The 57,671-nt window shown below is 35.8% G+C and carries 43 protein-coding genes (2 of these 43 only partly in view); 18 read left to right on the forward strand and 25 right to left on the reverse strand.

What is annotated here, in order from left to right:
* Positions 1 to 2,607: the 5' portion of an excinuclease ABC subunit UvrA gene (gene uvrA, locus AWV75_RS04340; RefSeq protein ID WP_060873205.1), read on the reverse strand. The gene continues 228 nt to the left of window position 1, outside the view; only the first 2,607 of its 2,835 coding nucleotides appear in the window; it begins with the start codon at positions 2,605 to 2,607; its stop codon lies beyond the left edge, outside the window.
* Positions 2,608 to 2,784: 177 nt separating this feature from the next.
* Here uvrA and AWV75_RS04345 point away from each other — a divergent pair, with 177 nt between their 5' ends.
* Positions 2,785 to 3,753 (forward strand): quinone oxidoreductase family protein, encoded by a 969-nt coding sequence (locus AWV75_RS04345; RefSeq protein ID WP_060873206.1) that lies wholly within the window; start codon positions 2,785 to 2,787, stop codon positions 3,751 to 3,753.
* 75 nt (positions 3,754 to 3,828) lie between these two features.
* Positions 3,829 to 5,160, forward strand: coding sequence for an NCS2 family permease (locus tag AWV75_RS04350; RefSeq protein WP_060873207.1), 1,332 nt, complete (start codon positions 3,829 to 3,831; stop codon positions 5,158 to 5,160).
* 44 nt (positions 5,161 to 5,204) lie between these two features.
* Here the strand turns inward: AWV75_RS04350 and AWV75_RS04355 are convergent, their stop codons facing one another.
* From AWV75_RS04355 to AWV75_RS04400, 10 genes are all read right to left on the reverse strand, one after another.
* On the reverse strand, positions 5,205 to 5,894 hold the full coding sequence (locus AWV75_RS04355; protein WP_060873208.1) for a DUF4369 domain-containing protein: 690 nt from the start codon (positions 5,892 to 5,894) through the stop codon (positions 5,205 to 5,207).
* A gap of 43 nt (positions 5,895 to 5,937) precedes the next feature.
* On the reverse strand, positions 5,938 to 6,321 hold the full coding sequence (locus AWV75_RS04360; protein WP_060873209.1) for a DUF423 domain-containing protein: 384 nt from the start codon (positions 6,319 to 6,321) through the stop codon (positions 5,938 to 5,940).
* A gap of 20 nt (positions 6,322 to 6,341) precedes the next feature.
* The gene (locus AWV75_RS04365; protein WP_060873210.1) at positions 6,342 to 7,283 is read right to left on the reverse strand and encodes a transglutaminase domain-containing protein; all 942 of its coding nucleotides are present in this window, start codon (positions 7,281 to 7,283) and stop codon (positions 6,342 to 6,344) included.
* Between the two features lie 17 nt (positions 7,284 to 7,300).
* Positions 7,301 to 8,146, reverse strand: a complete 846-nt coding sequence (locus AWV75_RS04370) for a substrate-binding domain-containing protein (RefSeq protein ID WP_060873211.1) — start codon at positions 8,144 to 8,146, stop codon at positions 7,301 to 7,303.
* A gap of 113 nt (positions 8,147 to 8,259) precedes the next feature.
* Positions 8,260 to 9,765 carry a succinate CoA transferase gene (locus tag AWV75_RS04375; protein WP_060873212.1) on the reverse strand — a complete coding sequence of 502 codons (1,506 nt, stop codon included), beginning with the start codon at positions 9,763 to 9,765 and terminating at the stop codon, positions 8,260 to 8,262.
* Positions 9,766 to 10,182: 417 nt separating this feature from the next.
* Complete coding sequence (locus tag AWV75_RS04380) at positions 10,183 to 11,331, reverse strand: TlpA disulfide reductase family protein (RefSeq protein WP_060873213.1); 1,149 nt, start codon at positions 11,329 to 11,331, stop codon at positions 10,183 to 10,185.
* 148 nt (positions 11,332 to 11,479) lie between these two features.
* Positions 11,480 to 12,241: a LytR/AlgR family response regulator transcription factor gene (locus AWV75_RS04385; RefSeq protein WP_060873214.1), complete on the reverse strand. Its 762-nt coding sequence runs from the start codon at positions 12,239 to 12,241 to the stop codon at positions 11,480 to 11,482.
* Positions 12,213 to 12,599, reverse strand: a complete 387-nt coding sequence (locus AWV75_RS04390; RefSeq protein ID WP_060873259.1) for a hypothetical protein — start codon at positions 12,597 to 12,599, stop codon at positions 12,213 to 12,215. The genes AWV75_RS04385 and AWV75_RS04390 overlap by 29 nt, the downstream gene beginning before the upstream one ends.
* A 7-nt stretch (positions 12,600 to 12,606) precedes the next feature.
* On the reverse strand, positions 12,607 to 13,950 hold the full coding sequence (locus AWV75_RS04395; protein WP_060873215.1) for a 2TM domain-containing protein: 1,344 nt from the start codon (positions 13,948 to 13,950) through the stop codon (positions 12,607 to 12,609).
* Entirely contained in the window at positions 13,940 to 14,122 is a 183-nt protein-coding gene (locus tag AWV75_RS04400; RefSeq protein ID WP_231737996.1) for a hypothetical protein, read from the reverse strand. Before AWV75_RS04400 ends, AWV75_RS04395 begins: the two co-directional genes overlap by 11 nt.
* A 225-nt stretch (positions 14,123 to 14,347) precedes the next feature.
* Here AWV75_RS04400 and AWV75_RS04405 point away from each other — a divergent pair, with 225 nt between their 5' ends.
* Positions 14,348 to 14,890 carry an IS1096 element passenger TnpR family protein gene (locus AWV75_RS04405; protein ID WP_060873217.1) on the forward strand — a complete coding sequence of 181 codons (543 nt, stop codon included), beginning with the start codon at positions 14,348 to 14,350 and terminating at the stop codon, positions 14,888 to 14,890.
* A gap of 57 nt (positions 14,891 to 14,947) precedes the next feature.
* A complete protein-coding gene (locus tag AWV75_RS04410) occupies positions 14,948 to 16,012 on the forward strand; it encodes a nucleoid-associated protein (protein WP_002991055.1) in 1,065 nt (354 codons plus the stop codon).
* A 50-nt stretch (positions 16,013 to 16,062) separates the two neighbouring features.
* Here the strand turns inward: AWV75_RS04410 and AWV75_RS04415 are convergent, their stop codons facing one another.
* Positions 16,063 to 18,060, reverse strand: coding sequence for a M4 family metallopeptidase (locus AWV75_RS04415; RefSeq protein WP_060873218.1), 1,998 nt, complete (start codon positions 18,058 to 18,060; stop codon positions 16,063 to 16,065).
* Positions 18,061 to 18,355: 295 nt separating this feature from the next.
* Between AWV75_RS04415 and AWV75_RS04420 the strand changes: the two genes are divergently transcribed.
* A complete protein-coding gene (locus AWV75_RS04420) occupies positions 18,356 to 19,321 on the forward strand; it encodes a GNAT family N-acetyltransferase (RefSeq protein ID WP_231737998.1) in 966 nt (321 codons plus the stop codon).
* A 44-nt stretch (positions 19,322 to 19,365) separates the two neighbouring features.
* Complete coding sequence (locus tag AWV75_RS04425; protein ID WP_060873220.1) at positions 19,366 to 20,823, forward strand: aminotransferase-like domain-containing protein; 1,458 nt, start codon at positions 19,366 to 19,368, stop codon at positions 20,821 to 20,823.
* 115 nt (positions 20,824 to 20,938) lie between these two features.
* On the opposite strand, the gene dnaK is transcribed toward AWV75_RS04425, so the two are convergent.
* On the reverse strand, positions 20,939 to 22,849 hold the full coding sequence (dnaK, locus tag AWV75_RS04430) for a molecular chaperone DnaK (RefSeq protein WP_060873221.1): 1,911 nt from the start codon (positions 22,847 to 22,849) through the stop codon (positions 20,939 to 20,941).
* A gap of 404 nt (positions 22,850 to 23,253) precedes the next feature.
* On the opposite strand from dnaK, the gene AWV75_RS04435 reads away from it, so the two are divergent.
* Positions 23,254 to 24,678, forward strand: a complete 1,425-nt coding sequence (locus tag AWV75_RS04435) for an L-serine ammonia-lyase (RefSeq protein ID WP_060873222.1) — start codon at positions 23,254 to 23,256, stop codon at positions 24,676 to 24,678.
* Between the two features lie 79 nt (positions 24,679 to 24,757).
* On the opposite strand, the gene AWV75_RS04440 is transcribed toward AWV75_RS04435, so the two are convergent.
* The 7 genes from AWV75_RS04440 to AWV75_RS04470 form a co-directional block, all read right to left on the reverse strand.
* A complete protein-coding gene (locus AWV75_RS04440) occupies positions 24,758 to 25,555 on the reverse strand; it encodes an RDD family protein (protein ID WP_060873223.1) in 798 nt (265 codons plus the stop codon).
* Between the two features lie 239 nt (positions 25,556 to 25,794).
* A complete protein-coding gene (locus AWV75_RS04445) occupies positions 25,795 to 26,223 on the reverse strand; it encodes a hypothetical protein (RefSeq protein WP_231738000.1) in 429 nt (142 codons plus the stop codon).
* Entirely contained in the window at positions 26,220 to 27,008 is a 789-nt protein-coding gene (locus tag AWV75_RS19090) for a hypothetical protein (protein WP_082711028.1), read from the reverse strand. The genes AWV75_RS04445 and AWV75_RS19090 overlap by 4 nt, the downstream gene beginning before the upstream one ends.
* A 482-nt stretch (positions 27,009 to 27,490) precedes the next feature.
* On the reverse strand, positions 27,491 to 28,003 hold the full coding sequence (locus AWV75_RS04455; protein WP_156424169.1) for a hypothetical protein: 513 nt from the start codon (positions 28,001 to 28,003) through the stop codon (positions 27,491 to 27,493).
* Positions 28,004 to 28,087: 84 nt separating this feature from the next.
* Complete coding sequence (locus AWV75_RS04460; protein ID WP_082711029.1) at positions 28,088 to 31,897, reverse strand: DUF6443 domain-containing protein; 3,810 nt, start codon at positions 31,895 to 31,897, stop codon at positions 28,088 to 28,090.
* 7 nt (positions 31,898 to 31,904) lie between these two features.
* Entirely contained in the window at positions 31,905 to 35,150 is a 3,246-nt protein-coding gene (locus tag AWV75_RS04465) for a hypothetical protein (RefSeq protein ID WP_060873227.1), read from the reverse strand.
* A 2-nt stretch (positions 35,151 to 35,152) separates the two neighbouring features.
* On the reverse strand, positions 35,153 to 36,703 hold the full coding sequence (locus tag AWV75_RS04470) for a T9SS type A sorting domain-containing protein (RefSeq protein ID WP_060873260.1): 1,551 nt from the start codon (positions 36,701 to 36,703) through the stop codon (positions 35,153 to 35,155).
* Between the two features lie 442 nt (positions 36,704 to 37,145).
* Here AWV75_RS04470 and AWV75_RS04475 point away from each other — a divergent pair, with 442 nt between their 5' ends.
* The 3 genes from AWV75_RS04475 to AWV75_RS04485 all read left to right on the forward strand — a co-directional run bounded on the left by AWV75_RS04475 (position 37,146) and on the right by AWV75_RS04485 (position 39,971).
* Positions 37,146 to 38,321: an SH3 domain-containing protein gene (locus tag AWV75_RS04475; protein WP_060873228.1), complete on the forward strand. Its 1,176-nt coding sequence runs from the start codon at positions 37,146 to 37,148 to the stop codon at positions 38,319 to 38,321.
* Between the two features lie 58 nt (positions 38,322 to 38,379).
* A complete protein-coding gene (gene panB / locus AWV75_RS04480) occupies positions 38,380 to 39,198 on the forward strand; it encodes a 3-methyl-2-oxobutanoate hydroxymethyltransferase (RefSeq protein WP_002991009.1) in 819 nt (272 codons plus the stop codon).
* Between the two features lie 77 nt (positions 39,199 to 39,275).
* Positions 39,276 to 39,971, forward strand: coding sequence for an RluA family pseudouridine synthase (locus AWV75_RS04485; protein ID WP_060873229.1), 696 nt, complete (start codon positions 39,276 to 39,278; stop codon positions 39,969 to 39,971).
* Between the two features lie 783 nt (positions 39,972 to 40,754).
* Here AWV75_RS04485 and AWV75_RS04490 read toward each other — a convergent pair.
* Complete coding sequence (locus AWV75_RS04490) at positions 40,755 to 41,060, reverse strand: DUF6804 family protein (RefSeq protein ID WP_060873230.1); 306 nt, start codon at positions 41,058 to 41,060, stop codon at positions 40,755 to 40,757.
* A gap of 242 nt (positions 41,061 to 41,302) precedes the next feature.
* Between AWV75_RS04490 and gcvT the strand changes: the two genes are divergently transcribed.
* From gcvT to AWV75_RS04510, 4 genes are all read left to right on the forward strand, one after another.
* Positions 41,303 to 42,385 carry a glycine cleavage system aminomethyltransferase GcvT gene (gcvT, locus tag AWV75_RS04495; RefSeq protein ID WP_060873231.1) on the forward strand — a complete coding sequence of 361 codons (1,083 nt, stop codon included), beginning with the start codon at positions 41,303 to 41,305 and terminating at the stop codon, positions 42,383 to 42,385.
* Positions 42,386 to 42,484: 99 nt separating this feature from the next.
* Complete coding sequence (locus tag AWV75_RS04500) at positions 42,485 to 43,195, forward strand: YebC/PmpR family DNA-binding transcriptional regulator (protein WP_060873232.1); 711 nt, start codon at positions 42,485 to 42,487, stop codon at positions 43,193 to 43,195.
* A 193-nt stretch (positions 43,196 to 43,388) separates the two neighbouring features.
* Positions 43,389 to 44,246 (forward strand): KPN_02809 family neutral zinc metallopeptidase, encoded by an 858-nt coding sequence (gene ypfJ / locus AWV75_RS04505; protein WP_060873233.1) that lies wholly within the window; start codon positions 43,389 to 43,391, stop codon positions 44,244 to 44,246.
* A gap of 20 nt (positions 44,247 to 44,266) precedes the next feature.
* Positions 44,267 to 45,049, forward strand: coding sequence for a hypothetical protein (locus tag AWV75_RS04510; RefSeq protein WP_060873234.1), 783 nt, complete (start codon positions 44,267 to 44,269; stop codon positions 45,047 to 45,049).
* A gap of 91 nt (positions 45,050 to 45,140) precedes the next feature.
* On the opposite strand, the gene AWV75_RS04515 is transcribed toward AWV75_RS04510, so the two are convergent.
* Entirely contained in the window at positions 45,141 to 46,676 is a 1,536-nt protein-coding gene (locus AWV75_RS04515) for a YifB family Mg chelatase-like AAA ATPase (protein WP_060873235.1), read from the reverse strand.
* Between the two features lie 309 nt (positions 46,677 to 46,985).
* Here AWV75_RS04515 and AWV75_RS04520 point away from each other — a divergent pair, with 309 nt between their 5' ends.
* Genes AWV75_RS04520 through AWV75_RS04530 form a run of 3 tightly spaced genes read left to right on the forward strand, consistent with a single transcriptional unit; the run spans position 46,986 to position 52,824 of the window.
* A complete protein-coding gene (locus tag AWV75_RS04520; RefSeq protein WP_060873236.1) occupies positions 46,986 to 48,143 on the forward strand; it encodes an efflux RND transporter periplasmic adaptor subunit in 1,158 nt (385 codons plus the stop codon).
* A 48-nt stretch (positions 48,144 to 48,191) separates the two neighbouring features.
* On the forward strand, positions 48,192 to 51,341 hold the full coding sequence (locus tag AWV75_RS04525; protein ID WP_060873237.1) for an efflux RND transporter permease subunit: 3,150 nt from the start codon (positions 48,192 to 48,194) through the stop codon (positions 51,339 to 51,341).
* A 10-nt stretch (positions 51,342 to 51,351) separates the two neighbouring features.
* Entirely contained in the window at positions 51,352 to 52,824 is a 1,473-nt protein-coding gene (locus AWV75_RS04530; RefSeq protein ID WP_060873238.1) for an efflux transporter outer membrane subunit, read from the forward strand.
* A 77-nt stretch (positions 52,825 to 52,901) separates the two neighbouring features.
* Here the strand turns inward: AWV75_RS04530 and AWV75_RS18410 are convergent, their stop codons facing one another.
* Positions 52,902 to 53,957 (reverse strand): tetratricopeptide repeat protein, encoded by a 1,056-nt coding sequence (locus AWV75_RS18410; RefSeq protein ID WP_082711030.1) that lies wholly within the window; start codon positions 53,955 to 53,957, stop codon positions 52,902 to 52,904.
* 185 nt (positions 53,958 to 54,142) lie between these two features.
* On the opposite strand from AWV75_RS18410, the gene AWV75_RS04545 reads away from it, so the two are divergent.
* On the forward strand, positions 54,143 to 54,613 hold the full coding sequence (locus AWV75_RS04545) for a DUF4265 domain-containing protein (protein ID WP_060873239.1): 471 nt from the start codon (positions 54,143 to 54,145) through the stop codon (positions 54,611 to 54,613).
* A 51-nt stretch (positions 54,614 to 54,664) separates the two neighbouring features.
* Here AWV75_RS04545 and AWV75_RS04550 read toward each other — a convergent pair whose 3' ends face one another.
* A complete protein-coding gene (locus AWV75_RS04550) occupies positions 54,665 to 56,326 on the reverse strand; it encodes an MBOAT family O-acyltransferase (protein WP_060873240.1) in 1,662 nt (553 codons plus the stop codon).
* Positions 56,313 to 57,671: the 3' portion of a LysM peptidoglycan-binding domain-containing protein gene (locus tag AWV75_RS04555; RefSeq protein ID WP_060873241.1), read on the reverse strand. Its footprint extends 87 nt past the window's final position; the window shows 1,359 of its 1,446 coding nt (coding positions 88-1,446); its start codon lies beyond the right edge, outside the window — the gene reads right to left on this strand; it ends in the stop codon at positions 56,313 to 56,315. The genes AWV75_RS04550 and AWV75_RS04555 overlap by 14 nt, the downstream gene beginning before the upstream one ends.

Below are 57,671 nucleotides of genomic sequence, written 5' to 3' on the forward strand. Positions count from 1 at the left end.
ATCTTCAAAGTGCAATCCTGTAGTTGGTTCATCTAAGATATAAAATGTATTTCCAGTATCTTTTTTAGATAACTCTGTCGCTAACTTGATGCGTTGTGCTTCCCCTCCAGACAAGGTTGTACTTTGTTGTCCAAGTGTAATATAGCCCAACCCAACATCATTAATCGTTTTTAATTTGCGGTAAATCTTCGGAATATTTTCAAAAAATTCCGTTGCATCTGCTACCGTCATTTCCAATACATCTGAAATCGACTTCCCTTTGTAGCGAATTTCCAATGTTTCTCGATTAAAACGCTTTCCTTGACAGGTTTCACATTCTACATAAACATCTGGTAAAAAGCCCATTTCTATGGTGCGAACCCCAGATCCTTCACAGGTATCACAGCGTCCACCACTCACATTAAAACTAAATCGCCCTGGTTTATATCCTCGTATTGAAGCTTCTGTTGTTTGTGCAAACAGATTTCGGATATCGGAAAACACTTCTGTATACGTAGCTGGATTTGATCGCGGTGTTCGCCCAATTGGACTTTGATCAATGCCAATGACCTTATCAATATGTTCTAAACCACTAATTTTTTTATACGGTTGAGGCTTTGCTACTGCATTGAAAAAGTGATTGTTTAAAATAGGGTATAATGTTCCGTTAATCAAGGTTGATTTACCTGATCCCGAAACCCCTGTAACACAAGTTAAGGTTCCTAGTGGAATCTCAATGGTAACATTTTTTAAATTATTTCCGGTCGCTCCTTCTAACTTGATGGACTTTCCATTGCCTTTTCTTCGTTCTTTAGGAACAGCAATCTCTAATTCACCATTCAAATATTGTGCCGTAAGCGTATGTTCTTTCAATAATTCCTGTGGTGTACCTGTACTGATAATTTGCCCACCTCTTTTTCCTGCATATGGACCAATATCAATCACGTAATCCGCACGTTCAATCATATCTTTGTCATGCTCCACCACAAGCACGGAGTTTCCAATATCACGCAACGATTCCAACGATTTGATTAAGCGTTCATTGTCCCTTTGATGTAAGCCAATACTTGGTTCATCTAAGATATAGAGAACACCTACCAACTGTGAACCAATTTGCGTAGCCAAGCGAATACGCTGTGCTTCCCCTCCTGATAAGGTTCTTGAACTGCGATTTAACGATAGATAAGTCAAACCAACATCTTTCAAAAACGACAATCGCGTATTGATTTCTTTTAAAATCTCCTCCGCAATACTTCTTTGTTTATCAGAAAGTTTATCGGATATATCAGCGAACCAAGCAATCAAATGCTCAATGTCCATTTGAATTAATTCGCCTATATTTTTTTCTGCAATTCTAAAATACAGCGCTTCTTTTCTCAAGCGCGTTCCATTACAGGAAGGACAATCAATTTCATCCATGTATTCTTTTGCCCAACGCTTGATTGATGCTGTTTCACTTTCTTCAAACTGATTTTTAATAAAATTATTAATTCCCTCAAAATCAATCTTATAATTCTTAGAAATTCCTGCTACTTTGTGCTCTACTGTAAAACTGTCCTGCCCACCATTGAGAATAACTTCCATTGCTTCTTTAGGAATATCCTGAATCGCATCAGCCAATTTAAAATTATAGCGCTGAGCAATCGTTTCCAACTGCTTGAAGATCCAAGTATTCTTTTCAGGTCCAAGTGGAGCTAATCCTCCTTTTTTTATTGAAAGGGTTGCATCGGGAATCACTTTATGGTAATTGATTTCATGTACTGTCCCTAATCCATTACACACTTCACAAGCTCCTTTAGGAGAATTAAATGAAAAGTTATTCGGTTCAGGTTTAGCATAGGAAATCCCCGACGTTGGACACATCAAATGACGGCTAAAAAAGCGCACTTCTTGGGTTTCTTGATCCAAAATCACAATCGTATCATCGCCGTGATACATGGCTGTTTGAATACTTTCTGCCAAACGTTGTGCCGTTTGTTCTTTATCGTCAATAGACAAGCGATCAATTACAATTTCAATATCATGCGTTTTGTAACGATCCGCCTTCATACCATATTCTAAATCCTTGATTTCTCCATCGAGTCGTACTTTCAAAAACCCTTGTTTAGCAATTTGCTCAAACAATTCACGATAATGTCCTTTTCGCGAGCGTACGACAGGAGCAAGAATATTAATTTTTTTACCTGCATAATCTTGGAGAATCAATTCTTGAATTTGATTATCCGTATAGCTCACCATTTTCTCGCCTGTATTATAACTATAGGCCTCTGCTGCTCTTGCATAAAGCAAACGCAAAAAGTCATAAATTTCCGTAATCGTTCCTACGGTTGATCTCGGACTGCGATTGGTGGTTTTTTGTTCAATGGCAATTACAGGTGACAATCCATCAATTTTATCTACATCTGGTCGTTCTAAACCGCCTAAAAACTGTCTGGCATAGGCGGAAAACGTCTCGATATACCGACGTTGACCTTCTGCATATATTGTATCGAAAGCCAAGGATGACTTACCAGAGCCCGACAATCCTGTGATCACAACGAGTTTCTCTCGTGGAATACGGATATCTATATTTTTTAGATTGTGAACTCTAGCTCCTAAAACTTCAATAAAATCTTCTACTTTAGACATAATTTTGTGCAAAAAAACAAAGATACATATTAATCTCATTTTATGTAATCTGCGGTTCTATTGTTTTGATGTGATTTAGCATTATTTAACAGCTTTATTCTTCTTCCTTTTTAATTTCCCTCAATTCCCTCTCCTACTTTTAAAAATCGTATTTTTATCTCGCAAAAGAAGATTCTCATGAAAGGAGCCATTTTATATGAACTAGGTCAAGTACCTAAATTTGGAGAGATAATAGAGCCTGTCGTACAAGAAGAAGGCCAACACCTACTACGCGTTACAGCCGCTGCAGTAAAGAATTTAGACAAAGCACGAGCAAGTGGTAAACACTATGCGAGCTATGTAGATTTACCCGCAGTTGTGGGCAATGACGGGGTTGGTTATTTAGAAAATGGAACAAAAGTGTACGGACAAGGAATTACTGGTATGATTGCTGAAAAAGCGATTATTTCTGGAAACTATACTCCTGTGCCTCAAAACTTAGACGATGCAAAAGCAGCCGCTTTACCGAATGCTATTTTAGGTTCTGCGATGCCTTTAATTATACGCGCTAGATTACAAGAAGGTCAAAATGTATTGTTCAACGGAGCTACTGGAGTAACCGGACAAGTTGGGGTACAAATTGCCAAACACTATGGGGCGAAAGAAATCATTGTTACCGGTCGGAATCAGGCAGTATTAGAGCAACTAAAAGCCTATGGTGCAACCCAGACCCTTGTTTTACCAGAAAATGAGGAAGAACTAACTGCACAAATACAAGCCATTCACCAGCAGACTCCTATTGATGTTGTGATTGATTATCTATGGGGCAAACCCTTTCAAGCCATTTTAAATGCCTTCAAAGGCAATGACATCCATCATTTAGCGTCAACCGTTAAGATTGTCACAGCTGGTGATATGGCAGGAAAAGAAATTCAATTGACCTCTGCGATTCTACGCAGCACAGATATTCAATTGATGGGATCTGGTTTTGGGAGTTTGACCAAAGAGGAACTCATTGTTTTCAACAAAGTTATTTTACCTGAGATGTTTTTATTAGCCGCACAAGGAAAATTGCACATCCAGACGGAAGTACATCCCTTAGAAATGATTGAACAAGTATGGAACAAACCAATGGATCGCGGAACTCGATTAGTCATTCGCATCTAAGCTTTTTTGCTTTTTGTTTTTGATGGTACTTTTTCATTCAAACTCATTACTTTTGTTCGCTAATTCAACAACACAATGAAAACCTTTTTAGAAAATTACTTTCAGTTAAGTAAACACAACACTAGCATCAAAAAAGAAATGATGGCTGGAGTGATTACGTTCTTAACGATGTCTTATATTTTAGTTGTTAATCCCAATATTCTTGCAGATGCAGGAATGGACAAACAAGCCGTATTCATGGCAACAGCACTTGCTACGGTATGCGCAACACTATTGATGGGATTTATGGCAAAATTGCCTATTGCACAAGCTCCAGGTATGGGATTGAATAGCTTTTTTGCTTACACAGTAGTACTGACGATGGGCTATAGCTGGGAATTTGCCTTAACGGGGGTATTTTTAGCGGGTTTAATTTTCCTTTTACTCACGATTTTCAATATTCGAGAACTTATTGTCAACAATATACCCAAAGTGCTAAAAGAAGCTATTCCTGTTGGAATTGGGCTTTTTATTACCTTAATTGGTCTAAAAAGTGCCGGTATTGTGGTTAGCAATCCCAATACACTTGTAACCTTAGGTGATTTCAGCCAACACAGTGTTTGGATTGCTTTAGCTGGACTTTTAATCACAGGGATTTTGTTAATTAAAAATGTCAATGGTTCCATTCTCATTGGAATTGTTGTAGCTACTTTATTCGGCATCCTATTAGGTGATGTTCATCTTCCAACACGTTTAATTACGGCTCCTCCATCTATGGAGCCTACTTTTGGAAAAGCAATAGCCTTCTTATTTTCTCCTGAATCAGCTTCTAGTGTATTCTCAATTGATATGGTTATTGTGGTTTTTACCTTTTTATTTGTCAACCTATTCGACACAATTGGAACGTTGATCGGCGTTGTTTCCAAAACGGGAATCGCAGATGAAAATGGCAATTTTCCACAAATGAAAAAAGCGTTACTAACCGATGCTATAGGAACGACCTTTGGTGCCGTTTTAGGAACAAGTTCTGTTACTTCGTATGTAGAAAGTGCATCGGGAGTTGCCTCAGGTGGACGAACAGGATTAACTGCCGTTAGTGTGGCTTGTATGTTTGCCTTGTCTATTTTTCTTGCGCCTTTGTTTTTAATTATTCCCGCTGCTGCAACAGCACCAGCTTTAGTTATTGTGGGTTTATTTATGATTAGCTCTGTAGTCCATATTAATTTTTCTGATTTTTCAGAAGCGCTACCAGCTTTCATCACCATTGTTTTTATGCCCTTTACCTATAGTATTGCAGAAGGAATTGTATTTGGTATGTTGAGTTTTACTCTTTTCAAAGTAGGAACTCGACAACACAGAGATGTCAGTCCGACACTTTGTATTTTATCCCTATTATTTTTAGTCAAAATAATCTTAGATGCCCTATAAAAAAATAAGCCCTACAACAAAATTGTAGGGCTTATTTTTTATACTTATTTTATTTTTTCGGCTGCTAATCGTGCTAAGTTTGATTTTTTATCTGTTTCTGAAAGGTTATCATACACCGTTTTCAGTTGAGAAACATCCTCTTTACTAGTAAAATATAAATAGTAGAGCGCAGTTAAAGACGTTTGATGTTGATTTAAATAATTAGAAATAAACAACTGTTCATCTTCTTGTAATTTTTTAAATCCTTGTAACACTTGTTGCATTTTAGCCTCATCCTTTTGTTGTAAGGCTTCCATATACACTTGTTGCTGTTGTCCCTGATATGTAAGGATATTGTATTTATACAAGCTCAAATTTCGTTCAAATTCACTTAACGTTTCATTATTAGGCGTTCCTTTTAATGCAAAGGAAGTGAAATTATCTTGATCAATGGTAACTTGCGTTTTTCCGCTTTCAATAAACAAAGGAATTCTTCCCTTTTGATCGCGAAAAGATAAAAAACCTAAGGTTGGTTGTTCTACTTTACCTACAAACTTAAACCTTTCATTCTGTACCACAATAGAATCTAGCTTAATTAATTCGTTTGCGTTAGTTTCCGTGACTTTATTCAAATAAATCACTTCTCCATCAGGTACATGAGCCAAGGTTCCTTCTATTTCGAATTGCGTATTCGAATTACAAGCAGTAAGTACTACCGCTATTCCAAGCAATAACACTTGTATATGTTTTTTCATAGCATTTAATTTAATGCACAAAATTAACCTTATTTAACTAGAATTACAAAGATAAAAAAGCCATAAACAGCATTATCCATCCTGCAACTAATGCCAATCCTCCTATAGGTGTAATAGGCCCTAGTATTTTTATTTTTTTTCCAAAGGTTGCGCTTAATACAAGTCCATAAATACTAAAAGAAAATAGAATCACTCCAATGATAATAAGATTCGTTGCGTAATAAGTGTATTCGCGTTGAGGCAGTATACCGATAACCAAAAGCAAAATAGCATGATACATTTGATATCTCACTCCTGTTTCATAGCTTTCCAATCGCTCGGTATCCATGTATTTTTTTAACGCATGTGCGCCAAAAGCACCAAATATAATAGCTAAAGCACCAAAAATACTTCCTGCATAAAGTGCTGTTGTATTTGTAATATCCATTGTATTTAATTTTCTATCATTTAATTCAAAGTCAGCTGCCCTAAAATTTCTTCGGACATAAAAGGTCCACCTGGATAACGCGCAGTATAATCTAAATTCAACCAGATTTGTCCGCGTTCATCGACGTGATAATGTACTTCCTTCCCTTTACTCTCTTCCACAAAAAGCACCTCTTTAATCAAGAAGATAACCTTTTCCAGATGCGCTTTATTTTCAATCAGCATTTCTGGATACATGTGCTCTTTGGTGTGTATCAAGCGCGGTGTTCCACCAATTGAACGTACCAAGGCGGCCATTAGAATAGAATAGTCATCACAATCTCCTGAAAAGTGAATCAACGATTCCGAAGCAGTTGCAATATATTCTCTTCCTTTGGGGTCATTGACGTAATTCCAACGCGTACGCACTTCTTTAAAAATGGCTAAACACTGGATGATTTGTCTGTACTCTCCATATCCCTGTACTTTAGAGAAGTTCTTTGTTGTAGCTAATAAAGCAAAGTTGCGAACTTTGGGATTATCATACTCAATCGCCTTAATCACTTTGGATTTATTGGGAAAAGGCAGAAGTTTAGATATAATTAAATCCTGTGGATTTTGCGTACTTGCCATAGCGTAAATCATCACGCGATAATCATCAAAAATAGATTCCAAATCATAATCCTCATGTGAAGTACCGATGAAAAAGATTCCCAAATAGGCCAAGATACAGATAAACAAAATGGATTTTAATTTGTACAGAATAAACTGAAAAACCGCTAATATTACGATGCAAAGTAAAATACGATCCAAATGATACGGCCATTCTGGATCGATTATATTTTGATGCACAATAATAAAAATCGGAACTGTCAAGAGTACATTCAATATAAAAATTATGATATAGTCCCATGGAGAAGGAATTCTCAGGTACTCATACCATTTCTTTTTCTTTTTAATAATTTGTACTTCTTGATTGTTCATCTGTAAATCAGAAAAAATTACATTTTAATATCTTCGTATTGCTTGGGTGTATCGATCAATTGAAGATCGACTAATTGCTGTTGTATTTTATTGTAATTTGCCTTAGATAATTGCCTTTGCGACCAACGTGTTAAAGACAACCAATCTTTAATATCCTCTACTTTTTGGTTGTAGCGTGCTGCTAATGTTCGATCAATACTCGGAATAAACTTAAATTCTGAGGTTGTAGCATTGATGACCTCCAGTATATTATCGACTAAAGCGCGGTTATTTTGAACAAACTCACGACGACCGACCAAAACAAAAGAAGGCCACGGTGTTGGGCATTCTCCAATTCTTCTGAATATTTTTTGATCGACTAAAGGTTGTGTCATAAAGCGCTCCCACATAAAATAATCTGCTTCTTTATTTTGCAAGGCTACGACTGCTTTATCCAAAGTATCCACAAGCACAAATTCCAGTTGGTCTAAATTCCAATTCATCTGTTTGGCATGTACAATAGCCATCAAATGAGAGCCTGACCCTAATCGGCTAATGGCGATTCGTTTGTGCTCTAAATCTGCAAGAGATTGAAAAGGTGAATCAGCAGCTACATGAATCCCCCATAACAAAGGAGAGGCTACGTATTCTTGTATAATTGAAGTTGCATTACCAGCAGTTATATCTTTGATAATTCCCTCGGATAAAATGATAGCTAAATCGGTTTCCTCTTGGCGTAACATCTGACACATTCTACCGGTTCCTTCTGGAATGTCTGTCCATTGTAAATCAATTCCAATTGCATTAAACTCTCCATTTTCCAAGCACAAATGCCAAGGTAAATTAAAGTGTTCTGGTACTCCAACAATTCTAACTTCTTTCATTTTTATACGTCCTATACATTTTACTGCTAAGATAATAAAAAGTACGTCTTAAAGATTGGGAAATCGCGTAGAAGAAAAAAAAATCTCTACAACTAGTGTAGAGATTTTAATGGCTATGGTTTCATAGAACCTGTTTGTTTTAGACGTGTATGAAATTTGAACGCCTCTTCCAAAATATGAGGGGTATGCCCACCTAATTCTTTCGCTCGTTCAAAGTAATCTCTTATTTCTTCTTTGTAATCTGGGTGTACACAATTTTCAATAATTACCTCAGCACGCTCACGAGGGGATAAACCACGTAAATCAGCTAAACCTTGATCGGTAACTAAAATATCAACATCGTGTTCTGTATGATCCACATGTGACACCATAGGCAATACGTGTGAAATCTTATTTTCCTTTGATGCCGCTTGTGTTACGAAAATACTCAAGTACGCGTTTCGCGCAAAATCACCAGATCCACCAATACCATTCATCATTTTATTTCCACTGATGTGAGTAGAGTTTACGTTTCCATAAATATCAAACTCAATCGCTGTATTGATTGCAATAATCCCCAACCTTCTAATTACCTCTGGAGCATTACTGATGTTTTGTGGACGCAACACTAATTTATCTTTGTATTGATCGAAATTGTTGATGATTTTTTCATAGCAAGCTTCTGTTACTGTAATTGACGATCCGGAGGCAAAAACCATTTTTCCAGAATCAATCAAATCAAACGTACTGTCTTGCAATACTTCTGAATACATCGTTAGGTCTTTGAATGGACCATCAATAAATCCGGTCAATACTGCATTAGCAACTTTACCAATACCTGCCTGTAAAGGCAACAAGGCTTCAGTTAGGTTTCCTTTTTTCACCTCAGCTTCAAAGAAATTCAACAAATGCGTTGAAATCGCTGTTGTTTTCACATCTGGTTCTGGTAAGATTGCAGGCGTGTCTTCAATACTTGAAAAAACAACTGCTACCACACGATCCGGATCTAAACGGATAAACGACTCTCCAATGCGGTCTTTTACCGTGTGAATTGGAATCATTTCTCTTCGTGGTTGTTTAATTGGCACACTATTATCGTGAATACCTTCAACGCTTAATGGAATAGCTGTATTGACTTCGATGATAATCTTTTTAGCTACACTTGCAAAATAAGCAGAATTTCCAATCGATGTTGTTGGGATTATAAAGCCTTCTTCATTAATATAAGTAGCTTCAATAATTGCAATTTCGACTTGTGGAATATGTTTTTCTTGTAATTGTTCAATTGTTTCGCTTAAATGTTGGTCAATATATTTCACCTGACCGCTATTAATTGCATGCCTTAAATCTGAATCAGCCTGAAAGGGCATTCTTCGAATTAAAGCGTTGTTTTTTGCTAAATCGGCATCTGTTGTTTGCCCTAAAGAAGCACCCGTAATTAAGGTAATGGCTACTTTTTCATTGGCTGCTCTTTGAGCAAAAGCAGGTAACACAGATTTGCTATCTCCTGCTTTGGTAAAACCACTAGCTCCTACAATGGCTTTATCGTGAATTAATAAGGCTGCTTTTTCTGCAGTTAGGATTCGATCTCTATATGGACCGAACTTGATTCTGTCTAAATTAGAATCTTCTGTTGTCATTTCTCAATCGTTTTGTTAGCTGCTTAAAAATAGAACTTTTTATTAATATTTAATAGGTTTTTAAAAACATCGTACGATTTATATGATTATACATTTCAATTAATATAAAAGATTAACTATATAATCTGTATTTTAAGATATTAAAATTATAATCGTAATTTAACCTTAGTATTCTTCCTAAAAACAAAAAAAGCCTCTTTTTCTCATTTCTTCATCTCTATTTTATGACCTATTTTTCTTTCTAATTTTTTAAAAAACAAGCCGAAAATCCACACATTCCAAAGCGTTTTAACACTATTTCAATTTCACTCCTTTTTAGTCCTATTCTCAAGGTATTTCCATAAAAAAAAGCAACAGCGTTTGGCTGTTGCTTTTTCTATTTGTTCAAATTTCCTCCTAGCAGAAGGAATTATTTGTCTATTTTAATAGCTCTTCAACTTTTTGGTACAATTCTTCACCATATAAATTGATCGCTAAAATCTCTCCTTTTTCATTGATTAAATAGTTTGCAGGAATAGCTTGTACACCATATTCAGCAGCAATTTCATCATTCCAGAATTGTAAGTTAGAAACTTGTCCCCAAACTAAACCATCTTTTTCGATTGCTTGCAACCATTTATCTTTGTCTTTATCTAAAGATACTCCGATGATATCCAATCCTTTTGCTTTAAATCCGTTGTATAATTTAACTACGTTTGGATTCTCAACACGACAAGGTCCACACCATGAAGCCCAAAAATCAATTAAAACTAATTTTTTTCCTTTTTTGAATTCTTCTAATGATAATTCTTTATCATCTGGTGTTTTACTTGTAAAGTTTGGAGCGATATCTCCTACTTTCAATCCTGCAGTTTCTTCTTCTGATAAATTCATCATTTTAAGCATCGAATCAATTTTCTTTCCAACTTTTGATTCTTTTAATTCTGCAGAAAATTTATCGAATTCTTTTACAAAATCAGTTTCTCCATCTTGAGAAGACATCATTTGTTGAGAAAGTAACAACAATCCGAAAGCATTATTTGCATTATCTTGTTGGTGTTTTTTATACACCTCATTGATATTGTCAATGTATCCTTTGTATTCATTTTGAAGAGCTTCAAATTTAGCGCGATCAGCCTCTTCATTCGATTGACTTAATTGCATTAAATTCATTTGATTCTCATCAATAAAAGTTCTTAATTTTGTAACCGTTGGTTTTACTTCATCTTGTAATTTTTGAAGCTTTTGGTTATTTTCACTTCCACCTAATACAGTTTCTGTTGGTTGATCTTTAGTCACTGAAATTGTAATATGTCCTGGTTCTCCGATGAAAAACACATTGTTTTGCATTTCTCCACCTAACACCATATAAGCTTCTTCAAACTCAGTAAATGGATTTTCAAAAACTAATTTATTGTCTTTTATAGTTCCTGTGTAAACAACAGTTGGAGAAGGATTACCCAATTCTGAAGTCATGATTTCTACTTTTGTATCATTGGCAACATCTTTCGTAGTAATCTCAATTGTATTATCTTGCTTACATGAAAACATTCCTAATGCTAGCAAAACAACTGCTAATTTTTTCATATTAATGATTTATAATTTTACGTCTTTGTAAAAGTATTAATAAAATCAAGATATCAAAAAGAAGTTGCGTTAATAAATTAGTTAATATTCCCTCTGAATCAAGAATAGTTGAATTTTCGTTGTTTATTTCAACAAAAAAACAAATCGTTTAACTAAGCCAAAGCTTAAAATCATTAACTTTTTCCCTACTTACAATTAATTCTTCCTCAAAATCAACCTGTAAGCTCAATTTTAAACGAGAATTACTATAAGCTGTAATTTCCTTAATGGCGTCCACAGCAACAATGTGTTTACGACTTATGCGAAAAAACTGTTCTACTTCAATGGTTTTTTCAATTTCATCGAGGGAATGATCTAAGATATAATCTCTACCTTCTTTTGTTTTGAGGTAGGTTATTTTATTTGTGCTGAAAAAACAAGCCACCTCTCCAATCGGGACAATCTTTAATTGCGTGCCAATTTTAATTAAAAACCGTTCTTTATTTTCTTTCGGTGTTGTGGATAGAAAAGATTTAAAGAGATTCAATTGTTCTGTAAAAGCGAAGAAAGACGCGCGTTGATCATTGAATTTATCAATGGCTCCTTTCAAATCTGCATCACTAATTGGCTTTAATAGGTAATCAATGCTGTTCAGCTTAAAAGCACGCAAAGCATAAGCATCATAGGCTGTTGTAAAAACAATCGCACTTTTAACGGTCACTTGATCAAATATTTCAAATGACAAACCATCTGATAGTTGGATATCTAAAAAGATTAAATCTGGCTCTTCATTTTGCTGAAACCATTGAATTGCATCTTCCACGCTAGTTATCATTTCCAATACTTGATACCCTAATTTTTCTATTTTGCGTTCCAACAAGCGTGCAGCTGGTTTTTCATCCTCAATAATGACTATGCGAAGTGATTTCATCTTTTATTTTCAATTGATATTCGTATGTATTTTTCAACCGTTCAAATTCTTTGCGTTCTAAGCGATCTTGCCATTGCGACAAAAGCGGTATTCGCTCTGCATAGTAAAAAACAAACTGCACTATCAGAAGCACCAACCAACACAAAGGTAATTCATAAAACATTCGCTCTGAACTTTTATATGTAGGAGTATGAATTCCGATTACCACCTGATCAAATCCCACAAGCTGCTGGTAAAGCATAACACCTGTGAATAGTAACCATACAAAAACTTGAATAGAAAGACCGTACAAATACCCTACTCTTTTGCGCTTATAATTCTGATATTTTTGTTCTACTTCTTTGGTATAAAAATCCATTTTCTCTTTATTTCCAATTATTGGTACGTTTATTTTGCTGATCCATGTATTCACGGATTTTTCGGTCTTCCCAATCTTTTCCTAAGAAAAAGTGATAGTTATACGTTTTCATCCAATCGGCTACTAGCCCAATTCCCCAGGAAAGCACAACGATTAAACTCCACATAAATCTGGCATCAGTCATCAAGTTCAATACAATTAAAAAGGTATTCACCATAATATACATGGTAAGGTGAGCATAGAACTTCTTCATTTTCTCCACGTTTTTCTTTGCTTGAATCAATATTTCTTGTTCATTTTCTTGTACATCAATAATTCTCATAGGTTCAATAAGTTTAGTTAATATCGGAATTCGTATTGTAAATGTTGTTTCTGTTTGGTCAATTTTGATTGGTTTATTCGTCAATAAGGCATAGCGATCGGCGATATTGGTTAGCCCAATTCCCTTTCTATCCTCATTGACTTGGCGCAAATTCAAGTTATTTTCTACAACTAAATAGCCATTCTCTTGTTTGATCACAATATGCAAAGGTTTTGTAGAAGTTGCTTTGTTGTGTTTGATCACATTTTCTAGTAACAACTGCAAGGACAAGGGAACCACCTTGGCTCCTTCTTGCTTTATTTCTTGTTCGATTTCAAAGGTTAAACTCTCTTCAAAGCGCATTTGGAGCAATTCGATATATGTTTGAGCAAAATCCAATTCCTCTTCCAAAGGCACTAGTTCTTTGTTTTTTTGGTCTAAAATATAGCGATAGGTCTTGGATAATCCGCTCGTAAACTCTTGTGCTTTCTCGGGATTCTCTTCAATCAATGCATTGAGTACATTGAGACTATTGAATAAAAAATGAGGGTCTAATTGATTTTTTAAACTTTCAAATTGAGCTGATACACTACCTGTAATCACTTTTTGCTCGTTGATACTCATTTTTTTATCCAAAGACGTAAAATAAGTATAGTAATAAATATACACGAGAATACTAAAGAAAAAAGCAGTGCTAAAGATGGCGCTGAAACTACTAGAGTCCATGAAGTAATAGAACGTTTTATTTCCAATAAAATGGACATCAAAAATCTTCAAGGCCAGACATATCATCCAAATAAACCCAAAGTTAATTGCGGTTACAATAGCCGTGACTTTGTGTACACTATTTTCCTTGCCATCCAACGATTTTGCAAACTTCTTCCAGTAGTTCTCTTTCCAGTATTGGTTCATTAAAATAATAATGCCTACAAAAGAGACGAGATACCCTAAAAACAAGGATAAATCCATAAAACGCAACTTGAGCACTTTCGTAAACAGAATGAATACGATAAAAGCCAAGAGCACGAGTTTTACATAATTATTTTTCATTTTTTTTGCTATCCTTTTTTACTTTCTTTATAGGAGTTTCTGGTTCTTCTTTTGTTGTTGCAATACCTTGACTGTTTCCCTCTTGGTTATAAGAGGTACTAGCAGACCAACTTGTTCCCATCTGAAGGGCAAATTGTGTCAACATTACAATAATCAAAAATATAAATTTCATAGGTACTTTGGTTGGTTTGTGGTACAAAGATTACTAGATTCGGAAGCATATAAAAATAAGTTTGGACGAACTGTAGTTTTAGGAGGATGAACTGTAAAAGAGAGTAAGGTTTTGATTTCCAACTAAGAGAAACGAGTTGTTTAACTGTTAATAAAAAGACCTCAAATTATACCCAAAGACTTAATAATAGTTATAAATTTGCATTTCTAATCGGTTTAAAAAATTATGGTTTATAAATTCAGAGTTATCCTTGATACTGAGGAAGATATTTTTCGTGATATTGCTATTTTAGAAGACGATACGCTAGAAGATTTACACAATGCTATTGTGAATGCTTTTGGCTTTGACGGTATGGAAGCGGCTTCATTTTATGCGTGTGATGATAGCTGGGCTCAACAAGAGGAAGAAATTTCTCTTTTTGATATGAGTGATGATCAAGATGCAGGAAAAACAATGGGTTCTACACCTATCAATACTGTTTTAGATGAAGATCAGACCAAAATTATCTATGTGTATGATTTTCTTAATATGTGGACGTTCTTCGTTGAATTAGCTGCAATTGAGGAAGAAGAACCAGGAATATTGTATCCTGAGCTTTTATTTTCTCATGGTATTTTACCAGACGAAATTCCGACTAAATCATTTTCTGCTGGTCCAGTATCGAATGACGATATTTTTGGAGATTTTGACGATGATTATGATGAAGAAGATTACGATATGTTTGAAGGCGATGATAGCTTTACAGACTACGGAGAGGATAATTACTAATTTTTTTACATCTAAAAATAACAGATCTAAAAAAGATCTACTACATATTTAACTATTATGATCAACCTTTTTAATGCACACGTAGAAACTTTATCTATCCACAGAGTGGGAAATAAAAGTAGAAACGAAGCCATCTTTTTATCAGATGAACCTTATAGCTTAAACGATGAGATTGCTCCTTTATTAAAAGAGTACTTTTTCAAACCTTTCCGCGAGAAAGAAGAAAGTTATTTTCAATTTGTTCATGATGTTGATTTAGAATTCAACGATATGTTTAATTATGCAGCAGATTTATTTAATGCACCTTCTTCTGAAAAAGCACATGAGATCTCTCAAAAAATAACCAAACATTTATTCGAGCAATCGAATCATCCGCATATTAAAAATGGAGAAGTTTATGTTACTTATTTAACGAATACTTCAATTGACAATAATGTAGTTGATGCGATTGGAATTTTCAAAAGTGAGATTAAATCTGATTTCTTACAATTTCAAGAAAACGGTTCGAATTTAGAAATGATCTTACAACAAGGAATCAACTTGAATAAGTTAGATAAAGGTTGTATTATCTTCAATTACAAAAAAGAAGAAGGATACAAAATCTTAACTATCGATAGTAACCGCTATGATGCTCGTTACTGGTTGGAGCACTTTTTAAGTGTAGACATCTTCCAGGATGAGGCATTTATGACAAAAAAATATTTAAAATTCTGTCAAGACTTTGCTAAAGACGTTGTTTTACCTGCAGAAGATAAGAAAGAAGAAGTAATGTTCATGAACCGTTCAGTAAACTACTTTGCTAAAAATGACGAGTTTGAAGAAACAAACTTCTTAAATGAAGTAATTGACAATCCTGATTTAATTTCTGAATTTAAAAACTACAAAGTAGATAAAGGAGAAAAATACAGTATTGAAGATACAACATCATTTCCTATTGCCAATAATGCCGTATCTGATGCACGTAAAAAAATTAAAAACGTGATTAATTTAGACACGAATATTCAGATTAAACTTGATTTCATTAATCCAGAAAGTGCAGATAAATTTGTAGAAAAAGGATGGGATGAAGAAAAGCAAATGTACTACTACTTGGTATATTTCAACAAAGAACAAAAATCATAATTACAGGATATAAAAAAAACCGAGACTTTTATCTCGGTTTTTTTATGCTTTTATTTTACGATGATTTTCTCTGAAATCTTTCTCTCCTTACTTTCGTAAATCACGATATAATTTCCTGTTTTCAGTTGTGGAATACGCAATGTATTCTCTCCTTTTTCTACCGTAAAATCTTGTGTTACTTTTTGTCCTGCCATGTTGTAGAAGGCAACTATTCCTTTATCATCTTTTGTTAATACCGTTAATTCCCCGTTGGTAACTGGATTAGGATATAAACTAAATACGTCTTCTGCTAATTCAAAATCTTCTACTCCCATATTTGGACGTCTTTCACCAAAACCAACAGCATACCAAGCATCGTGTACAGCAAAATACTCTTCTGAATCTACTCCGTATAATTCTTCTGCAACCATTTTACTTTGTTCAACTGCATTAATATATTGTGCATTATTCGTTAATAGCTTGAGTGTCTCATAAGCAATTTGTTCTGCTTTTTTAATTCCAACACCAGAAACAACATAATCATCTCCCTTATCATTAACTCCAGATCCTCCTTCACTGATTAAATAATACCAATAATTAATTACGCCACTATTAGTATGTACTCCACCTGCATCAGCTGCACCAAAACCAGTACTTGCCCAATGTTCTCCTTTATAGGTATTCGGTTGTTTTCCACCTGGACGATTATTTTTAGGATCTTGCATATCTCTCATAAAAGAATATCCCCCCGATTTTATTATTCCTTTCCCCATTAACCAATCGGCATCATTCACCGCATAATGTTCAACAGAAGTTCCAAAAATATCAGCAAATCCTTCATTTAAAGCTCCTGATTCTCCTTGATACTTTAATCCATCATTCCCATTATTCGCTATAACTAGATGAGTATACTCATGAGCAGCTACATCGATTGCTACTAATGGATTAAACATAGCTGATCCACGACCAAACACCATATGACTCATTTCTCCATATGGCATAGCATATGCATTCTCAGGCATCCCCGAATTGTCATCACCATCTAAGAATACTGGATTATAATAGGCATTAAGCTTCCCTCCACGTGCGTCATAACTATCACGATTGTGGATTTCTTTATAGTAATCATAGGTATTCGCTAATCCCCAATGAATTTCATTTGCTGGATTTTTAGGAAATGTAGTTGTAGCATTGTTAAATACGGGTCCTCTTCCAAAGAAGAAATCACGTTCATCACGCATCGCACTCGCGTCATACGTTGTTATTTTTCTTTCATTGTCATATAGTTGATATCTCCCACTCACCTCAGTTAATCCCAAAGGTAAATTTGAACGATATTGACCATCACCACTACCTGGAACATTTGCATGTGCGATTAACGATACTTCATTTACCACTTCTCCATTTTCCACACTTACATACACATTTTTGCTGATTACTCTTCTAGAGGACATTTCATCAACTCTTACTTTATGAGCTAAGACAAATACACCATCTTCTTTCATAGAGGGAATAAAAACTGTTTCAACAGTAGCATCTAACTCTGGCTTTTCTGCAATTTGGTTTACTTTAAAAGCAATACTCACTGCGTCTTTACTCGTAATTGTTGGTTTTCTGTGTATATTTCCTCTTAAACTATATAGACTTTTTTTATTTTCAATATTAATAATCGTTCCATTAACTGCTGTTACTTTTCCCTTTTTGCTATGAACAATAAACATTTGTCCATCCACAGGGTATTTCCCTACATAGTGTTGGTAGGTATTGTGTACTGCACCACGAGCATCAGTATAACTATTCAGTAATTCGAATGTATTCGTATCATTTAATCCAAAGAACTCATTTGCTTTTGCTAAAAATTCTTGTTCCGTTAAATTGCTCTTTTGATTCATGCGAATTGCAAATGAACCATAAGTATTAAGGGGCTTATACGTCGGCAAATCTGTAGCATAAACTTCTACGTGATTTCCTAAATCAATTTTAGTGATGTCAGCATATCCATTTCCTACAACAAGAAAAGAAGCTAATGCTACATATAAAAGAGGGGCTTTTAGGTATTTTTTTTTCATGGGCTATTTTAACTATTTAGATTGGGTTTAAATTATTCCGAAATATACCAAAAATTACCTAACAATTACTTAACAAAACAACATCATTAAAGATTTAACACTGTTTAAACACAGTAACTTCCGTTTTTTATCGGAATTAAATATTAAATCAAATTTTTACAACACATCCTTTCAAAAACAAAAGTAAAAAAGGACAGAAGCAATTTATTTTTTAACATCTTATTTTGATTTAAAGTTTCCAAAAGTAATTTTATCTCCCTATAATTACGTTTCTATACAGAAAAACCTTTGTCATTTGAAAGTAGTACTTTACAATTCGGACTATAAAGACGATTGGAATTGCTTTTTGGAGCAAGTCAATCCGGCTAGTTTTTTGTTTCACAGAAATTTTATGGATTATCATCAGGATCGCTTTTGTGATCACTCGCTTTTATTTTATGAAGGTGGCCGTTTAATCGCTTTACTCCCTGCTCACACCAATGACACGGTCTTGTGTAGTCATTTTGGACTGAGTTATGGAGGAATTATCCACCGCGCTTCGCTGACTACAGCCACTTTTTTAGCTCTTTTAGAGCTTCTTGCTGAGCATTGTAAAGAACAGCAGTTGGAAGCTATTATTCTCAACGAAATCCCTTTTATCTATCAACATACAGTAAGCAGCCTTATGCCTTTTGTTAGCCATGCCTTACAAGCAACCCAACACGTGCAAATGCTTTCGACGATTGATTTTAAAGCCCCTCTTCCTCTTAATACCAATCGCAAGCGCATGATTCAAAAGGGAATCAAAAATGGATATTGGGTTCAAGAGGATTCTTCTGCTGTTTCTTTTTGGGAGCACATTTTAATTCCTCGCCTACAAGATCGTTATCAAGCGACTCCCGTCCATACCGTTGAAGAAATTGAATCCCTTAGGCAAGCCTTTCCTCAGTCCATAAAACAAATGAATGTATATAATATTCAAGGGGAACTCGTGGGAGGCACCACACTTTTCATTCATCCTCATGTTGTGCATTTACAGTACATTGCAGGTAATGAAGCGGATAACCACAAAGGCGCTTTAGACTTATTAATTTACATGCTCATTCAACAATACCAAAGGGATGTTCGCTATTTTGATTTAGGTAGTAGTCATTTGAATCCTAAACAGCTCAATAAAGGGCTATTGTATTGGAAAGAAAGTTTCGGTGCTCGAAGTATTCCTCAATATTGCTATACGTTTCAAGTGGAAAACCTTTTACAAGCACGCCGTGTAATCGACTGATATTCCTTATTTTTGCTGGTATAGATTTGGGTTTCATTCACACCATGACACAATCATTTAAAATACCATACAATCGTTTAATTCAGCTAGACAAAACGTCTACGACTCCTGTATATATGCAAATTGCCAATCAATTGAGCAATGCTATTCAGCGCAACATTATTCCGATTGATACAAAACTTCCTGGAAGCAGGAAATTAGCTGCACTTTTACAGGTCAACCGCAATACAATTATTGCTGCTTTTGATGAACTCATTACGCAAGGATGGCTCATGAGTCATCCCAACCAAGGGACGTTTGTTCAGCACAAAAAAAATCAGATTCAAACTAAATCCAACGCATTTCCTCCTACAACCGCTTATCCTTTTCAGGTTGACAATCGCTTAGATTTAGCAGACCATCAACACAATTGCAACTATTTTTTTACTGATGGTACACCAGATATTCGATTGGGGTTACAGGAAGAATTAGCCGCCACTTTCAGTGCTAATCTCAAGCGAAAACAACATGTTACCTATTTTGACCCGTATACAAAAAAGGCAGATTTAGCCTTTAAAAAACAGGTTGTTAACTACCTCAATGTAACGCGTAACATTCAGGCAGCACCTGCCAATGTTCTAACAACTTCTAGTCCAACAACAGCGTTATACCTTTGTGCATCTTTACTCTTACAAGTAGGAGATCAAGTAGCCATTAGCGAATATGGATATTACGGCAGTCATGTTATTTTACAACATACAGGGGCTCAGTTACATCCTATCCCTATCCGTCAGGAAGGAATTGATTTACACGCCTTAGAAAAACTATGTCAACAAAAACCTATTCGCCTCCTATACTTAACGGTCAATCACCACTATCCAACGACACAGTCCCTGGCTGTTCAACAGCGAGTAAAACTATTGCAATTGGCCCAACAGTATGATTTTATTTTACTAGAAGATGATGTTAATTTTGATTTTCACTACAACCATACCCCACCTCTTCCATTAGTAAGCAGTGATCGTAAAGGAAGGGTTATTTACCTCAGTTCGATTGGCAAAGCAATAGCTTCCGATTTCACCACAGGTTTACTCTTAGCTCCAGCAAATCTAATTCAAGAATTAGAAAAGCACAAAGCCTTATTAGAAGAGAACAAAAACTATTTTACGACGCATACCTTAACTGAATTAATTGAAGAAGGTATTTTATTTCGACACCAAGTAAAAGTCAATAAAATATATAAAGAAAGACGCGATTATTTTTGTAGTGTACTGACTCGCTTATTTGGAGATCGCATTCAATTTACTATTCCCGAAGGTGATTTAGCAGTTTGGTTAACCTTTACGTATCCTGTCAATTTGATGCGAATTCGCGCATTATGTATGCTCAACAACCTCTATATTCCGACAACCTTGTTGTATCAAAATAAAAAATTAACGGGAATTCGTTTGGGATTTGCCCATTTAAATCTGGAAGAAATAGACCATTGTTTGACTATTTTCCATCAAGCTTGTGTAGAGTAGGTTTTTGGGTTATGAGTTATGGGTTATGGGTTATGGGTTATGGGTTAAAATAAAAAAAACCGAGCCATTGGATGACTCGGTTCTTCAATTATAACTATAAAAAACTTTAGGGTTCTTATTTTACTTCCTCGTACTCAACATCTTGAGGACCTTCAGCATCTCCACCTCCTTGGTTTCCACCTTGGTTAGGTTGACCGCCTTGTGCATCTCCTTGTTGAGCCTCAGCTTGTGCTTTATACATTTCTTCAGAAGCTGCTTTCCAAGCCTCATTGATTTTGTCTAAAGCTGGGGTAATTGTTGCAACGTCTTTTGTTTCGTATGCTTTTTTCAATTCCTCTAAAGCTCCTTCAATCGCAGTTTTATTTGCTGCTGATAACTTATCTCCAAATTCTTTCAATTGCTTGTCTGTTTGGAAAATCATAGCATCTGCCTCATTGATTTTATCTGCTGATTCTTTTGCTCTTTTATCTGCATCCGCATTTGCTTCTGCTTCTTTTTTCATTCTTTCGATTTCTTCTTCTGTCAATCCTGATGAAGCTTCAATACGAATATCATGTGATTTACCTGTTCCTTTATCTGTAGCAGATACTTTGATAATTCCGTTCGCATCAATATCAAAAGTTACTTCAATTTGAGGCACACCTCTTTGTGCAGGTGGAATACCATCTAAGTGGAAACGACCAATTGTTTTGTTGTCGTTTGCCATCGGTCTTTCTCCTTGTAATACGTGGATTTCAACTGATGGTTGGTTATCTGCTGCAGTAGAGAATACTTGTGATTTTTTCGTTGGAATTGTCGTATTCGCTTCAATTAATTTTGTCATTACCCCACCCATTGTTTCAATACCTAATGAAAGTGGTGTAACGTCTAATAACAATACGTCTTTTACATCTCCTGTTAATACCCCACCTTGAATAGCAGCACCAATTGCTACTACCTCATCTGGATTTACTCCTTTGTGTGGTTTTTTACCGAAGAATTTCTCTACTTCTTCTTGAATTCTTGGAATACGTGTTGAACCACCTACTAAGATTACCTCATCAATATCTGATTTAGATAATCCAGCATCTTTCAATGCTTTCTCACAAGGAATCATAGAACGACGTACTAAATCATCAGACAATTGCTCAAATTTAGCTCTTGTCAACGTTTGCACTAAGTGTTTCGGTCCTGAAGCCGTTGCTGTAATATAAGGCAAGTTGATTTCTGTTTGTGTTGCAGAAGACAACTCTACTTTTGCTTTTTCAGCTGCTTCTTTTAAACGTTGTAATGCCATTGCATCTTTACGTAAATCTACACCTTCAGCACTATTAAACTCTTCTGCTAACCAGTTGATGATTACGTTATCAAAGTCATCACCTCCTAAGTGTGTATCTCCATTTGTAGATAATACTTCAAATACTCCATCTCCTAATTCTAGGATCGAAATATCAAATGTACCTCCTCCTAAATCGTATACTACTACTTTTTGATCTTTTCCTGTTTTGTCTAATCCGTAAGCTAATGCAGCAGCTGTAGGCTCATTAATAATACGTCTTACTTTTAATCCTGCAATTTCACCTGCTTCTTTTGTTGCTTGACGTTGTGCGTCATTAAAGTATGCTGGTACAGTAATTACAGCTTCTGTTACTTCTTGTCCTAAGAAATCCTCTGCTGTTTTCTTCATTTTTTGTAAAGTCATTGCAGAAATTTCTTGCGGTGTGTATAAACGTCCGTCAATATCAACGCGAGGTGTATCGTTATCTCCTTTTACTACGCTGTAAGGTACAGCTGCAATTTCATTTGGAATTTGGCTGAATTTCTCACCCATAAATCGCTTGATAGACGCTACCGTTTTTGTTGGGTTTGTTACTGCCTGACGTTTTGCAGGATCACCAACTTTAATTTCTCCTCCTTCAACAAATGCTACAACTGAAGGTGTTGTTCTTTTTCCTTCCGCATTCGTGATTACTACTGGCTCGTTACCTTCCATTACAGAAACACATGAGTTCGTAGTTCCTAAGTCAATACCAATTATTTTACTCATAATATGTTTATCGTTTATCTTTTATACTTAATTTTTCTTATTCGTTTTTTGAACCTCAGGCTCGCTTACTATTAGTCAATCTTTGTGCCAAGAACAATCTTTGCCATTTCTGACTCATTTTAGGCAAAAAAAAACATTACAGAATGTCACTTTGTCACTTAGTCCGTCATTCCGTTCCTATTCTCCTATCCTTTCGTCAGTTTTCATGACAACCAAAACCTTAGTATTCTTATCATTTAACCTAATACTTTTGTATATTCTTCAATTTCCCCTTCTTTTTCTCCTTATTTTATGGTGTATTCTCAGGTCTAAAACGTTAAACTTTGTATACGTTAAATCCCTTCCCTCTACTTGTGACTCCACAGTTTTTACTTATCTTCGTAACGATTAAATCATGCAACATTATGGAATGTATATCTGTTTTTGATATGCTCAAGATTGGCGTTGGACCTTCGAGCTCACACACGTTAGGTCCTTGGAGAGCAGCAGAGCTTTTCTTGAAAGAACTGAAAGAGCGTCAACTATTTAACCAAGTACAAAATCTAACCGTAGATTTATATGGTTCGCTTTCACTTACTGGCATTGGACATGCAACAGACTTAGCCGTTATGCTAGGACTGAGCGGTGCGGATCCAGAATATGTTCCTGTAGAAAATATCGGTGCCATTATTGCCGAAATCAACACGACAAAATCCCTCATTTTAGGGGCTGAGTTACCCATTACTTTTGATCCTAAGGTTCAAATTGTTTTCAATAAAAACTTTTTGCCTTTCCATGCCAATGGAATGACCTTTACTGTCGAAACCCAAACAGGAGAAATCTATACCTCAACGTTTTACTCCATTGGTGGAGGGTTTGTTGTCAAAGAAGAAAGTGCTTCCAATGAGAAGAACGATGAAATTAAGGCTAGTTTTCCTTATCCTATTGACAAAGCAACTGAGCTTTTAGCGTATTGCAAAGAACAGAACATGACCGTTTCCCAATTGGTATATGAGAATGAAAAATCACTGCGCAGTGAGGATGAAATTCACCATGAATTGATGCGTGTTTGGCATACGATGTTGGAGTGTATGTACATTGGTTGTCATACTGAAGGGGTTCTGCCTGGAGGATTAAATGTCCGCAGACGCGCATATGATTCCCATCAAAATCTAAAGAGCGATTTACCTTATTCCACTCCGCAAGAATGGTTGGGTACGATTCGCAAAACCAAGGTATATTTCCGCCAAATCCTAAAATGGGTCAGTTGCTTTGCACTGGCTGTAAATGAAGTCAATGCTTCGTTGGGACGTGTAGTGACTGCACCAACCAATGGAAGTGCAGGCGTGATTCCTGCTGTATTGATGTATTATTTGGTGATTGAAAATCATAAAGCAGGAGAAAAAGAAATCAAACAATTTTTACTGGTTGCAGGAGAGATTGGTAGTATCTTCAAAAAAGGGGCGACTATTTCTGCAGCAATGGGTGGTTGTCAGGCTGAAATTGGAGTTTCTAGTGCTATGGCTGCTGGTGCACTATGTGAATTGATGGGCGGTTGTCCAGAACAAGTGATGATGGCTGCTGAAATTGCAATGGAACATCATTTAGGCTTAACTTGTGATCCTATTGGTGGATTGGTTCAAATTCCATGTATTGAAAGAAATGCCATGGGAGCCATTAAAGCTATTAACGCGGCTGAACTTGCGCTAGATACGGACCCTAAAAATGCAAAAGTACCGTTGGATAAAGTAGTAAGCACCATGTGGGAAACAGCTAAAGACATGAATAACAAATACAAAGAAACTTCAGAAGGTGGATTGGCAGTAGCTGTAAACTTAGCGGATTGTTAATTTGGTTGACGGTTTATGACTTACTGTTTATGACTTAAAAAATAAAACCCGCTAATCTTTTGGTTAGCGGGTTTTTATATTACAAATCCGAATGACTAGGTAAAACATACAACCTAGTTCCGTCTTCTTTTTGCATTTCAATTAATTGCCATTCTCCTGTCGGTTCTTTTTCTAAATAAGCTACAACTTGAACCGTTTTCTTTACTCCTATAACCTTTATCTCTAATAAGGCCTGACCATATCCATTTGTAACACTGATATTCCCTGTAGGAAACATCCCATAATTTACGACAGTTCCTATTTCACTAATCAAATATTCGTTTTGCTCTATTTCTGTTATTGCCATTTTATAGGCCTCTGATTTTTTCATGGTACTTGCAATAATGATAAACAGCACAACACAAAACAGTACTATCCCACTTATTAATACTACAATTCTTAGCTTTTTTGAGCCTTCTGAATGATTTTTCAATACAGCTGTTTTTGCAACCCTATCCCCTAATCTCTTCTTTTGCTTACTACTAGCTAAAACAAAAAACTCAATTGGCCATACGATTAAAAAAAGATTGCGTACAACTAATCTGCCAAAAGAAGGAACTTGATCCTCATTCTCTTGATCACATACCTTAATATTCAAGATCCATTTACCAATACTCATTCCTTTATAGGTATCTTTTGCTAAATACAGCATACCTCCTAATAGTACAACAACAAATATAATCCCTACATTTATACTGGATTCTTTCTCATTAAATAAACTATCACCTAGTAGTACAAAACTTAGTAGTATGATAAAGAAAGTGATTAAACTATGATCAATTAACAAAGCAACAATTCGCCTTTTTCTACTCGATAGATTTACCAGAGAGTTTCTCATTTTATTTTATTTTTTTACCCAACACTTTTTTAAATTAAGTACAAACAAGAATAGCGATTAAACCAGTCGATCCTATTACCTACTATAAGATATCTTATTCCCTATTTACACCGTCCAAAGCTACGTTTTATTCTCAAAAACAGATTGATTCTTGTCATTTTTCCTGTGGTATTATACTTACTGATTAAAAAAACAAGTTTTCGTTGAACCACTAGTCAAAGTACCGAAATTTAAATTGATTAAAACAAAGGTTTCTTTTTTAACTGTCTCAATTGAGCCATCGTTAAATGATCTTCTACCTCTCCTTTAATCATTATTTTATAGTCATCCGGCCCACCACATCGCCAATTGACTTCTATAATCGTATCTTTCTTATGAAAAGAGAAAACTAACTCTCCTTTTCTCTTAATTATCGTATCTCCGATTTCTAACAATTGATCATAATTAGCCAACCATCTTGTCTCATCCTTACAATTACACTTTCTTCCTGTCTCTAAATGAATCCCTTCTGAATTCATATTATACGCACTTGTTGATGGCTTTTTTTCTAAAATCTGCAAACATTCTACCGCTAAAACCAAATTTTTATTTGCCTCACAATCAACCTCTAAACAAGAAGACAATGAAAACAATAACATGATAACTCCAACTCTTTTTAAAATTCTCATTTAAACCAATTTTTAAATGTTTTTATACCATTACTTAATCTATAAACCTCTGATTTAGATCGAGTCAATCCTCCCCCTAATCCCAGTCCATAATTAATTGTAGTAGTTTTAACTCCTGTACTACTAATTATTCCATTTTCATTAGATGATTGAGTTCTAGACATTCCAACTGGCCCCAATTGCCCCGTCCATCCAGTATCATATCCTCCTAATCCATCTAAAAGATCCTCATTTCCTCCATAATTATCATAAAATCCTAAATTTCCTGTAGCAGCAAATCCTGGCTTTGTCAGTTCTAATCCAAAATCAAAATTACCTCCTATCACTAATGCTATATCCTCTTGTGTTGCAGCTATACTAATATTAAAACTCACTGAGAAAAAACCGCCACTTCCTCCAAATCCTCCCCCTAAACTCATAGCATCTGGAGCATATGCTCCATATTCTCCAGATGGAGTTGCATGAAAATAAGGATGTAACTTTTCTCTACTAACAAATGTAGACTCAACTACACCATCTGATCGTTCAGTTGAATAACCCTTTCCTGAATCTGCTCTAGAATAAGAAATTCCATCATTTTTATTATCAACTGACCAAGAGCCATCCTCTCCTTTCTTTATTTTATGATCTCTAAACCAACCTGTTTTTATATTATTCTCTTTTGCCCAAGATTTAGCCTCACTTTTAGATTCAAACATTCCTGTTGGATCAATAAAATTAACAGGATTATTAAATCCATATCTATATGGAGTCCAACCAGGTGCTTGTTCCGCCAACGGGTCCACATTCTTCTACACCTACTCTCCTTTTTGTTTGAGTGAACTTAACCCTTTTTTCAAAGAGCAATTATTCCTATAAAAATAGGGCTTTATTTGATAAAAATGACTTTTTCAAACAGACTTAGCGACTCAACTAGCTATTCACAAAAACGTTTTGGGTAGATACGAACGCAACGAGGTTTTTCCTCTATTAATATTGCTCGTAAAATTGCAGATATATTAGACGTTTTCTTAGATTACCTTACTGGTAAAGATGACGTGCGTATTGACAAAGACACCAGCATACACATTCTAGAATGTATCTAAGTTTTAAGAAACAGATAGCAATCACATCTTCTCTGTCATTGACGATTTTATCGCTAAACGAAAAATTCAATCGATTTTATAAATAGAAAAAGCCCAGTACACTGGACTTTTTCTATTTATCTACCACACGAAAAATTCGTGCGGTATCAAGGTTTGTTATTATAGATTAACATTAGTAATAACTAAAGGTTATATAAATAAAATAACACCTCCAAACCATCCTCTCCATTTTGTATTTTCTCCTGAAGTATTTCATAAAGTTCCTTTTCATATTTTGATAACTCTCCTTTACGTACTACATTATTAATCTCATCAATTGCATAATCTCTGCCTTGAAGATAATAATCTAAAGCTATTTTGTAAAATCTATCTTCTCTTGTTAATTCTTTACTCTCATATTTCTGATCAATACGCTGTAAAATAACACTTGGATTCTTTGGGTCATCCTTGATCTCTATAAGACTTCTAAATAAATCAATCGCAAATGAATCTTGTTCTTTTAGGTTTCTAAATACAGATAAAGCATCCTCATATTTCTCTATTCTATATAAAATCTTTATTTTTTCTATTTTATAAAAATCATCATTACTAATATCTATCAATTTATCAATATAATATAAAACAGAATCCTGTTTCTCTTGAGAATCAGCTTCTAAATTCCATTTTTCGTAACTCTCAATGTATTTATCTTCCATTTCTGATGGTTTTTGGGTTTTAGGATTACTACAGTTGAAAGCAAGAAAAAATAGACTAATAAAAAGAAAAGTTTTTGTCATTATTTAAAATCTAAGGTTTGTAGAAGTTGATATAAAACCGTTTTTACCGCCCAATTGATATTTAACAGTTGAGTTAATCCCCAAGTTTAAACTTGATGTCTCTGTAAAATTATTTGTCATATTTTTTAATCTATTAAAACCTATATTCATTGTTGTTTGCCCCGAAGCATGCCAATTAGAATTTGATAACATAGAATATGGTAAATCTGAAAAAGGATTACTTGCTACTATATTGCGGTTACCAAGAGGAGTTGAACCTCTCAAACCTATATTTCCTCCTATAGCCATTAACATAGTTCCAGGTGCGTCAGTCTCAGATGACATTCTTACATTAATATTCAATCCAGATATTCTAGATTGGCCATCAATTAAATTAGATTCAAACATATTATTTCCTGTTCCTTCTATACTAAAATCAAAACTAACATGAGCAGTATTTTTAATCACCACTGGAGCAAAAGCACCTTTTCTACCTCCATCTCCTCTACCTAAAGACAAAGCGCTTAAAGTAGTCCAATTAACATTTTTGTCTTCAGGAATATTCAGATTCTGCTTAACATCAGTTAAAGTTGCTCCAACATTTTTCCAAGTTTCCTTATTATCGTCAGTAAATTCTGAATCAGTTCTATTGAACCAGACTATATCATCTCCTTTCTTAAACCAATCATCACTCTCCTCCGCGCTCATCCCCGTAGGGTCAATCAAATTCATCGGATTGTTGTGTACATAATGATACGGTGTCCATGCTGGGAATTTCTCCGCCAACGGATCCACATTCATCCATCGACCAAGTGCAGCATCATAGTTCCTTGCACCGTAATCATATACGTTTAATCCTAGCTCATCTTGTTTCTCTTTTCCGTTGTATTGATACTTATAGTTTTGAGCTATGGTATTATTCTTCTCGTTATACCCTTGATGAGCCAATCCAAATGGATAGTAATTCGTTTCTTCAATGATCTCACCAACGTCGATTTTATCATTTTTATTCGCATCTGAATAGCTCAAACGAACATTACCTAAATGGTCGCGGTATTGGTATACATAGTTTTGCGTTTCTGCATTGAAATACCCTTCTGCGGTTGGGAAGAATAGTAATTTCCCCATAAAATATTGGAAACCATCCAAATAATTCACAGTAAAACCACCTCCTCCTTGGGTTACTACTTTATTTATTTTCTCACCTGTCGCTGTATAAAGATAAGTGATTTTCCCTCGATCAGATAGGATTTCCACAGGTAAATTCAAGTGGTTGTACTTGATTCTCGTAATTCCTTTGTTTCGATCTACTTTCAGATTACCAAAACTATCGTAATCGTAATGTTTAGCGGCAGTACTTCCCTGTTTGAAGCCATCGGTATTGTTGGAGCTATCCACTACTTTTTGTAGGATATTGCCTTCGTAACTGTAGGTCAACTGATCTAAATCCAAAGCAATAGCGGTATTCACACTACGTCCTTTGCGGTTTAAGCTCCTAATATTCCCATTGGCATCGTAGCTCATTTTTTCATCATACAGTCCAATGATGGGCATGATACCCGCAGGTTCTTGATAGGTTCCAGCTTTTAAACGGTTAACCTTATCATAGGCATAACTATAGCGACGCAATACATTATCTTGGGCGGTTTTCCACGTTTGTTCAGCGATAGTCCCATTGTATAGTTTTTTGACTCCACCAATCCCCTCACTATCCAAGGTATTGTAATTCAGCTTCATCGCAAACAAAGCTTTCTTACCAAAATCACCTGCCTCTAAATTATTCGCATTGTTTACCTGAGTCAACCAACCGCGGATATTATAGGTATAATTAATTTCTTGTAGAAAAGAGGAGCGAATTGTTGCTTCTGCAACTGCTATAGGTCTATCAATAACTTTGTCATTTTGTTCCAAATCTCGGGGTTTAAAAATGTTCCCTAATTTGCCTCCAACTCTTTTCTGTTTAATGCGTCCCAATTCATCGTATACATTTTCAAAAAGAACCACAGGATCAGCATTGCCTACTTTATGAGTTTGATACATTAAACGTTCAGCTTTATCATACGTAAATGTTTCCATAATCTCTATTGGTTGACTCCCGCCACTAAATTGATGCTTCGTAACAGTTTTTATTGGAAGTCCTCTAAAATTATACTTCGTATCAACTCGAGTCAAACCTCTGGAAACAGTAACATAATCTCGATGATTTCTAAGTATTTGCTCTTTATCATCATAAAGTTTGTATTCAATCATATGATCTGATAATGCAATAGGACTAGGATGAAGAATTTTGGTCCATGTTCCTGTTGCCAGTCCCTTTACTTGTAAAATAACGGTTTGTCCTTCTACCTGTTCTGGAATTTCAGTATTGTTTATAAACTCATAATCATCATAATAATTAAGTTTCAAAATTCTCAGTTCAGTCTTCGGCATTATGTTATTAGTATAGGGTACCATTACCCTATCAATAGTTCTAGGCACCGTTCTTTTTTCGTAGATATCTGTAGATAAATCGACTAAATTTTGAAACGTAGTTCTTCCTGCTGCTGTACTTGGAGTACCTGTATAGAATCCAGTATATACCACACGCCCAAAAGCATCGTATTTGCTAAACATCCAACCTTTTGCTTCATCTCCAAATGGGCTATACACCGGACCTTGTGCCAATAGGCGATCAGCTTTATCATACACCATAAACTCCCACTCTTTCCCAGGGAGTTTCTTCGCCACCAATCGATTCTTGTGGTCGTATTGGTACTGATAACACAACTGATCTAAGGTTGTGGCGTCCGTTTTTCCGTAAGACAAAGGAGGTAAGACATACGTTAAGTTATTATACTGGTCATAGACATAATAAGTATAAAGCGCGATTCCAACATACGGACTCCAAATACCTGGATCTATTGGTTTAACAGGTGGAGTAAGTGAGTTCACTCCGTTAGATACCTGATCCGTTAAGTTATTTCCGATGTCTTCTGCATTATTAATGATTTCACTCGCACTTTTTCCCGCTAACTCATTTGAAATACCACTAGTAATGCCTCCAGATAACGAACCACCTGGCCGGGTAGGATCCACAACTGCCAATTCACGATCTAACAATTGAACCGTAGCTAAAACTTTGTCTTCTTGATCTGTGAAACGATTCGAATAGTTACCATCCTCATCTTTAGTTGACGTGACATACAGCTTATTGGCTGCGAAATACCCCTCATCCACCAAGCGAATGTCATATGCTTTCAAACTCGCATTCCATGTGGCTATCGCTTTGAATTTCTTTACTTGATTGGATACATTAAACCCATAGGTATGCTTGACCGTATGGCTCGCATTGGCTGCCATTTTCCAGTCTTCCCCTGGTGAAGCTTGTTGTAACACTCGCTTTAAAGGGGATTTCTCAAATTCCGTTTCGCTATACGGATTGGTTGTGCGTTCGTATTTCGCACTGTCGTAAAACGCTTCAGTCTGACTTTTAGCATTGGGGATAAAATCTCGTTTTTCATTGAGATGCAATTGAAGTGAATTATCTGGATAATATTGTTCTACAAAAGGTAAATAATCCTTTGTTTGTCCTAAATTCAACTCATATTCGATATGTTTAACCACATTGCGATTTAAAGCACCTATTCCCACTGCAATTTCTTGCTTGGGACGACCTAAACCATCATAATACACCACAGTCTCTAACTTGGGCTTATTATACAACGCATGAGCAGTCGTTGCCGTTGCGTACTGAGGCTGTGTTGTTTTAATGTAGTTTTCTGAGCGCGTTTGTGCTTCCATGGAACTACAAGTCAAGCCAAACACAAACAAGATATAACGTGTAATTTGTTTCATTGTAATTCTATTGATTGTTTTTATAATTGTATTCGTATTCTTCGATGATATTTCCCTCGTTGTCTTTTATCGCTTTTAAACGGTTAAAAAGATCATATTCATAAGACATACTGGTTCCTTTGGAATCTGTCATTTTCGTAATTCCCACTAAAGGTTTATGCTCATAGGTGGTAATCAAAGCCTCTTTTAAAGCAGCATTTGTTCTCAAATTATTGAGTTGGGTCAATTTGGTTTCATTGATTGTAACTAAATTGGCAATGCTAACACCTAGTGCACTGGCTACTTGTTCTTTGGTTGCATTTTCAATGCGAGCAATAAGTAAGGTTTGTCCATACCCATAGAGGTAAACGGTTTTACTTCCACTTTTATCTTCTATTTCTTGTACATTAAAGTGACGGTCATAATAAGTAACAGCCAAATTACTAGGAAAAAAACTTTGTTCTCCTTTACTCACTACCTGCGTAGTAAATAAGGCTTTATTGTTCCATAACTTATAGATATTACGCGTACTACCTTGCCAAGTATTATCTTTGTAAATACCCGTTTGAATTAATTGGGCAGGACTGTGATCATTTTGTTTTTTAAGTTTACTAATCCCCTGATAAACATCAGCAGAAAGTACGTCTCCTGGTAAACTCACTTGAGAAACTACATCGTCCGGATAAAAATAACGTTCTACTATAGTAGCAGTAGGCGTTTCTATTGTTGTCTGTGTCTTCTGATAATGATAAGGACTAGTATAGGCAAAAGTTTGCTTCTCTTCTATGGATTTTGTTCCTTCATACTTAGTTGAAGTCACTGATTTTAAATAGTTTCTAAATGAGTTTATCTCATATTTTGTATATCCAATATGCTTAATGTTTAAGGGATTGATATTTGCTCCATCATTTGTATAGCCCGTTGTAGACATATATTTAATACGGGAAGACAACCCTCTAACAAGCAATCGCTTAGATTGATCTTCTTCATACGTATAAACTTCACTAAGTACCTTTTCTTTTTTCTCATTAAAAACATGTTTCTCAGATAAAAGACCATGATGCCAATTAGACCGAGTCCACTTTGGAGGTCCAGAAAAACCATTTGTTATACAGGAAAAACCCATCATACCATGGTCCAAGTAATATTTATACTGCGTCATTGAACTAGAAGAATCACCATATTGTATTTGTTCTACAACACTACCATAAGCTACCCTTCCATCTCCAATAGGATCATTCAACGATAAAAGACTATTTGAAAAAACAGTAATTGATGGATTATAAATGGGTAAAGGAAACATTCCTCCAGTATTACACAGAGTTAGTTCTTCACCTCTTGCGACATATACATATGTATCAAAATAATTACTTCCTGAGGAGCTTCCTGTATCTAAATCCAAATAACTATATCTTTTCTTAAGTGCTAATTCATCATCAGCAGTATATGACTCTATACTACTCACACTGACACCATTAAGTGCTAGCTCTTTTTCAACAATGGTATCATTAGATGCTTTATATTTAATTCCTATTACTCCTACTCTGTCATTCTTAAAACCAGTATAAAATCCCTCTAATTTATACTTGGCAAAAGGATCTACTTGAAGTTTTCTCACCACTAATTGATGTACTTTTTCTGTTGTCAAACGAGAATAAGCCTGAACATATCTACCTGACCCTTTAGGACTTTCCTTCATTAGATTAAAATAATACCCCTCCTGATCAATAGGATATTCCGCACCTCCTGGATTATAATTCGGATCATAAAAACCTAAACTCAACTCCGCTTCTACAGTATATTCATCCAAAGTTTTAAAATATACCGGTTCAGGTCGACTCCCATACATTAAACTCATTGAAGCTATTCCATACTTCGCAGGTATAAGTTCACCGTCCACTACACTATTGGGTTGATAGGAAAACGTCGTATATCCCTTGGTTGGGAAAATTATTTTTTTTAATAGTCCTGCAACAATAGCATATGTATCTGTATACTTGTTTCCTACACTAACCTGAGGATGCTTTTCATACCCTAAATTACGGTCTTTAATTAACATCCAATTGCTAATAGGATCTGGAAAATCTCCGCGATCTCTACTGTTATATCCCCAAGCATCTTTAGAGCCAAATCTTTCATTAAGTCCTTCTGGATTGTAATATTCGAATTCATACTGGTGATTAGGAGCTAGGAATTGCACTTTATTTAAAAATGTTCTTCTATTTCTTGTGGAAACATAGTCTAACTTGATATGTTCCACTGTTTGCCTTGCTTGATTTTGAACTATAACCGCTGAAATTAATTTAGGTTCTCCTTTTAAATGATCAAAATGAGGTCGACTATACTCTTGTTTAAACAAAACTTCTCCATAATAGGGATTATTACTATAAATACGAGACAAAACAGCAGTTTTCATATTAGTATATACTGTATTCATTGCATACTCCCATTTTTCCTTTGGTGCTCCACTATTATTACTGCAAGTATTTTCAATTTTAATTTTTTTAATTGAATGGCTTGCTTGTTGGAGATAAGAAAAATGATCGTCTGTATATTCAAAATAAACCACAGTCCCTTTAGGTGAAGTGATTGACTTTAAATACCAAGCCGTAACAGCACTATCGTATGAATAATCATATTCTGTAGTTGTCACTTCTCGTTGATCAAAAACATAGGTTATTCCCTGCTCATCACGGACTGTAAAATAGTAGTTCTGATCCGTCCCTTTCAGCATTTTAATTTCTAAATCTTCTTGTTTCAACAACAACACCTGTTTATTGTCATCTAGGGTAAATTGTCCACTTCGTCCTAAAAAGTTAAATAGAAACAAATCAGGTTCTGTATCTAATAAACCAGTTCGTGAATTATGGTACACATAGTTTACCATTTCCTGATCATCACAGTGTGCATCAGGTGGCAACTTATTGGATCTCCTTTCATCGGCTTTGCCATTTACAACTCGGGTTATGACTCCACCTGCATTGAGTACCCAACCAATCCCCACATTATTCTCTGCCTGATCTACTTTTATCCCATTGGAGGAGTAGCTCAACGTAATAGGCACAGCTAAATCCTTCACCTTGTAGTTATACAACTCAATCTGTTCTTGAACCGTACCAGTAAACATCCCGATACTGTGTTGTCCGTAACTTCCCAACGAATAAGAGGTTGAAGAAGGTAAGATCAAATTCAACTCATTTTTAACCTCTTCTTGCCCAAAAGAAAAGTGTATTCCTCCTAAAATAAATACTACTAAAAAATATATCTTTTTCATTTTTATCTTCTTACTACGTTAATACTTCCACTTTCCGTATCGGTTTTCACCCAAATAATATAGGTTCCTCGAGATAGCGCTGTTAAATCAACCGGTTCTGTTTGATACTCAATCGTTCTGCTTTGCAATAGGCGTCCACTTAAATCATAGACTTCCATTTTTCCTTTAGTATAGGCGAAATTCATCACGATATTCGAAAAACCAGTCGTTGGATTAGGAAAAGCCTCCAGAGTAATACGCGTAGACTCTTCTCTTTCTTTCTCCTCTGGTTCTACTTTGACAATCCAAAAGTCATTCCCTCCTTTTTGTGCAGTCTTCACCTTACTCTTTTCGCCATTGGACGTACCTGCAAAAACATAGCCTCCATCACGAGTTTGAATGACTTTAGTCAACACATCGTTGCCCTTGCTGCTGATGGATTTCTCCCAAGCAACACTGCGTTCTCCATCTAAACGAGTACCCAAATATTCAAAGGTGGCGTCCTTTTCTGCCTCATTCAAGCTACTTCCTCCCAAAAAGAAGTCTCCCTTAGAATCCACAAAACCATTGGTCAACATATTGTAATCTCCATAGCTATACACAAATGATGCTACTTCGCTGCCGCGTTCATCCACTTGAACCACCCAATAATCTAATTGACTTTCTTGTTTGCTGGTTTTACTTCCCGATACATCTGAATTAGACATACCAAATAGCGCATAACCTCCGTCTTTTACTTGTTGAATTTCTTTTAGTTCCTCTTCTTGTGCTCCACCGTAGGTGCGTTGCCATTGCTCTTTTCCTGTTGCATCTAAGTGAATCAGCCAATAATCCATACCTCCATAAGCTTCGGCTGTTTTAGTGCCACTGCGAGGAGAATTCGATTGAGCACCAATAAGTAACCCGCGATTTGCTGTTTCGATGATATCAATCCCCACTTCTTTATATTCCCCTCCATAGCTCTTTTGCCACACAATAGCACCTTGTGCATTTAATCGCAAAATCCACAGGTCCATCCCTCCATAATAAGAAGCCGTTTTATCACCCGACACAACGGAATTACTATTGGCTAGTACCGCATAATCTCCTCCTTTTAGAGCAATCACCTTGACGATTTCCTCCGTTCCTATTCCACCATAACTGCGTTGCCATTCGATCGTCTTAGCGGCATTGAGCTTCACCAGCCACAAATCTTCCTTGCCCTTATTTTCTTCTGTTTTATCGCCTGAGATTCCAGAGGTGGATGTTATCCCCAACAAAAAACCACCATCTTTCGTATGGCAAATGCTATGCAAATAATCATTTCCGTCACCGCCTAAGCGATATTGCCATTCTTGGGCACCATCCTCTTTCATCTTCCACAACCAAGCATCGATATTGCCACGGCGCTTCGCTTTGATATCTCCTCCTTCATTGGACAAGGAACTCCCCGCTAACAAAAAACCATAATCGGCGGTTGGTAACACATCAAATAGGTATTCCGCATGGGTACTACCTAACGTTTGTTCCCATTTTACTTTTTGACTAAATCCTAGTATAGGGATTAAAGTAACTAGTAGTAGTTTTATTTTCATATACAATTCATATTTCATTAAGTCAAACTCATTCTTAATAACTTAAACCTTTACTTATTCCTTACAAAAATATCTATTTAAAATAATATTTAGTTAAATTATGTGATTTTAACTATTTTAAAATAAAAATTAAAGATAAATAATTCACATATTCTCATTAACAGAAGATATAGTGATTAAAAAATCACATTTAGTAGGTATTTAAACCTCAAGAATATTCATACTACACTTTTACTTCACAAGTAGTTTTTATCTAATGAAGGAGAATACATAGCATTTTCCAAAATATCACAATCTATTTATTCTGACTGTTTATTCCTTCCTACTTCCTCCCCAGAAATAGTGAAATTCAGCTCTACTTTACATTTTTCTATTTTCAGTATTGTTTTTTTTTAGCACATTTGCGTCCTCAATTAACGATATTGAATAACAGAACAACCGTATGAAAACACTCGTTCAAGCCTTATTATTTTGCTGTACCCTTCCGGTTCTAGCACAATCCCCAACCTTATACACGTCCAAACCTACAGAAGCTTACAAAGACAAAGCAGCGACTCAAAAGGCGGGAATTTTTATTTCCAATGCTCACCTTTCGTACTATGAGAAAATCAACAAGCGTTTGGTGCAGATCGACCGCGATTATGAGAATCCCATTTATATTGTGGATACCCAAAACCTAAAAGAATACTATACCGAAGATTCACCTGCAGCGCCTGCTCCCATTATTGAAATGGACGAGTACTATGGATCCCCTCACCTATTCACAACTGTAGCGGGATTAAAAGTGCGCGAGTACCCAAGTAGTACTGCTAGTGTATTGGGAACTGTCCTAATTGGAACAGCAGTACCAATTGAATTTTATCCGTATGACCAAAATGCATGGGTACCGATTTCGTATAAAGATGGATATGGTTATGTAGCTGTACAATATTTAGGTGAACGCCCTGTAATGAGTGAGTTGATCCAAGCGTACAAAGGCGCAACCGAAGTGAACGAACAACGCAAATACGCAGAGCGCATCTTGGAACTAGGATGGAATAGCGAAGACAAAGAAACACAAAAGGCCATTCAGCTTTATATCGACTTTGCTACAAAACAAGACGAAACGGAAAAAGTAGAATTGTTGAAACTGCAATTGGACGTATTTAAATCCATGCCGAAAGTAGGAGATTCTTCTAAAGTGAATAAAATGGTTAAGAAAAAGCAATTTGGCTTTGCCTTAAACGGAAAAGTTGAACCCCTAGACGGTTTTGATATCGATTGGATTCACAACTACTTGGGGTATCCGATTGATGAATCTGCCAATTTAGAAGATTGCGCCTTGGGAGATTACGAATCTAATTCATACTTTAATTCGGCTGAATTTATCACGCATGACCTGGATCATACCTATAAAGTAAGAAAAATGGACATGCTCAATCAAAATGGTTTTATCCTAGATAATCACTTGTTGGAGCAGTACACTACTGAAACACTCTTTCTAAAATTAGCCAAGGGATTAATCACAACCATTGATCCAATTGAACATACTTATTACATTGCCGTGGACGATGTACTCTACAGTTTTGAGTTTCGCAATAATGAATTATTGCGAGTAGAATTGATTTATTACTGCTAATTTTTTTATTTCAAGTCTTTTTACTCTACTTTTACAAGGAATTACAAAATAAACAACAATGTCAGTAGCAAAGAAAGATTATAAAAAAGTGACTACTAAGTCGCTGATTGATATGAAAGCCAATGGAGAAAAAATATCAATGCTTACTTGTTATGATTACTCAATGGCCAAGGTTTTAGAAGCTGGTGGAATTGATGTCATGTTAGTTGGAGATTCTGCTAGTAATGTAATGGCAGGACACGAAACAACATTGCCAATTACACTAGATCAAATGATATACCATGCACAATCGGTTGTACGAGGTGCAGATAGAGCTTTAATTGTCGTGGATTTACCTTTTGGTTCTTACCAATCTGATCCTAAAGAGGCATTGCGTTCTTCTATCCGAATTATGAAAGAAAGTGGTGCGCATGCCGTAAAAATGGAAGGTGGTATTGAAATCAAAGAAGGAATCAAACGCATTTTAGAGGCGGGTATTCCGGTAATGGGACATTTAGGTTTAACTCCTCAATCCATTTATAAATTTGGAACGTACACGGTTAGAGCCAAAGAAGAGGAAGAAGCAGAACAGTTGATGAAAGACGCTAAAATGTTAGAGGAAATCGGATGTTTTGCTGTTGTATTAGAAAAAATTCCAGCAACATTAGCGAAAAAAGTAGCAGAGAGCATTTCTATTCCTGTTATTGGTATTGGAGCAGGTAATGGTGTGGACGGACAAGTGTTGGTCATCCATGATATGATTGGATTAACACATGAGTTCAACCCTAAATTCTTACGTCGTTATTTAAACATTTTTGATCAGATGAAAGATGCTGTTGCACAATATGTTGACGATGTAAAAGCAGTAGATTTCCCTAATGAAAACGAACAGTATTAACCTGTTTTTTTACAAAATATACATTCAAAAATATCCTTTTACATTTAAAAGGATATTTTTGTTTTAAAATTCATCGTATGAAAGTTGTTTCTACTCCAGATAATTTACAAATCTTACACGAAGACAATCACCTCATCGTGATTAATAAACGCGTAGGTGATTTAGTTCAAGGGGACCAAACGGGAGATATGCCGTTAAGTGACATCATCAAATTGTATTTAAAGAAAAAGTACAATAAACCAGGGGAAGCTTATTTAGGTGTGGTACATCGCTTGGATCGTCCTACATCGGGAATTGTGGTATTTGCTAAAACATCCAAAGCATTGACCCGTTTAAATGAATCGTTCAAAAACAGAGAAACGAAGAAAACCTATTGGGCGGTGGTGAAAGATGCTCCTCCTAAAGTAGAAGACACCCTGGAGCATTACCTGGTTAGAAATCCAAAGAACAATACATCCAAAGCCCATAACAAAGAAGTTTCCAATAGTAAAAAAGCAAAATTAACCTATCGTTTGTTTCACCAGCTGAAACATTATTCAGCTTTGGAAATTGATTTACACACAGGACGTCATCATCAAATACGCTGCCAATTAGCTGCAGTAGGTTGTCCAATAAAAGGCGATTTGAAGTATGGTGCTGATCGCAGTAATCCCGATGGTGGAATTCACTTACATGCTCGATCCTTAACCTTTACTCATCCTGTAACCAAAGAAGTTTTGACAATCATAGCTCCAACACCAGATGAGGTGATTTGGAATGTGATTAATGGGTGATGCATTTGTTTTTTGTGAGGGTTGTGTTTTGTAAGGCGGTGAGAAGATGAGGGGATGAGGTTTGCTTTTTTGCAAGAGGCTTTTTTGAAAATCGACGTTCATTTAGGGACGTTCACTCATACCCCATAACCCTACTGTTCCTTCGACTTTCCTTCGACTTTCCTTGAACCTTTCTTCGACCTTCCTTGGACTTTCCTTCGACATTCCTTCGACAAAAAGGCCTGTTTTCCTAGTATACTCCAAGCATTGTCCAAAGAATGTCCAACAAAACCACTACCAACTCTTTATTAATTAAGAAGAAAAGAATGAGATTTCATTCTCTTAAGAAGGTTTTTCTCTATCAGAAAATTCAAACCGTTTACTGTAAACCGTACACCGTAAACCGTACACCATAAAAAAGGGTTGCTTAACAGCAACCCTTTTTAATTTCTTTCGTATTCGTTTTTATTCTTAAACCAAGTCCCCACAAAGTAAGAAGAAACACTGAATACTCATTTTAACAACTAATAAAAAATACAGTAATACATTTATTTACCCTATGCAATATACTAAAAAAAATCAATAATAAAACATTTTAATATAAAAATTATTAAAAAATCTAAATATTAATAAAACATTCCGAATAAACCGCTTCCCTATTATAATTCTCTACATTTAGTCAAAAGCATTCATTTACCTTGTAGCTGGCCCATTTTAGTAGAATTTATCCCATAAAAAAAAGTCTATCCAGAAAATCTGGATAGACTAAAATTTTATAAATATTTCTTGTATATTAACTTTTCATTAAATAGCTTTGCGAAGCTTACTTTTAGGAGTGAATAAGGTAGCTCCTAGAAACACAAGAATTGCACCGTGAATCACCATCCACACCGTAGCCCCAAATGGAATCGGAACGAAAGGTTGAAACAAGATGATTAAAGCAATATAAAGTCCAGTTCCTTTAATATTTGCTTCTACGTGTGAATTGTAAGCTAGGATACCGAATAATGCAATCAAAATGAATTTTGTCAATTCATAAAAATCTTTTGGCAAGCTTAGCATACCTGCTAATAACAATAACATTGCGCCTATTTTTAATCCTTTTTCCATAGTTTTTTGTTTCTTTAAATACACTGCAAAGATACAACCTAACAAGCTGAAAACCAAGTTCCAAAAAAGATTTCAAAAATTCAAATAAAATACACAAATAGTCCATAAACTATTAAATTTTATCTTAACTACCTTGTAAATAACACAAGCTCAGTGTGTTTTTATTGAATATAAATTCCCGCTTTCAAATCCAATAAAATTAGTTTACTTTAGCGCTATTATTAAAATTGATATACAACACGATGAAACAAGTAACTTTAAATCACATTCACGAAGGTTTAGGAGCTAAAATGGTTCCATTTGCAGGATTTTCAATGCCTGTACAATATGAAGGTGTAAATGCAGAACACGAGACAGTAAGAAACGGTGTAGGGGTATTTGATGTATCTCACATGGGAATTTTCAAACTATCTGGTCCGAATGCGTTGTCATTAATCCAAAAAGTTACTTCTAATGATGCTTCTACGTTAGTAGATGGAAAAGCACAATACTGTTATTTTCCAAATGAAAAAGGAGGAGTAATCGACGATATCATTACCTACAGAATCAATGAGAATGAATACCTAATGGTGGTGAATGCATCGAATATCGAAAAAGATTGGACGTGGATTAACCAACATAATCAGGTAAATGCAACGCTTGAAAACTTATCTGACAGCTACTCTATCTTAGCTATTCAGGGGCCTAAAGCTGTTGAAGCTATGCAAAGCTTAACGACAGTGAACTTAACTGATCTTAAATTTTACAACTTTACCATCGATACTTTTGCTGGAGCGAAAGACGTCGTGATTTCTGCAACAGGATATACAGGTTCAGGAGGATTTGAAATCTACGCGAAAAACGAAGATATCGAAATGATTTGGAACAAAGTATTTGAAGCTGGTGCAAATTGGGGAATCAAACCTATTGGATTAGCTGCACGTGATACTTTGCGTTTAGAAATGGGATATTGTTTATATGGGAATGAGCTAAACGATGAAATCTCTCCTTTAGAAGCAGGATTAGGATGGGTTACTAAATTCACCAAAGACTTCATCAGTGCTGATATCTTAAAAGCACAAAAAGAAGCAGGACTACAAAACAAATTAGTAGGATTTGAATTGGTAGAAAAAGGTATTCCAAGACACGATTACGAAATTGTTGATGCAACAGGGGCTGTAATTGGAAAAGTTACTTCAGGAACAATGTCACCTTCTTTAGGAAAGGGAATTGGAATGGGGTATGTAACCTTAGCACATGCTGCTGAAGGTAGTACAATCTACATTAGAATTAGAAAGAACGATGTTGAAGCAAAAGTGGTAAAAACACCGTTTTACAAAAAATAATGGAATCAAAAACTAGGGGCTTAAAATAAGCCCCTCTTTTTTATGATATATTTTTTTTATCTTTTATTTTTGCATTATTAAATCAAGTTATAAATTATTATGGGAAGAGCGTTTGAATTTAGAAAAGGACGTAAGCTAAAACGTTGGTCTGCTATGGCAAAAACGTTTACGAGAATTGGTAAGGACATTGTAATGGCTATTAAAGAAGGTGGACCTAACCCAGAAACAAACTCTCGCTTACGTGCAGTTATGCAAAACGCTAAGGCAGCTAATATGCCGAAAGAGAACGTTGAGCGTGCAATAAAACGTGCTACAGATAAAGACACCGAAAACTATAAAGAAGTAATATTTGAAGGCTATGGCCCTCACGGAATTGCTTTCTTAATTGAATGTGCTACAGATAACAATAACCGTACAGTTGCTAATATTAGAAGTTACTTCAATAAATGTAATGGTACATTAGGAACATCTGGTTCAGTAGAGTTTATGTTTGATCATACTTGTAACTTTAGAATACCTGCAGACGCCAATAGAGATTTAGAAGAATTTGAATTGGAGTTGATTGATTATGGTATTGATGAAATTTTTGAAGATGAGGATGGAGTAATGATTTATGCTCCTTTTGAAAGTTTTGGTGCGATTCAAAAAGAACTAGAAAGTAGAAACATTGAAATCTTATCTTCTGGATTTGACCGTATTCCACAAGTTACAAAAGAACTATCTGAAACGGAACAAGCAGATGTGGATAAATTATTAGAAAAAATTGAAGAAGACGATGACGTTCAAAACGTTTTCACTACGATGGCGTAATCTCCTTTCTTTGGATATATCAAAAAGCTTCCCTAGGGAGGCTTTTTTTATGGAAATAAATTATGGGCTATGGGTGATGAGTAGTTGCAACTTACCCATTTACCCATACCCCTTCACCCATAACCCATTTCCCATTTCCCCCTTTCCACTAACCTATTTTTTTCATACATTTACGAAAAAATCCAGAATCCGTATGAAATGGCAAAATCTCAGAGAAAGTAAAAATGTCCGAGACAATCGAGGCAAGTCGATGGTTGGAAAAACCGCATTAGGCGGAGGTTTAATTGGTATTATTGCCATGCTTCTTGTTATTTTTGGAGGCGAAACGGGACAACAAATTGCACCAGTCTTAGAGCAATTGAATCAAGGCGGACAAACAACAGAACAAACGGAAACAAGAACCCTTTCATCCGAAGAAGTTCAAATGGGTAAAATGGTTTCCGCTATCGTTGGAAGTACGGAAGATGTTTGGCATGATATTTTTGATCAAATGGGACAAATCTACCAAGAACCTAACCTCGAGCTCTTTGATGATCAAGTGCAAACCGAATGTGGACATGCACAGGCTAGCGTAGGCCCTTTCTACTGCCCTGCGGATCAAACCGTTTACATGGATTTGCGATTCTTCGAGGAATTACACCAGCGTTTTGGAGCTGAAAAAGGCGATTTTGCGATTGCGTATGTCATTGCTCATGAAATTGGGCACCATGTCCAAAATTTACTGGGAACAAATGCTAAAGTGTGGGAACAACAACAAAAGCTTTCAAAAAAAGAAGCCAATAAATTATCCGTTGCCCAAGAATTACAAGCCGATTTCTATGCCGGTGTTTGGGCTAAACACATTCAAAAATACCTAGAACCCAAAGATATTGATATTGCCTTAAGTGCTGCACAAGCTGTTGGAGACGATGCCATTCAAAAAAGAGTAACTGGACAAGTTAATCCTGATTCTTTTACCCACGGTAGCTCTAAACAACGTAAAGAATGGTTCATGAAAGGATATCAAACAGGTGATATCAAACAAGGCAACACATTCGATTTTATCAAATAACAATTCACTATAAAGCCACAATGACTAATTTAAAACAAACGATACAAAAAATTCTACATGAAGGATATGATTTCCAACCTTTTCTAATCATGAAAGAAGCCGCTGCATACTACAAGAAAACTATTTTGCTTGTTGTTGTCAGTTTATTACTCGCTTTCTTTCTTGCTTCTTTCTTGGGATCTATTGCTTTAACTCAATTCATAGATATCCATGAAACCGCAACCCCAGCTGAAATTCAAGAAAAACTACTTGAATTGACAGACAAATTAACACAACCTCCTTTGTTGTATACGTACTTGCTTTTTGCAGTCTTATTTTCGGCTTTATCCAGTGTGCTTATTGCAGGATTTTACAAGATAAATGCAGAAGCAGCACTAGGACAAACTCCGCGTTTTACTAGTGTTTTTAAGTATTTTTTCAACCTAAAAGGAGCTTATATTTTTGTCGCACAAGGGTTGATTACTTTATTCTTTACGGCATTTTCTGTCCTACTAAAAGAATATCAATTGGAAATGGTTTCCATCATCATCAATTGGTTAATCAATATCTTAACGATATTTGTTACCCCTTTGATTATTTTTGGTCGTATGTCTCCTTTTGCTGCAATTAAGACAAGTATTCAAATTGTTAATAAACAACCCATTCCCATTATACTAACAGTAGTGTTGAATTATTTCTTAGTATTTTCAGGTTTATTTTTCTTCCTTGTCGGAATTTTAATCACCTTACCTTACTTATTTTCTATCTACTTTACCTTGTATAAGCAGATTATTGGTTACAACTTAGAAGAAGCGAAAGTTTAATTTACCCCTTCCTTCATACCCTATACAAATGCCTCACTTCCATTGAATGTGAGGCATTTTTGATTCAGGAATACACTTGATGCCCCATGCATCAAAACCATCCTTCTCGATCTAAGCTTCGGTATTGTATAGCTTCGGCGATGTGATGGGCTTCTATTTTATCCACATGTTCCAAATCAGCAATGGTTCTTGCTACTTTTAAAATTCGATCATATGCTCGCGCGGACAGGTTCAACCGATCCATTGCGGTCTTTAAGAGTTTTAACGACTCTGGTTCTAGATTACAATACTCTCGTAACAATGGCGTTGTCATTTGCGCATTATAATGAATGCCTTGATAAGGCGCAAAACGCATGCTTTGTTGTTTTCTAGCGGCAATTACTCGTTGGCGAATGGCTAAGCTAGGTTCTGCTAATTGTTTATCTGCTAATTTTTCAAAAGGAACAGGGTTCACTTCAATATGAAGGTCAATGCGATCTAGCAATGGACCAGATATTTTGTTGATATAGCGTTGCATTTCTGCCTGTGTAGATTGTACCCTAGAACCTGGTTCATGGAAATAACCACTCGGACTGGGATTCATACTTGCTACCAACATAAAAGAAGACGGATACGTAATTGTAAATTTAGCGCGAGAGATTGTCACCTCACGATCTTCTAGAGGTTGTCGCATCACCTCTAATACTTCACGTTTAAATTCGGGCAATTCATCTAAAAACAACACGCCATTATGGGCAAGTGAAATCTCACCTGGTTGAGGGTAACTCCCCCCTCCTACCAAGGCCACAGATGACGCAGTATGATGGGGATTTCGAAACGGGCGCACGCGAATTAATCCTTTGTCTTTTGCTTTACCTACAACACTGTGTATTTTGGTGGTTTCTAATGCTTCCTCTAAGGTCATGGGTGGTAAAATACTCGCCAACCGTTTTGCTAGCATGGTCTTTCCTGAACCGGGTGGTCCGATCAAAATAATATTATGCCCCCCTGCAGCAGCAATCTCCATGGCTCTTTTAATACTTTCTTGCCCTTTGACATCCTTAAAATCTCGATCGAGCATTTCCTCTTGATTCAACATATCACTTTCAAAATCTAGCTGATAAGGGTCAAGTATGCATTTTCCTTCAAAAAAGTCAATTACCTCACTAATATGCTCAACTCCATAAACGGCTAACCCATCCACAACAGCAGCTTCTTTTTGATTGTCCTTGGGCAAAATAATTCCTTTAAATCCTTCTTCTTTGGCCTTAATTGCAATAGGCAAAGCACCATTAATACTCTGTAGTGTCCCATCAAGAGACAATTCCCCCATCATGGTGTAATGGGTTTCATTTAGGTGCATTTTAATCTGTTCAGAAGCAATTAAAATCCCTAAGGCAATCGGCAAATCATAAGCAGAACCTTCTTTTCGCATATTTGCTGGGGCGAGGTTAATTGTGATTCGCTTTCCTGGCAGTCGGTACCCTATATTGGCTAAAGCAGCCGCAATGCGATAGGAACTTTCCTTAATGGCATGATCAGCCAATCCTACCAAATAATACCCTACTCCATGATCGACATTTACTTCTATGGTTATCGTTGTTGCATCAATGCCAAACACAGCACTTCCAAATATTTTTGTTAACATATCTCGGATTTATTGTTAATATTCTTTTCCTAATTTTATACTTTATCAAATTTTATTCCTAAATTCAAGGAAGTAAAAAATGTAGAGTTGTAGAACACATCCCCAATTGGCAACGATTTTTTTATAACATCCTTTTTTTATTCTTTGATTTAAAAACTGCAACAACAAAAAATAATACATTGAAAATCAATACAATATATCTTTAAAATAGATTTATTTATGCTATAGTTTACATTTTGGCACTCTAGTTGAGTAACTAGTACTAACGAAGAAAAAGAATTCATCACCTACAACAAGTAAATTAACAGTATGAAAATGATAACAAATCGAAAAGTGTTTTTTATTGGCTTTGCAGCCATGCTTATGATTGGAACGCTAATCACTATTAATAGTTGCAACATTGGCAATTCAAAAACGTTAGATCCAAGAGAAAACGCCATTGCCTTGCCTATCATCCAAATTGATACTACAACGGCTATAACCATTAAGGATTACATCGGAAATATTGAAGGTAAAATTAATGTAGAAATCCGCCCTCAAGTTGAAGGAACTTTAGATCAAATTTTTGTTGATGAAGGTGCATATGTACATGAAGGTCAATCTTTATTTCAAATTAATCCACAACCTTACCGCGAGATTTTAAACAATATGATTGCCACAGAAAATGTGGAAAAAGCGAAACTAAAAAATGCGCAATTAGAAATCGATCGTTTAAGACCTTTGATTGATAATGAGGTTATTGCAGAAGTACAACTAGAAACAGCCAAATCGAATTACGAAATAGCGAGAGCCTCTTTAGCCAAAGCTTCAGCTGCGGTTGCTAGTGCGCAAATTAATCTGGACTATACCACCATTAAAGCTCCTGTAAGTGGTTATATTGGTCGTATGCCTAAACGCATTGGAAACTTAGTAAGCAGAGGAGATAAAGAACCTTTGACTGTCTTGACAGACGTCAGTGAAGTCTATGTGTATTTTGGTATGAGTGAATCCGATTTCCTTTACTTTACCAAAGACACGAAGAAATCAGATAGCACTCGTATTACCTCTTCAGGACAAATTTTACCAGAAGTAACGTTAATCTTAGCGGATGGACATGAATATGGTGAAAAAGGAAAAGTGGATATGGTCAATGGGCAAGTGAACCGCAACACGGGTTCTATTTCTTTGCGTGCGTCTTTTCCCAACTCACAAGATGTGATGCGTTCTGGAAATACAGGAACCATTAAACTACGCGAAACCAAAGCGCATGTAATTTTAGTTCCACAAGAAATGACAACAGCTATTCAAGATAAAACCTTTGTTTATCTATTAGATAAAGACGATAAAGTAAAACTACAGTCTATCCAATTGGACGGAGTTTCAGGTACTAATTATATTGTATCGGAAGGGCTTCAAATTGGCGATCGCGTAATTAAAACGGGATTCGATAAATTAACAGAAGGAATGTATGTAAAAGCGATGAACTAATACTTCTTCTCTCCTACCTATTTTTCACCTTTACTAAAATCAAAAAATATGCTAAAGACTATTATAGATCGTCCGATACTAGCTACAGTTATTTCGATTATGTTCGTTTTACTTGGGCTAGTAGGACTTACGTTATTACCGATTACTCGTTTTCCTGAAATTGCACCACCGAGTGTAAGTGTATCGACTTCTTATCCTGGAGCCAATGCTGAAACAGTAGCCCAAAGTGTTTTATTGCCTATTGAAGAAGCAATCAATGGGGTGGACAACATGACCTACATCAGCTCTAAAGCAAGTAACAGTGGTTCGGGAACGATTAATGTTTTTTTCAAAGCGGGAACGGATCCTGATCAAGCGGCTGTAAATGTACAAAACCGCGTAAGTAAAGCGGCAAGTGACTTACCTTCTGAGGTAAATGAAAATGGTATTTCAGTTACGCCTCGTCAAAGTGGTAACATCATGACGATTAACTTTTACAGCAATCATCCAGAAGGGATTTACGATGAGACCTTCTTACAAGCCTATACACAGATTAACATCAACCGCGAGTTGTTGCGTGTTCCTGGTGTAGCTGCGGTAGGACGTGTAGGTGCACGTGATTATTCTATGCGTACCTGGTTAAACCCTGAAAAATTAGCCCTATATGGCTTAACACCACAAGATGTTATTGCAGCAATCAAAGATCAAAACTTTGAAATTGCCCCCGGAAATTTTGGAGAAACTTCAGAAGAAGCATTTGAAACAGCGTTAAAGCACAAAGGGAGGTTTAGTCAACCAGAAGAATATGAAAATATTGTAATCAAAACAAATATTGACGGGTCCGTCTTATTATTAAAAGATGTCGCTCGTGTTGAGTTTGGTGCATCCAATGTGGGAAGTGATAACAGTGTGAATGGATTCCCTGGTTTGACAATGAACATTACTCAAACAGCAGGATCTAATGCAAGAGAAATTGACATTGCTGTACGTAAAGTATTGGAACGCGTAGCTCAAACCTTCCCTAAGGGCATTCACTATGAAATTAGCTACTCTGTAAAAGATCAAATTGACGAATCAATCAACCAGGTAAAAAGTACCCTTTTTGAAGCATTTTTCCTTGTGTTCATCATCGTTTATTTATTCTTACAAGATTTTAGATCAACAATAATTCCAGCTATTGCCATCCCAATTTCATTGATTGGTACGTTGTTCTTTATCTATTTAATGGGATTCTCAATCAATGTATTGACCATGTTTGCTTTGGTTCTGGCTATTGGTATTGTAGTAGATGATGCCATTGTCGTCGTCGAAGCGATTCACGAAAAGATGCATCAAACGGGATTAAAAGCTAAGGAAGCGACCATTGAAACCATGAGTGAAATTACTAGAGCCATTATCTCCATTACCTTGGTGATGTCTGCCGTATTTTTACCTGTTGGTTTTATGCAAGGTCCTGCGGGAATATTCTATAAGCAATTTGCGTATACCCTAGCCTTTGCTATTTTAATTTCAGCGGTGAATGCCTTGACATTGAGTCCTGCTTTATGTGCGTTGTTTTTAAAACAACCCAAAGCGGAGGAATTAGCTAAACAAAAAGAAACCAATCCAATAAAGAGAGTATCTGCTCGTTTTTTCTTTGCATTTAACACAGCCTTTGATTCCTTTACGACCAAATATGTGGCAACCATTGGCAAATTAATTCGCAACAAAAAAGTAGCCATTGCTGGATTAGCAGTAATCATTGGACTGGGGGTATTCTTTTTATATAAAACACCATCCTCTTTTATTCCAAGAGAAGATGATAGTTATATTACCTATTCCTTAGCTATGCCTCCAGGGGCTTCCCTTGCGAGAACAAAAGTAGTGCTAGCTAAAGCGGATAGCATTCTGAAATTGAGAACGGACATTGAAGGAATGACGGCCATTTCAGGATACAATACCATTGATGGAAATGCGAGTCCTTCTTTTGCTGTGGGATATATCAATTTGAAACCCTACAAGCAAAGAGGAAAAGTAAAAAATATCGATTTAATTATTGACGAGATTCAGCAGGATTTATCCGTTATTCACGAGGCTACTTTTAATGTATTTCCTCGACCAACGATTCAAGGATTTGGGGATTTCGGGGGAATTGAATTTGTTTTGCAAGATCGATTAGGCGGAGATTTCACTTCGTTTAGTCAGGCTGCAGATGGGGTCATCAAGGAATTAAATGAAAGAGAAGAAATTGGATCTGCCTTTACCTCTTTCAAAGCTAACTTTCCACAGTATTTACTTGAGATTGATTATATCAAAGCGAAATCACTGGGGGTAAGTGTAAAAGATTTAATGACCACCATTAAAAACTACTACGGAAGGGTTAAAGCGGGAGATTTCAACCGATTTGGACGTACCTACCGCGTGTATATGCAAGCTGATATTGAATACAGAGAAAGTCCACAGTCTTTCAGTTCTATTTACGTCAAGAATAAAGATGGAGAAATGTTACCTGCTAATACATTGGTTAAATTGAAAAAAGTATTAGGTCCACAAACCGTTAGTCGTTACAATTTATACAATGCCATTACAGTAAAAGTAAATCCTAGCCAAGGTTATAGCACAGGAGATGCCATGAAAGCCATTGAAGAAGTAACAGGTAAAATGCCAGGTAACTATTCCTATGAATTCACGGGAATGTCATTGGAAGAAAAAGATTCAGGAAATCAAGCGATTTTCATTTTTGCATTGAGTATCATTTTTGTTTACTTTTTACTTTCTGCTCAATATGAAAGTTATTTATTGCCTATTGCAATTTTATTAACGGTACCTACGGGGCTTTTGGGTGTAGCTTTATTTGTCAATTTAGCAGGACTTCAAAACAACATTTACGTACAAGTAGGTTTGGTAATGTTAATTGGATTATTGGCTAAGAATGCCATTTTAATTATAGAATTTGCGCTTCAACAGCGCAAAAAGGGATTATCCATTGTTGAAGCGGCAACAGAAGGAGCTAAGATGAGACTTCGTCCTATTTTAATGACTTCATTTGCTTTCGTAGCAGGTCTGATACCTTTAATGTTTACCGTTGGTCCATCTGCACAAGGAAATCATTCCATTAGTTTTAGTGCAGCTGGAGGTATGCTATTTGGAGTGGCAGCAGGTATATTCATCATTCCTGTTTTATTTGTCATCTTTCAAAGTATCGATGAACGATTAAAAGCAAAATTTACTAACGATTAAAAAAAACAGTATGATTAAAAAAAGAAACATCTCTCCTTTAACGCTTGTTTTTTTATTGGGGACAGGTTTGACTTTATTTCAGGCTTGTGCACCTCAATCGAACTATAAAATCCCAACGATTGATCTCCCTGAAACCTACAGAGGTCAATCGGACAGTATAGCTACCCAAGATTCGTTGTCTATTTCCGCAATCAAATGGCGTGATTTCTTTCAAGATGAACAGTTAACACGTTTAATTGACAAGGGATTGGCTCACAATTTTGACATGCAAAATGCTCTTAAAAATTTAGAGATTGCTACCCAGCAAACCAAACAAGCGAAAATGGAATGGTTGCCCTCTTTAGGTTTAGAAGCAGGAAGCGTAGCCTATCAATATCGTTCTGAGAACTATTATGGAACTCCCTCTACCAATTATTATAAGAATAAAGGAGAAGAAGCACCAACGAATATGTATGTCAACTCGGCACAGTATACGTCAGGTTTATCGTTAAGTTGGGAGCTTGATATTTGGGGGAAGATCAAAAGTCAAACCGCAGAACAATTGGCTCGTTTTCTGCAAACAGCAGAAGCAAAAAAAGCAGTTCAAACAGAATTGATAGCCAACATTGCAGCAGGATATTACAACCTGCTCTTGCTGGATGCGCAAATGGAAGTTGCGCAAACCAACTATGAATTAACAAAAAACACGCTTAAGATAGTTGAATTACAACGAGATGCAGGGCAAATTACCTCATTAGCGATTACGCAAACAAAAAACCAAATGTTGGTGGCCAAAGCATTAATTCCTTCGCTAAAACAACAAATTGCCATTCAAGAAAATGCCCTTTCCTTGTTGACTGGTCAATTGCCGACCAATATTGTGAGAGAAGTGAAACTGGCTGAAGTGAAACAAGAAGAATTAGGAAGTACAGGTTTACCACTCGCCTTATTACAGTATCGTCCAGATGTACAAATGGCAGAATTTGAGCTAAAAGCGAAGAATGCAGCAGTGGGAGTTGCTCAAACCGCACGCTACCCTTCTTTGACGATTAACCTTGAAGGAGGAGTAAACAGCATGTTAGGTGAAAATTGGTTCAATATTCCAGGTTCTCTATTTGGAAGTTTAATCGGAAAAGTAGCGAATCCCATCTTCAATAAACGCAAATTAAAAACGGCTTTTGAAGTAGCTAAAATAGAGCGTACAAAAAGTGAAATCGACTTTCAAAAGACAGTATACACTGCAGTTAAAGAAGTTACAGATGCTTTAGTCAATCTAAAAACATCAGAAGAACAAATTCAAATTGCAGATGAGCAAGTAACGACTTCTCGTTTGGGTGTAAAGCAATCTAACTTGTTATTTAACAGTGGATATGCCACGTATATAGAGGTGATTAATGCGCAAAAAAACATGTTGGACAATGAGTTAAATCTAAATAAACTGAAATTGAATAAGCTCCAATATGGTGTACAATTATACAAATCATTAGGGGGTGGTTGGCAATAGTAAATTGGTGTAGTTTTTTCACAACCACATGCCTATATAAGCGAAAAGAGGAATACCTTTCCTTCTTTTCGCTTTTTTTATTCCGCTAATTGAATGAGCTCTACTATTTTTTCTTCACTCCATGCTTGGAAATCCTTAACTTTTTTCTCATTTTTAGTCAGCCATTTCTGATTGGTATCAGAGGCTCGTTGATTGGTATACTTACAAAATAACTCCTTGTAATTCGCACTCGACAAGGCACTATAAAAAGGAAGATAAAAATGAGTATCTAAATTCAATGCCTTTTTTTGGTCCGTTTGTTTAGCAGTAGGCAATAGTTCTAAAAAAGACGTCGTACGTTCACAGAATGTCTCTTTTTTATTTTTGCCTTTTTCGCTTAAACTTACTGCAGCGGCCATAGTTAACCCCATCTCAACCATTCCATACTGCGTATCTAAACCATTTTCATCTAAGGTTAAATTAATAACTTTTTTCTCTCCTTTTTCTGTAGAAGAATCGACCCCTTTCATAAATGCGCGATCCAAAAAGTTTACCATTTTTTCACTACGTGCTGTATTAGGTTCTAACAACAAGAAAAAATAAGCCGACAACATGGATTCCGTACGTAAACTTTTACTTTCTTTTAAAATCGCTAACATATAGTGTGAACTAGCATGAAAAGGATCCGTATAAATTCCTGCAACTAAGGCACGTTCTGCATTTTCTAAATCATTTAGTTTAAAGTGACAGATTGCTAAATTGTACAATACCATCACATCTAATTCATATTTATCAATAGTATCCTCTAATAAATCTATTGCTTCTTCAACCTTGCCTTGATCACTCCAAGAGGAAGCTTTTACCACAATAGCCGGAACAAGGAGACGTCCACCACCTTCAATTACCTTTTCACTGTGTTCAATAGCTAAATCATACTCTTTGTTATACATATAACTCAAGCTAATTTCATAATGACCTAAACTCGAATTGGGATCTAGTTCCAATATCTTTTGATAACTCGCTATCGCTTGATCATATAACCCTTGATCATGATAAGTAATTCCTTCTTTGAGAAAATGCTCTAATTGGTTTTGTGCGTGAAGAGTCACAGAATAAACCAAGGATAAGAATAAAATGTATAACAATTTTTTCATAGTGTATAGTAAGGTAATTGAAAAGATAAATAAATCCTAAGTTACTCTTTTTTACTTTCGGTAATTACACAATCAGAGGAAATATTTCAATAAATCCAATAGGTTCACTTACAAATTAAATTTATACCTCCTATCTTTGTAGGCAAGAAGCTATGGCTTTAATTCCCTAATTTAAACAGACAAGTATGAAAGAACAATACGAACAGATTGCCATCCAATATCACAGTGAAGTATTAGAGAAAGAAACGGAAGAAATTTTATGGGGAATTGTAATTGATGCAAGCAAAAACTTGTTTCAGGTTGATAATATTCCTTTTTACGGTCCAGAGCTATCTTGTGAAGATATCATTTATGCAACCTATAACGAGCAAGAAAAACGCTATAAATTAGAGCATATTGAAACACCTTCGGGTAACAGTACCCTTCAGGTTATGGTACTCAAAGAAAAATACAATCGCGAAGATTTATACAATGAGATTTTATACGCACAAACGGAAATCGAATTGGTTGATGATTATTACTTTGTTATCAATGTTCCAGTTAAAACGGACTACAAGAATGTATATGCTATTTTAGCTGCTTTAGAAGAAGAACAAGTGATTTCTTTTGCAGAGCCCAACTTATCTCCTAAACACAGTGCAGATATCAGAAAATAAAAAAACCTCGCAAATGCGAGGTTTTTTTATGTTATATAATTAAATATTCGTTTAGAATTGGAAGTAAATAAAAGGTTGTGGACCTGCTGTAGCCGTTGCGTATACGACCCAAAATACAAATCCCAATACCACTGACTTTACAAATATTGGTGCTACATTAAACCATTGTTGAGGAATCGCCATCCAACGTTTAGGAATAAAATGCCAGACAAATCCAATAGCAATAAGTAAAAATACATTCTTATATCCCATTATAATCGTTTGCCAAGCCTCCCAATCAAATTCTAGATCCGCAATATTATAGATAATATTTAAAGCTGTTTCAAATGAATTAGCGCGAAAGAAAATCCAGCAAAACGCAACAAAGTGAAACGTTAAGACAATGGAAATGACGCGCCAAACGAAAGAAACGGGTTTATCTTTTTTACGTGGGAATAACTCCATGACCAATTTATGTACTGCTAACGCAATTCCGTGCAAAGCTCCCCAAACAATGAAGCGCAAACTAGCACCATGCCATAAACCACCCAACAACATCGTAGTCAATAAGTTGAAATTGGTAAACAAACTCTTCTGTCTTGTTTTAGACAAAGCGATTGTCAACATAAATACAACCAAAGACAGTATACCAATAATTAAAGGATAGATACTCGAATTATAGCTATAGATTCCCCAGCCGATAATACCAACAAAAAATAAACCAGGAAAGAAATATCCGCCAAAGGTTCCTTTTCGATTTCCTCCTACTGAAATATATAGGAAATCCTTCAACCACGTAGACAACGAAATATGCCATCTTCTCCAAAACTCCGTAATGGAAGTTGATTGATAGGGTACATTAAAGTTCATCGGCAAGCGATATCCTAATAATAGTGCAATACCAATGGCCATATCCGAATATCCTGAGAAATCACAGTAAATCTGAATCGCATAGCCATAAGAAGCCATTAAATTTTCAAATGCCGTATAACTATTTGGAGCATCAAATACACGATCGACAAAGTTAATCGAGATATAATCTGAGATTACAGCCTTTTTTAAAACTCCTCCAATAATTAAAAGCATTCCTTCATTCACCTGATCTCGGGTTACCAAGAGATTGGAATAGATTTGTGGAATGAAATCTTTTGCACGGACAATTGGCCCGGCTACTAATTGAGGGAAAAAGGAAATAAAGAACAAGTAATCCAAAAAGCTTTTAGTGGGTTCAATCTCTTTGCGGTAAATTTCTATGATATAGCTGATGGATTGAAACGTATAAAACGAAATCCCTACAGGTAAAATCAAATCATCTAAATGAAACTTCGTATCTGCAAAAAAGTTGAATCCATCCAAAAAGAAATTAGTGTATTTAAAATACCCTAATAATCCGAGATTTAACACCACACTTAATGTCAGTAAAAACCGTTTTTTTGCCTCATTTGTACTGTGGCTAATGGTATTAGCAAACGTATAGTCCATCAAGGAGGACCCTATTAAAATAAAAAGGTATAGTCCACTTGATTTATAATAGAAAAACAACGAAAATAAAACCACATACAAGAGACGGGCATGAAAGGTTTTCCTAAGGCCAATATAGATCAAGTAAAAAACAATAAACATACCCAAAAACAAAGCCGAGTTGAACAACAACGGTTCTTTAGGGTTAAATGTAAACCAATGGATCACATCATCCAGGGTTACAGCGGGCATTTCTATATTAAATAGACTCATTTGTCTGTTTTGTTTCTGTTGAAAAATAATTCTGATATACCTTCATCAGTCCTTCAAAAAACAAGGTTCCAGTATATTCATAACCTTTAATTGTATAATGTACTAAATCTTTAGACAACATTTGTTCCTCAATTAAATAAGGCAAGCCCAAGGTTCCTCCTAAATTATAATACATATCCCAAATGGCATATTTTTGATCCACCCCATTGATGATAATTTCATTGGCTAAGGTACTCGCTACCGTATTGGGATTTCCCTTTGAAAAATAACTAGGTGGTGGCGACGTAACTAAAATGGAAGTCTCCGGGTTTTTGCTTTTCACTTCTTTTAAAAAGCGATTAATTTCCGCTTTGAAACTCTCGCCATCTATTTTATCAAAGGCCTCATTCGTTCCCAGTGAAATGATAATTAAATCCGCTTCTAATCCCTCTAATTGATCGAAGAATAAAGGATATTTATTATAATCCGAATAACGCGCTCCATTTACGCCAATTGTGTGGTACACAATCCCAGCTTGATCATTTTCTAATACAATTCCATTTAAATCATTGGATTCATTCTTCGCCTCGCTATAAAGGTAAAACTGAGCAGTAGCATTGGGAAAATCAAAGGCAAAACAAGTTTTTTGTTTACTGTAATGCACGGGTTGAAAAACAGAAGTAGCAATTTGTGGTCGCTCTACCTCTTTGGTAGGAATCACTAAAGTTTTACCCGCTTGAATGTTTGCCGATTTCAATTTGTTCAACTGCTTCAACTGGGCAACAGTAGTGTTGTATTTCTTCGCAATACCCGATAGTGATTCTCCAGATTTAATTTTATGTGTACTCGTTTTGGTTTTAGTTGTAGGCGTAAAATTCACTTCTCGATCGGTTATTCCCACGCGATAAGTCAATTCATTATTTGGTGTAAAGAGTTTTACTTTGGTGAAAGCAAATTTACTCTCTCTCAAATCTACTTTGATAACTGCATCTTTTGCAGCAGAAGATAAAGCAATTCCACTCAACCCCACTTTCGCACCATTAACAGGATAGATATTTCGTCTATTTTCCCATTCCGAATTACTCGAATAGCGCACAAAATTATTGCTATTGGTACGCGCTAATTGGTATGGAAATGTAAATCCTAATCCCCCATTTCCGAACTGTTCTTGAATTAAACTACGCACTCTACCACTAAAAAAATCAGCTTGAATATGAGAATCCCCGATGTGAACAATATTCACTTTTTTTCTCTTCCCCTCGCTTAATTCTTTCAAGCTTGTGAAAAAGTGCTTCAATTGCTCCGGGTAATAAATTATATTCTTATAAGGCTCATTTAATGTATCTTGTACACTAGCTGCATCAAA

The organism is Myroides odoratus (genome assembly GCF_001549985.1).
Classification (GTDB): domain Bacteria; phylum Bacteroidota; class Bacteroidia; order Flavobacteriales; family Flavobacteriaceae; genus Flavobacterium; species Flavobacterium odoratum_A.

Coding starts and splice junctions, on each gene's coding strand:
- AWV75_RS04475 (WP_060873228.1), top strand. CDS start 37,146: ATGAAAACACTCGTTCAAGCCTTATTATTTTGCTGTACCCTTCCGGTT.
- AWV75_RS04530 (WP_060873238.1), top strand. CDS start 51,352: ATGATTAAAAAAAGAAACATCTCTCCTTTAACGCTTGTTTTTTTATTG.
- AWV75_RS04435 (WP_060873222.1), top strand. CDS start 23,254: ATGGAATGTATATCTGTTTTTGATATGCTCAAGATTGGCGTTGGACCT.
- AWV75_RS04400 (WP_231737996.1), bottom strand. CDS start 14,122: ATGAAATTTATATTTTTGATTATTGTAATGTTGACACAATTTGCCCTT.
- AWV75_RS04345 (WP_060873206.1), top strand. CDS start 2,785: ATGAAAGGAGCCATTTTATATGAACTAGGTCAAGTACCTAAATTTGGA.
- AWV75_RS04520 (WP_060873236.1), top strand. CDS start 46,986: ATGAAAATGATAACAAATCGAAAAGTGTTTTTTATTGGCTTTGCAGCC.
- gcvT (WP_060873231.1), top strand. CDS start 41,303: ATGAAACAAGTAACTTTAAATCACATTCACGAAGGTTTAGGAGCTAAA.
- AWV75_RS04465 (WP_060873227.1), bottom strand. CDS start 35,150: ATGAAAAAGATATATTTTTTAGTAGTATTTATTTTAGGAGGAATACAC.
- AWV75_RS04350 (WP_060873207.1), top strand. CDS start 3,829: ATGAAAACCTTTTTAGAAAATTACTTTCAGTTAAGTAAACACAACACT.
- AWV75_RS04510 (WP_060873234.1), top strand. CDS start 44,267: ATGACTAATTTAAAACAAACGATACAAAAAATTCTACATGAAGGATAT.
- AWV75_RS04455 (WP_156424169.1), bottom strand. CDS start 28,003: ATGGAAGATAAATACATTGAGAGTTACGAAAAATGGAATTTAGAAGCT.
- AWV75_RS04460 (WP_082711029.1), bottom strand. CDS start 31,897: ATGAAACAAATTACACGTTATATCTTGTTTGTGTTTGGCTTGACTTGT.
- AWV75_RS04525 (WP_060873237.1), top strand. CDS start 48,192: ATGCTAAAGACTATTATAGATCGTCCGATACTAGCTACAGTTATTTCG.
- AWV75_RS04375 (WP_060873212.1), bottom strand. CDS start 9,765: ATGACAACAGAAGATTCTAATTTAGACAGAATCAAGTTCGGTCCATAT.
- AWV75_RS04380 (WP_060873213.1), bottom strand. CDS start 11,331: ATGAAAAAATTAGCAGTTGTTTTGCTAGCATTAGGAATGTTTTCATGT.
- AWV75_RS04385 (WP_060873214.1), bottom strand. CDS start 12,241: ATGAAATCACTTCGCATAGTCATTATTGAGGATGAAAAACCAGCTGCA.
- AWV75_RS04365 (WP_060873210.1), bottom strand. CDS start 7,283: ATGAACAATCAAGAAGTACAAATTATTAAAAAGAAAAAGAAATGGTAT.
- AWV75_RS04370 (WP_060873211.1), bottom strand. CDS start 8,146: ATGAAAGAAGTTAGAATTGTTGGAGTACCAGAACACTTTAATTTACCT.
- ypfJ (WP_060873233.1), top strand. CDS start 43,389: ATGAAATGGCAAAATCTCAGAGAAAGTAAAAATGTCCGAGACAATCGA.
- AWV75_RS04355 (WP_060873208.1), bottom strand. CDS start 5,894: ATGAAAAAACATATACAAGTGTTATTGCTTGGAATAGCGGTAGTACTT.
- AWV75_RS04515 (WP_060873235.1), bottom strand. CDS start 46,676: ATGTTAACAAAAATATTTGGAAGTGCTGTGTTTGGCATTGATGCAACA.
- AWV75_RS18410 (WP_082711030.1), bottom strand. CDS start 53,957: ATGAAAAAATTGTTATACATTTTATTCTTATCCTTGGTTTATTCTGTG.
- AWV75_RS04405 (WP_060873217.1), top strand. CDS start 14,348: ATGGTTTATAAATTCAGAGTTATCCTTGATACTGAGGAAGATATTTTT.
- AWV75_RS04500 (WP_060873232.1), top strand. CDS start 42,485: ATGGGAAGAGCGTTTGAATTTAGAAAAGGACGTAAGCTAAAACGTTGG.
- AWV75_RS04410 (WP_002991055.1), top strand. CDS start 14,948: ATGATCAACCTTTTTAATGCACACGTAGAAACTTTATCTATCCACAGA.
- AWV75_RS04415 (WP_060873218.1), bottom strand. CDS start 18,060: ATGAAAAAAAAATACCTAAAAGCCCCTCTTTTATATGTAGCATTAGCT.
- AWV75_RS04395 (WP_060873215.1), bottom strand. CDS start 13,950: ATGAAAAATAATTATGTAAAACTCGTGCTCTTGGCTTTTATCGTATTC.
- AWV75_RS04425 (WP_060873220.1), top strand. CDS start 19,366: ATGACACAATCATTTAAAATACCATACAATCGTTTAATTCAGCTAGAC.
- AWV75_RS04485 (WP_060873229.1), top strand. CDS start 39,276: ATGAAAGTTGTTTCTACTCCAGATAATTTACAAATCTTACACGAAGAC.
- AWV75_RS04440 (WP_060873223.1), bottom strand. CDS start 25,555: ATGAGAAACTCTCTGGTAAATCTATCGAGTAGAAAAAGGCGAATTGTT.
- AWV75_RS04545 (WP_060873239.1), top strand. CDS start 54,143: ATGAAAGAACAATACGAACAGATTGCCATCCAATATCACAGTGAAGTA.
- AWV75_RS04470 (WP_060873260.1), bottom strand. CDS start 36,703: ATGAAAATAAAACTACTACTAGTTACTTTAATCCCTATACTAGGATTT.
- panB (WP_002991009.1), top strand. CDS start 38,380: ATGTCAGTAGCAAAGAAAGATTATAAAAAAGTGACTACTAAGTCGCTG.
- AWV75_RS04490 (WP_060873230.1), bottom strand. CDS start 41,060: ATGGAAAAAGGATTAAAAATAGGCGCAATGTTATTGTTATTAGCAGGT.
- AWV75_RS04390 (WP_060873259.1), bottom strand. CDS start 12,599: ATGGATTTTTATACCAAAGAAGTAGAACAAAAATATCAGAATTATAAG.
- AWV75_RS04550 (WP_060873240.1), bottom strand. CDS start 56,326: ATGAGTCTATTTAATATAGAAATGCCCGCTGTAACCCTGGATGATGTG.
- AWV75_RS04360 (WP_060873209.1), bottom strand. CDS start 6,321: ATGGATATTACAAATACAACAGCACTTTATGCAGGAAGTATTTTTGGT.
- AWV75_RS04445 (WP_231738000.1), bottom strand. CDS start 26,223: ATGAGAATTTTAAAAAGAGTTGGAGTTATCATGTTATTGTTTTCATTG.
- dnaK (WP_060873221.1), bottom strand. CDS start 22,849: ATGAGTAAAATAATTGGTATTGACTTAGGAACTACGAACTCATGTGTT.